Raw genomic sequence first — 57671 nt, forward strand, 5'->3', positions numbered from 1 at the left:
CGCCTCGCTCGATTCTCCGCCCCACGTTGGGCTCTCCATCCCCTTCCGCCACGCCAAGCGCGTGGCATGGCACGCTTTGGAGATATCCGTCGTCGCTGCCGATAGGGGCTCTGGCGTCCAGGCACGCGCGCCCCCTCAATTTTCCTGACCCGCGACGAACTTGTGCTCGGTGCGGCTCGCTGGTGCCGCATCTCGCTTTGCAACGGACTGGCTGCGTGCCGGTGTCAGGAAATGTCCCATGCCTTGTCTTCGTTCTTTGCGGAGTGCGCGTGCGCGCGGCACTCTGCTCGCGTCCGTATCGATTTTGGCCTTTCCACACACTTCGGATGCCCAGGTAAGTCGGTCGGAACTTCCCTCGGTTATTGTTGAAGCTCCACAGCAAAAGCGCGCGGCCCGGGTCCGGCCCCACCGCGACGCCGTGCGATCAGCGCGTGTGGCGCGAAGCGCACGACCGGCTGGGCTGCCACAGCAAACCGCGAGCGTGCAAGGCGCCAGGGTCCCCGGCTCCCTGACGGTGCTGACCGCACAACAAGCGCTTGCGGAAATCAACCAGACGCCGGGCGGCGTAGCGCTCGTAACGGCGGAAACTTACAGGAATTCGACGCCCGCCAACACGATCAAGGACGTGCTGGACTACGTGCCTGGTGTGTTCGCCCAGCCTAAATGGGGCGACGACACGCGGCTTTCGATTCGCGGGTCGGGCCTGTCGCGCAACTTCCACCTTCGCGGCGTCCAACTTTACATGGACGGCATCCCGATCAACACTGCCGATGGCTATGGCGATTTCCAGGAGATTGACCCTACTGCCTACAAATATATCGAAGTCTACAAGGGCGGGAATGCACTCCAGTTTGGCGCGAATTCCCTCGGGGGCGCCATCAACTTTATAACTCCGTCGGGCCGCGATTCATTTCCGAACGGCGTGTCTTTCGACGTCGGAGGTTTCGGATTCAAGCGGCTTCAGGCGAACGCAGGTGGCGCGAACGGGCCGTGGGACGGTTTCGTGACCGCTTCCACGCAGGCCGCTGATGGATTTCGCGATCATAGCTTCGGCTCGAGCAATCGCTTGAGCGGCAATTTCGGCTATCAATTCTCTCCGGACGTTGAGACACGATTTTACCTCAATGCCAACCAGGTGCGGCAGCGGATCCCTGGTACCGTGACCAAGGCGTCTGCCTTGACCAATCCGGAGGCTGCCGCTCCGACGAACGTTGCCATGGATCAGCAGCGCAATATCGATACTGTCAGGTTGGCCAACAAGACGACCGTCCGCTTCGATGACACCAAGGTTGAATTCGGCGCCTTCGGGCTCGACCGCCATCTGATGCATCCGATTTTCCAGTGGCTGGACTACCGCTACAAGGACTATGGAGGCTTCGCGAAGCTCACGGATGACCGCACCATCGGCGGCTTTCGCAATAGACTGGTCGCGGGTGTCTACGTATTGAATGGTAGCATCGACAATCAGCAGTTTGCCAATCTTGCCGGTCAGAAGGGGAGGCTGCTTTCTTCCTCGATCGATCGCTCAGAGAACACCTCCGTTTACGTCGAAGACAGCTTCTACTTCCTTCCGAGCGTCGCAGTGATCGGCGGTACCCAGTTTCTGTACGCAACTCGCAATCGGCAGGACCGCTTCCTCAGCGACGGAGATCAATCGGGAGCAACGCGGTTCAATCTCTGGTCGCCGAAAGCAGGCCTCCTGTGGCAAATCGATCCCACATGGCAAGCTTTCGCAAATGTCTCGCGAAGTGCCGAGGTGCCGAGCTTCGGTGAGAGCTCGATTGGTCCGGGCATTCCAACGATCCCGTTCACCAGCATCCGCGCACAGATCGCGACCACGTACGAAGTCGGAACGCGCATGAGGCGGCCGGAATATGCCTGGGAGCTCACCGCCTATCGCGCCAATATTCGCGACGAGCTGCAATGCCTTTATAGCGCGTTCGGGAATTGCAACGTGACCAACGCCGACCGGACGCTTCACCAGGGAATCGAGGCCGGGGCAGGTGCAGCAATCTTTCGCGACATCTTCGTCAATGGCTCCGCGCCGGACAAGGTCTGGCTTAACGTCTCTTACACGTTCAACGACTTCCGTTTCGACCGCGACCCGGTCTTTGGGGACAATCAATTGCCGGGTGCGCCCCGTCATTACCTGCGCGCAGAGCTCCTCTACAAGCATCCGACGGGTCTCTATGTCGGCCCCAATGTCGAATGGGTGCCACAAGCCTATTTTGTCGATAGCATGAACACGCTCAAGACAGAACCTTATGCGCTGTTGGGATTGAAAGCCGGGTTCGACAATGGGGGTCCGCTATCCGCCTATGTCGAGGGACGCAATCTCACCAACAAGACCTACATTGCTAGCGCGAGCATCATCGATCGGGCAACGGCGACGTCACCCTTGTTCGAGCCGGGTACCGGGCGCGCGGTATACGCCGGAATGAGGTATCGATGGTGACGCACCAAATAGCACGCGCCAAATAGCAAATGACCACGGACGTCTCTGCCAGAGTAATCAACAATGAGGCTATCGAAATGAAGAAAGTGAAGCAGACTCTCCTCACAATCGCGCTGCTGCTGGGCGGCTGCGCCGTCGCATCGGCCGACGACGTCAAGGCCGGCGATCTCGTGATCTCGCAAGCCTGGAGCCGGGCGACGCCGGGCGGCGCCAAGGTCGCGGGCGGCTATCTCACCATCGAGAACAAGGGGGCGGCGGCGGACAGGCTGGTCAGCGCTTCCGCGGACATCGCGGGGAAGACCGAGATTCACGAGATGGCGATGGATAATGGCGTGATGAAAATGCGTCCGCTGGACAATGGGCTCGTTATTGATCCCGGCAAGACCGTGAGGCTTGCGCCCGGAGGCAATCATTTGATGCTCCAGGAGCTGAAGGGCGCGTTCAAGCAGGGCGATAAGGTGCCGGTGACGCTTCAGTTCGAGAAGGCCGGCAAAGTCGCAGTCTCCCTCGACGTACAGGGCGTCGGCGCGCAGGCACCGGGCGATGCCGCGCATTCAGGTCATATGGACATGAAGAAAATGCCGGATCACTCGGGAATGAAGATGAAATGAGACGGATCCGAACTCTCGGGAGGCTGAACATGCCGAAGCGATTCCGCCTGATCCTGGTTGCTGCGTTCGCCGCCTCGCCGGCGGCGGCGCACGTGTCGCTCGAGACCAAGCAAGCCACGGTCGGTGCGTCTTACAAGGCTGTCTTCACAGTGCCCCATGGTTGTGCGGGCTCGCCCACGGTGAAGATCCGCGTGCAGATCCCGGAAGGGGTGATCGCGGTCAAGCCAATGCCGAAGGCAGGCTGGACCATCGATGTCGTCGAAGGCAAATATGCCAGCGAATATGACTATCACGGCAATAAGATCTCGTCCGGCGTCAAGGAGGTGGCGTGGGCCGGCGGCAAGCTTCCGGACAAGAACTATGACGAGTTCGTCATGCACACGGTCCTGACCGACAAGCTCAAGCCGAACACGACGTTGTATTTCCCCGTTGTCCAGGAATGCGAGACCGGTGTCAGCCGTTGGATCGAGATCCCGGCTGAGGGGGCAGGGCATTCGCACGAGGGCAAGTCGCCCGCCCCGGGTGTGAAGCTGCTGCCGAAACCCTGATGCGTCTGCTCGCCGCGCTCGCGACGCTGCTCCTGGTCACCGGCTTTGCGACCGGGGCCTCGGCGCATGCGGCACTCATCTCGGCCGAGCCGGCGAGCGGCAGCAGGCTCATGGCCGCGCCGGAGGCTGTGGTGCTGCGTTTCAACGAGGCCGTCACGCCCGGCGCGATCCGGCTGATCGATGGCGCGGGCAGGACGCGGGACGATGTGCGCATCGACGCGTCGGCGGAGGCCATTTCGGTTGCGATGCCGCCGGACCTGCCGCAGGGTACGGCGGTCGTCAGCTATCGCGTGATTTCGCAGGACGGCCATCCCGTGGCCGGATCGGTGATCTTCTCGATCGGCATGCCGACGGGGACGAAGCCTCTCGCGAACACGGATAGCGGGTTGAGCATACTCATCTGGCTGGCGCGGGTTGGTCTTTACATCGGGCTGTTTGTTGGTGTCGGCGGTGTGTTGTTCGCGCGCTGGATCGCGTGGTCGACGACCAGCATGATCGTGCCGCGCGTGGCACTCGCGGTCGGCCTTCCGAGCGCGGTGATGTCCCTCGGTGCGCTGGGTCTGGATCTCCTCGGCCTGCCACTGGCAGCTCTTGCGACGGCCGCGCCTTGGAAGGTCGCGTTCGCGACCAGCGCAGGCCCCGCCTTGCTGGTCGCCGTCGCTGCGATGCTGCTGGCCCTGATGGCGCTGCGTGCCGCCTGGTACGCGCGCGCTCTTGCGTTTATCGCGTTCATCGGCGTCGGCCTGTCGCTGGCCATGACCGGACACGCCGCAACGGCACCGCCCGAAATGTTGACGCGGCCGGCGGTCTTCCTCCACGGTCTCGGCGTTGCGTTCTGGATCGGGGCAATGGCGCCGCTCGCTGTGCTGGTGTCGAAGCCGGCGGCCACGGCTTTGCCTGTCGTAAACCGCTTCTCCCGTATCGCCGTGCCGGTCGTCGCCACGTTGGCCCTGACCGGCCTTGGGCTCGCTATCGTCCAGCTCGAAAGGCCTTCAGCGTTGGTCGAGACCCGCTATGGCCTCGTCCTTTCCATCAAGCTAGCGCTGGTCCTCATGTTGCTCGCACTCGCCGCGCTCAACCGCTTTCACCTGAGCCCGGCGCTGGCAAGCGATCACGAGGCCGCGTCCGCCCTCAAGCGCTCGATCCTGTTCGAATGTGCCATCGCACTGGTCATCTTCGCGGTCGTCGCCGGGTGGCGCTTCACGCCGCCGCCGCGGACCATGCTTCCCGAGGCGCCGCTCGCGATCCACGTCCACAGCGACAAGGCAATGTTCCAAGTCCTGGTCTTGCCGGGTAAGGCCGGTGTCGATGACTTCGTGGTCCAGCTCATGACCGGCGAGGGGACGCCGCTCGCGGCCAAGGAGGTGACGTTGACCTTGAGCTTGCCCGAGCGCGGCATCGAGCCGATGGAACGGGGTACCTCGCTCGGGCCGGACGGCTATTGGCATGTGCGCAAGGTCGAACTGCCCTTCGCTGGCCGCTGGCATATCCGGATCGATGCGCTGGTGAGCGACTTCGAGAGCATTACGCTGGAGGATGAACTCGAGGTGGCGCCGCCCTAGGCTCGCCGGCTTTGCTGGCATGCTGCTCCTCAAGCCAAATCTGAAGTCAACGGAAAATGACAGGAATTCCGCCGCGTTAGCGGCTTTTCCTCACTCGCGGTCTTGTGTTTTCGCTCCCAATCCGGTTTCACTGCAACCCGTCACTGATTCCTAGAGTGTTGCCATGCGGTTGTCGCGATTCTTTCTGCCCATTCTGAAGGAAAATCCGAAAGAGGCCGAGATCGTCTCGCATCGGCTGATGCTGCGCGCCGGAATGATCCGGCAGGAGGCCGCCGGCATCTATGCCTGGCTGCCGCTTGGCTTCCGCGTGCTCAAGAAGATCGAGCGGATCGTGCGCGAGGAGCAGGACCGCTCGGGCGCGATCGAGGTGCTGATGCCGACGCTCCAGCTCGCCGACCTCTGGCGCGAGAGCGGCCGCTACGATGCCTATGGTCCGGAGATGCTGCGCATCGCCGACCGCCACAAGCGCGAGCTGCTGTACGGACCGACCAACGAGGAAATGATCACCGAGATCTTCCGCGCCTATGTGAAGTCGTACAAGAACCTGCCGCTCAATCTCTATCATATTCAATGGAAATTCCGCGACGAGCAGCGTCCGCGGTTCGGTGTGATGCGCGGCCGCGAATTCCTGATGAAGGACGCTTACTCCTTCGACCTCAACGAGGCGGCGGCGCGGGTCGCCTACAACAAGATGTTCGTCGCCTATTTGCGGACTTTCGCACGGATGGGGCTGAAGGCGATCCCAATGCGCGCCGAGACCGGTCCGATCGGCGGCGATCTCAGCCACGAGTTCATAGTGCTGGCGGAGACCGGCGAATCCGGCGTCTTCATCAATCGCGACGTGCTGGACCTGCCGGTGCCGGGCGAGGACGTCAATTATGAGGACGATCTGACGCCGATCATCAAGCAGTGGACCTCGCTGTATGCTGCTACCGAGGACGTTCACGATTCCGCGCGGTTCGAGCGGGAGGTGCCTGCGGACAAACGAGTGAACACCCGTGGCATCGAGGTCGGCCAGATCTTCTACTTCGGTACCAAATATTCCGAGCCGATGAAGGCGCTGGTGGCGGGCCCCGACGGTGTCGACGTGCCGATCCATGGCGGCTCCTACGGTGTCGGCGTCTCACGCCTGCTTGGTGCCATCATCGAGGCCTGTCATGACGATGCCGGCATCAAATGGCCGGAAGCCGTCGCCCCGTTCCGCGCCGTGGTGGTCAACCTCAAGCAAGGCGATGCCGCGGTCGATGCGGCCTGCGAGAAGCTCTATGAGGAGCTCACCGCCAAGGGCGTGGATGTCCTCTATGACGATACCGACCAGCGCGCCGGCGCCAAATTCGCCGCCGCCGACCTGATCGGCATCCCCTGGCAGATCATGATCGGGCCGAAGGGGCTTGCTGACGGCAAGGTCGAGATCAAGCGGCGAGCCGACGGCGCACGCGAGACCATGTCGCCTGCGGACGCGGTCGCCCGCTTGGTCGGCTGAATATTGTTCATCGCGCGATATTGCGGCCGCCAATCCGGCCACAATTGACCGCGAATCATGGGATTATCGAGCGATGGACGAGACCATGACCGAAACCGTGCAGACCGCGCCTTTTGCGCCATTCGAGTGGATGCTGTCGGGGCGCTATTTGCGAGCGCGCCGCAAGGAGGGATTCATCTCGGTCATCGCCGGGTTCTCCTTTCTCGGCATCATGTTGGGCGTGGCGACGCTGATCATCGTCATGGCCGTCATGAACGGCTTCCGCAAGGAGCTGCTCGACAAGATCCTAGGGCTCAACGGCCATATCCTGGTCCAGCCGCTGGAATCGCCGCTGACCGACTGGAAGGACGTCGCCGACCGCCTCAGCCAGGTCGAGGGCATCCGGCTCGCTGCGCCCGTGGTGGATGGCCAGGCGTTGGCGTCATCGCCATGGAACGCTTCGGGCGTCCTGGTGCGCGGCATCCGCTCCGACGACCTCAACAACCTCACCTCGATCGCCAAGAACATCAAGCAGGGCTCGCTCGAGGGCTTTGACGAGGGGCAGGGCGTCGCGATCGGCCGCCGGCTCGCCGACCAGCTGTCGCTGCATGCCGGCGACAGCGTGACGCTGGTGGCGCCGAAGGGCGCGGTCACCCCGATGGGCACAACGCCGCGCATCAAGCCGTACAAGATCGTCGCCGTGTTCGAGATCGGCATGTCCGAATACGATCTCGGCTTCGTGTTCATGCCGCTGGCCGAGGCGCAGGCCTATTTCAACCGCAGTAACGACGTCACCTCGATCGAGGTGTTCACCACCAACCCCGACAAGATCGACGCCTTCCGCAAGGCGGTGACGGAGGCTGCGGGCCGCCCGGTGTTCCTGGTCGACTGGCGCCAGCGCAACTCGACCTTCTTCAACGCGCTCCAGGTCGAGCGCAACGTGATGTTCCTGATCCTGACCATGATCGTGCTGGTTGCCGCCCTCAACATCGTCTCCGGCCTGATCATGCTGGTGAAGGACAAGGGCAGCGACATCGCGATCCTGCGCACCATGGGTGCCTCGCAGGGCTCGATCATGCGGATCTTCCTGATCACGGGCGCCTCGATCGGCGTGGTCGGCACGCTGGTCGGTTTCTTCGTCGGTCTCGTGATCTGCCTCAACATCGAGTCCATCAGGCAATTCCTGTCCTGGCTCACCAGCACCGAGCTGTTCTCGCCTGAACTCTATTTCCTGTCGAAGCTGCCCGCCGAGATCGACGTCGGCGAAACCACGGCGGTCGTCGTCATGGCGCTGACGCTGTCGTTCCTGGCCACGCTGTACCCGTCGTGGCGCGCCGCGCGCCTCGATCCGGTCGAAGCGCTCCGGTACGAGTGAGGGGCTGATGGAGCAGCAGGGGGCGGAAGATGTACCAGTCATTTATCTCCACGAGATAAAGCGGCAGTACGTGCAGGGCGAGATGCCGCTGACGATCCTCGACGGCGCCAAGCTGGCGTTGTGGCGCGGGCAGTCGGTCGCGTTGGTGGCGCCGTCGGGCTCCGGCAAGTCGACGCTGCTGCACATTGCGGGGCTGCTCGAGGCACCGGATTCCGGCGAGGTCTATGTCTCGGGCGCGCCGACCTCGCAGCTGCCCGACATCGAGCGCACCCAGTTGCGCCGCACCGATATCGGCTTCGTCTACCAGTCGCACCGGCTGCTGCCCGAGTTCTCGGCGCTTGAGAATGTCATGCTGCCACAGATGATCCGCGGCCTGAAGAAATCCGAGAGCGTCAAGCGCGCCAAGGAGATCCTGGGCTATCTCGGCCTCGGCGACCGCATCACCCATCGTCCGGCGGAATTGTCGGGCGGTGAGCAGCAGCGCGTCGCGATCGCACGTGCGGTTGCCAACGCGCCGCGCGTGCTGTTTGCGGACGAGCCGACTGGCAATCTCGACCCCGGCACCGCCGAGCACGTGTTCCAGGCCCTGATGCAGCTGGTCAAGGCGACGCAGGTGTCGATGCTGATCGCGACCCACAACATGGAGCTCGCCGGGCGCATGGACCGGCGCGTCTCGCTGTCGAACGGCCAGGTGGTCGAGCTCGACTAAAATGCGAAAACAACCCCATGTACAGTAGCCAAGTGCTTGGCCGGACTTGCGAAAAAATTTGGCGACGGCGCTCCCCCGCGCCCCTAGGGCTCAAGGCCGGATCACCGTCAATTTGAACGGCCCGCCATTGGCCGCCGCATGGGCGACGGCCTCATTGGCATGGTCGAGGTCGAAGGCTGTCGACTCATACTCCTCGAGCCGCAGCAGCCCGGCACGCACCAGCGCGATCACGCGGGTTGCTGCGTCCGGCGGGTACATCCAGACGCCGTGGATGCTGATGCAGTTGCGCATGATCCAGGGGTAGGGCAGCTCGAGCCCTGCACCGCCCGCCATCCCGACGCCGCCCATCAGCACGACGCGGCCATACGGGCGCACCGTCATGACCGCCGCGCGCACCACATTGGTGCTGACCGAGGGCGGCATGATGTCGAGCACGCAGTCGATCGGACCTGATGCCGCGTGCTTCATGCTCTCGCGGTCGTCGTCCTCAACGCCAGTGAGCTTGACCGGCTTCACGCGGCTGCCGAAGCGGCGGACGAGGTCGGCCAGGATTGTTTCGTTGCGGCCGGGCGCGATCACGCAGGCCGCGCCCATTGCCAGCGCGACCGAGACGGCCGCGCTGCCGAAATTGCCGGTAGCCCCGCTCACCAGCACAGTTTCGCCTGGTCGCAGGTTCGCGGCAAGGAAGCCGCCATAGGGCACGAGCAGTGTCCCAAGGGCGCACCATTGCGCCGCTGCCTCCGGTGTGATCGCGCCGAGACGTGTGACGTTCTCGGTCGGGACCCGCATCTGCTCGGCAAACGAGCCGTGGCGAAAATGCTTTTGCAGGCGCATGCCGCCAGGGCCGGCGGCCGTGAGCCCTTGCAGGGCAATGTCGGGCGCAACGGCATCGTCGCGCGAACGCACCGTCGGATCGCAGAACACCCAGTCGCCGATCGCAAGCCTGGTTGCGTCCGGGCCGATCGCGCGCACCCGGCCGATGCCGCCGGGACCGGGGATAACCGGCAGGTCGAGCGCATAATTGCGTGTCCCGTCGAAGACCTCGTTCATGTAGGACAGCACGCGCGTGGCAACGACATCGACGATGACCTCGCCGGTGCCGAGCACCGGTTCGGGGGCATTCTCGATCACCAGTGGCGAGCCGAAGGATTTGAGTACGGCAGCTTTCACGATGTTCACCTCTCAAGGTCGGGTGAAGCGCATATGCGCTGCCTTGGAGGGGACAAGAAGGCCTGGTATTATCCTAGTATTGCAACGACCCTCCATCGCGGGAACGACATCATGGCCGACCCACGCCGCATCGAATTCGGCGATTTCCTCAGGTCGCGCCGCGAAAAGCTGTCACCGAAGGCAGTAGGTCTTCCGGCCGGCCGCCGGCGGCGCACCGCGGGGCTGCGGCGTGAGGAGGTCGCGCAGCTCGCCGGCATTGGCGTCGACTGGTACATCCGCCTCGAACAGGGCCGCACCGTCAGCCCCTCGATCACCACCGTCGATGCGCTCGCCCGCGCGCTGCGTCTCAGCAAGACCGAGCATGCGCATCTGAAGGCGCTGGCGCGCGACGGCGCGAGGGCGGCCTTCGTGCCCGAGATCGTGCCGCCGCCGATCCGGCGGATGATCGACAGCTTGACGCAGCCCGCCTATGTCACTGGGCGGCGCTGGGACGTGCTGGCCTGGAACGCGGCGGCCGAGGAGATCTTTGGCTTCGGCCAGCTGCCGGAGCAGGATCGCAATACGTTGCTCCTGGTGTTGACGAACAAGCAGACACGAAAATTCTATGGCGCGAGCTGGACCGACGTGGCCAAGAGCATGGTCGCGATGTTTCGCGCCACCCACGACGTCTGGGCCGGCGATCCCGCCTTCACCGAGCTGCTCACGCGGCTGCGTCAGGGCAGTCCGGAATTCGTCGATTGGTGGGAGGCGCACGAGATCCGCAGCACCGCCTCGGGCCTGAAGACCATGAACCATCCGACCAAGGGGCTCCTCCGGTTCGAGCACACGAGTTTTCAGGCCAACGACGATCCCGCGCTGAAGCTCGTGATCTATACGCCGGTGTAGGGCACCAAGACATCGAGGCCAGCGCGTCTGCTTTCGAAAGGCAAGCGGAGACGCTGCGGTGGTTCGGATTGCAAGGCTTGATCAGGAAGTGGACCCTTCGAGGGTACTGAGAAGCGGATCAAGGGCTTGACCGCAACCACTGCGAAAAAGCCCGGATGGTCCGTGCTCGCGGATGGCTTGGCTTACTGACCACATGGAAGCCGTAGCCAGGCAAGCTCAACTTGAACGCCTTCACGAGCGTGCCAGCTGCGAGCTCGTGTGCCACGAGCACATCACTGAAAATCCCGACACCCTGTCCGGCGATCACCGCCTCGATGGCGTGCAGTTCCTCCCGGAAGCTCAAATGCTGCATGTCCTTGAATTGGGGCACCTCGCGCCACCTGCGCTGAGCCGCAGCAAGCCATCTCTGCCATGTCGGTGGCTCACGATCGGCGGGCGACCAATAGGAGTGGATCAGAACGTGATTTGCAAGATCGATTGGTCTCTTCAGGTGCTCCGCTGCAAGCAAATGCGGACTGCAAACCGGCCAGAACGTATCGATGAAGAGATCATCGACCATTCCGTCTGTCGGCCGTGCTCGGCTGGTCGCATAGCGAATGGCGATCGCCGTCTCCGGCCTGGACATGCACACCCGCCCGCGACCTGCTCAAGAGCGGCGTAAAGATCGAAAAGCTCGCGCTGGTGCAGGCGTGGGCCGAGGCCGGCAATCTCTTCGACGAACGCGAGCGCGCGGCTCTCGCATGGGCCGAGACGGTGACCTGCGTCGCTCAGACCAACGTTCCGGATGAGGCGTATCAAGCCGCCCGCGCCGTCTTCAGCGAGCGCGAGCTGGTCGATCTCACGATCGCAATCAGCCTGATGAATGCGTACAATCGAATGTCGATCAGCTTCCGGAATTCGCCGCAGGCGGCCATGGAGAAAGCCGCCTGAGAGGCCGAACGGCGTCAGCCGAAATGCAAAGCAGGAGCATGAAAATGACGAGCGTGATCTCCGGCGTCAGAATTCCCGACAGCAAGCTGGCGCGCGAAGCCGCTGAACTGGTGCGCCAGTACGAAGACGAGATGTTGTTCAACCATTCGGTTCGCGTCTACGTATTCGGCGCGATCAAAGGACTGCGACAAAAGCTCAAATTCGATTCCGAGCTGCTCTATGTCGCGGCGCTGTTCCACGACCTCGGCCTGGTCGATCATTACCACACCGAGACCAAGCGGTTTGAGGTCGATGGCGCAGACGCGGCACGCGACTTTCTTCGAGCGCGCGGCATTGCCGAGCCGCAGGCCGATCTGGTGTGGGAAGCGATCGCGCTGCACACCACTCCCGGCATTCCGCAATATATGAGGCCGGAAATTGCTCTCACCAACGCTGGCGTTCTGGTGGACGTCGTCGGCGTTGGATTTGACGACTACACACCGGATCAACGCGAAGAGGTGATCACTGCGTTTCCGCGCGGTGACTTCAAGAACGAGTTCCTGAAGGTGCAGACCTGCTCAGCCCTGAAGAAGCCGCAGACGACGTTCGGAACGGTCAATTTCGACTACATCGAAGATCACGATCCGACGTTCCGCAAGCCAAATGCGTGTACGCGCATCCGCAACACGCCCTGGCAAAGCTGAGAGACGCCAGGCCATACGATCGCTGGGATTATCCGGCGCCAGCGGCGGCGCGGCTCGATCGGCGAGGGGACGTCGGTTTGCCTGGCGGGAAATAGGGATTCACGACGCAGCTCGCCGAACGTCCGACGGCGAGATATCTGCACTGCTCGAGCGAACTGTAGCGGCAGTCGAAATAGCCGACGGGGCCGTAGATCTGCATGCAGACCGGATAGCGCGGATCATAGGTCTGCGCGTGCGCAAGAGTGCTCGTAAGGAGCAAGCCGATTGCGACGAGCGTGGTCCACGCGCCGCGTATGTCAGCGCGGCAAGGCATAGCCCGGCGTCTGCGCGCGCGGACGATTTTGATACGCGTAGGGATCATCGCTCTGGCCTGCGAAGAACGGATTGGCGATGCAGGTCAGCGCGCGGCCGGATGCGCTCGCCTGACACTGCGCGTAGGTATCGAACCTGCAATTGCTCAGCCCCGGCCATTCATCGCCGGTGAGGCAGAATGGATGGTGCGTGCCGAAGGCGCGCGCGGGCGAGCTCGCGCTGATCCCGAGCGCAAATGTGGCGAGCCCGAGCGAAAATGTGGCGACAATGGGGAGAGAAGCTTGGACTCGCATCTGAATTCTCCAATCACGCGAATGTGCCCGCGACGTTGTTACGCGCGCGTGCAGGTTATGTCGTGTAGTCGACATTGGAACTCCTGAAAACACTGGTTTCAAAGGGTTTCCAGTGCGCTCTGCTAAATGTTCATTAATGAAGCGCGGCCCTTTGGCTCTAACTGTTGCGTCGCGATTACAGCAATTCTGTCGATCGCTGATATGACGACGGCACGGCCCGGGGGCCTACTGAAGAAACTGGAACGGGAATCAAATGAAGAAGAATTTGTTGCTTGCCGCTGTCAGCCTGATTGCGCTCAGCGCGGCTGCGCCGGCGGTGGCTGCTGACCTGGCGGCGCGGCCTTACACCAAGGCTCCGCCGGCGGCGATCGCCGCAGTTTACGACTGGAGCGGCTTCTACATCGGCATCAACGGCGGTGGCGGTTCGGCTCGCACCACCTGGGACTTCGTTGGTGTCGGCCGCGAAGGCTCGCACGATGCGACCGGCGGCACGGTCGGTGGCCAGATCGGCTATCGCTGGCAGTCCGGCCAGTTCGTGTTCGGCGTGGAAGGCCAGGGCAACTGGGCTGACTTCACGGGCGACAACGTCAGCGCGCTGTTCGCCACCCGCAACCGCACCAAGATCGATTCGTTCGGTCTGATCACCGGCCAGGTCGGCTACGCCTGGAACAACGTGCTGCTCTACGTCAAGGGCGGTGCGGCTGTGGTCGGGGACAAGTACGAGATCTATGGCCTCGGCGGTCCCTTGCTCGCCTCGTCCAGCGACACCCGCTGGGGTGGTACGGTCGGTGCCGGCCTCGAGTTCGGCTTCGCCCCGAACTGGTCGGTTGGCGTCGAGTACAACCACATCTTCCTGGCCGACAAGGACGTGACGTTCGCTGGCTTCGCTGGCACCGAGCGCATCCGTCAGGACGTCGACATGGGCCTCGTCCGCCTGAACTACAAGTTCGGCGGCCCGATGGTTGCCCGCTACTAAGACAAACCGCTTCCTTCAGGAAGCGATCGTCGAAAAGCCCCGGCCTCGCGCCGGGGCTTTTTTGTTTTCGAATTCAACGAGTTAACCATTCCCTTTCGGAATGGTTGAGCTGGCTTGACTCCCGAGAACGAAATGAGAACAATGTTCTTCATACGTTCTAGCAAAAGGAGCGAGACATGTTCAGGGTTTTCGTGGAAGAAGCCGCCGCACTGGCCTCGATCACACTGTTCGTCGGGATGATCGCGATCTGGGCCCAGGTAATTCCCCAGCTCTAGAGGACGCGGTTGGGGAAAAGCGGGACGACGCGGCGGATTGGCCGCTCCGCCGTGGACTCTCGCGGCGCCACACCGCATCATTAGGAGGCGAGTCGGCCGGGCGAGTGCATGATGCCTTGAGGAGCCGGCGACCGCTCCATTCCCCCTGCAAGAGGCCGTCACGCGACCATGCCGAGCGCCGGATTTGTCCACCTTCACGTTCACTCGGCCTATTCGCTGCTCAAGGGCTCGATCAAGATCGCCAAGCTCGCCGAGCTCGCCAAGAGAGACCACCAGCCGGCCCTGGCGCTGACCGATACCGACAACATGTTCGGTGCGCTGGAGTTCTCCGACAAGATGGCGGGTTCCGGCATTCAGCCGATCGTCGGCTGTGAGCTGGCGGTCGATTTCGGCGACCAGGATCCGAATGCGCGCAATGCGCTGGGGCCGTCGCGCGTGGTGCTGCTGGCGGCGCAGGAGCGCGGTTATCGCAGCCTGATGCGGCTGAACTCGCGGGCATTCCTGGAGACGCCCGACACCCACGCCCCCCACATCAAGTTCGACTGGCTCCAAGGTGAGACCGAGGGGCTGATCGCGCTCACGGGCGGTCCGGATGGACCTGTCTCGCTGGCGCTCGCCACCGGGCAGGCCGAAATCGCGGCGTCGCGCTGCGAGCGTCTCGCCAGCCTGTTCGGCAACCGCCTCTATGTCGAATTGCAGCGCCACAACACCGATAAGGAGCGGCGCATCGAGAGCGGGCTGATCGACATCGCCTATGCCAAGGGCCTGCCCCTGGTCGCGACCAACGAGCCGTATTTCGCCGCGACCGACGATTACGAAGCGCATGACGCGCTGCTGTGCATCGCCGGTGGGCGCCTGATCGCCGAGACCGACCGCGAGCAGCTCACGCCCGATCACCGCTTCAAGACCCGCGCGGAAATGGCGGTGCTGTTCGCCGACATTCCGGAGGCGCTGGCCTCGACGGTGGAGATCGCCGAGCGCTGCTCGTTCCGCCCGATGACACGCAAGCCGATCCTGCCGTTCTTCACCGTCGGCGCCGCATCGAGCTCGGATGCCGCCGCGGTCGAGGCCGCCGAATTGAAGCGCCAGGCGGAGGAGGGGCTCGCCAACCGCCTGCGCGTCCACGGACTGTCGCAGGGCACGACGGAGGAGACATACGCCAAGCGGCTTGCCTTCGAGTTGGACGTCATCACCCGCATGAAATACGCGGGTTACTTCCTGATCGTGTCGGACTTCATCAAATGGGCGAAGTCGCAAGGCATTCCGGTCGGGCCGGGCCGCGGCTCCGGCGCCGGCTCGCTGGTCGCCTGGGTGTTGACCATCACCGATCTCGATCCGATCAGGTTCGGCCTGCTGTTCGAGCGCTTCCTCAATCCCGAGCGCGTCTCGATGCCGGACTTCGACATCGACTTCTGCCAGGACCGTCGTGGCGAGGTGATCCAATACGTGCAGCAGCGCTACGGCCGCGACCAGGTCGCGCAGATCATCACCTTCGGTACGCTGCAGGCGCGGGGCGTGCTACGCGATGTCGGCCGCGTGCTGCAGATGCCCTACGGGCAGGTCGACAAGCTGACCAAGCTCGTACCGCAGAATCCGGCCGCCCCGGTGACGCTTGCGGCTGCGATCGAAAGCGAGCCGAAGCTCCAGGCGTTCCGCGACGAAGACCCGGTGGTGGCGCGCGCCTTCGATATCGCCCAGCGCCTCGAAGGCCTGACCCGTCACGCCTCGACCCATGCGGCCGGCATCGTGATCGGCGATCGCCCCTTGAGCGAGCTCGTGCCGCTGTACCGCGATCCAAAATCCGACATGCCGGTGACCCAATTCAACATGAAGTGGGTCGAGCCGGCGGGCCTCGTCAAATTCGACTTCCTCGGCCTGAAAACGCTGACGGTGCTCGACGTCGCGGTGAAGCTCTTGAAACCGCGCGGCATCCACGTCGATCTGGCCACGCTGCCGATCGACGACGCCGAGAGCTACCAGATGCTGGCGCGCGGCGACGTGGTCGGTGTGTTCCAGGTTGAAAGCCAGGGCATGCGGCGCGCGCTGATCGACATGCGCCCCGACCGTTTCGAGGACATTATCGCGCTGGTGGCACTCTATCGCCCGGGCCCGATGGCGAACATCCCGACCTATTGCGCGCGCAAGCACGGCGACGAGGAGCCGGAATATCTGCATCCCGTGCTGGAGCCGATCCTCAAAGAGACCTTCGGCGTCATCATCTACCAAGAACAGGTGATGCAGATCGCGCAGGTGATGTCGGGCTATTCGCTCGGAGACGCCGACCTCTTGCGCCGCGCCATGGGCAAGAAGATCCGCGCCGAGATGGAGAAGCAGCGCGAGATCTTCGTCGCGGGCGCGGTGAAGAACGGCGTGCCCAAGGGGCAGGCCGAGACCATCTTCGAGCTGCTCGCCAAGTTCGCCGATTACGGCTTCAACAAGAGCCACGCCGCGGCCTATGCGCTGGTGTCCTATCACACCGCCTACATGAAGGCGCATTATCCGGTGGAGTTCATCGCGGCGTCGATGACGCTCGATCTCAACAACACCGACAAGCTCTCCGAATTCCGCTCCGAGGCACAGCGCCTCGGCATCAAGGTCGAGCCGCCGAACATCAATCGCTCGGGCGCGACCTTCGAGGTCGGCGAGAAGACGATCTATTACGCGCTCGCCGCGCTCAAGGGCGTCGGCATCCAGGCGATCGATCAGATCATTGCGGAGCGGACCAAGAACGGCCTGTTCACCTCGCTCGCCGATTTTGCCGCGCGGGTGTCGCCGCGCGCGATCAACAAGCGCATCATCGAGAGTCTCGCCGCCGCCGGCGCCTTCGACACGCTGGAGCCGAACCGGGCGCGCGTCTTCGCCGGCGCGGACGCAATTCTGGCCGCTTGCCAGCGCGCGCATGAAGCCGCGACGATCGGCCAGAACGACATGTTCGGCGGCTCGGCTGATGCGCCCAGCATCATGCTGCCGCAGGTCGAGCCCTGGCTGCCGGCCGAGCGGCTGCGGCGTGAATACGACGCGATCGGCTTCTTCCTGTCCGGACATCCGCTCGACGATTACGCCACCGTGCTGAAGCGCCTGCGGGTGCAGAGCTGGGCGGAGTTCTCGCGCGCGGTAAAGACCGGCGCGACTGCCGGCAAAGTCGCGGCCACCGTGGTCTCACGCATGGAGCGGCGCACCAAGACCGGCAACAAGATGGGCATCATGGGCCTGTCCGATCCGACAGGCCATTTCGAGGCCGTGCTGTTCTCCGAAGGCCTTGCGCAGTATCGCGACGTGCTGGAGCCGGGCGCCGCCGTGCTGCTCCAGCTCGGCGCCGAGCTCCAGGGCGAGGACGTCCGCGCCCGCGTGCTGCATGCCGAGCCGCTGGATGATGCCGCCGCCAAGACGCAGAAGGGCCTGCGCATCTTCGTGCGCGATACCAAGCCGCTGGAGTCGATCGCCAAGCGTCTCGCCGGGCCAGAGATGGCGCCCGCGAACGGTGCCGCGCCAAAGATCGGCAGTCCCGGCACCGCACCGCGCTCCAACGGCGACGGCGAAGTCTCGCTGGTGATGATGCTCGACCTGGAGACCGAGGTGGAGATGAAGCTGCCCGGCCGCTTCAAGGTCTCGCCGCAGATCGCCGGTGCGATCAAGGCGGTCGCTGGCGTGGTCGACGTGCAGCAGCTCTGACGTTGCCGGCACCGCCGCAAACCAAATCTTGACTATCATTCTTGCACGGTTTCGAAATCTGCCTGGCGCAGCTATCAGTTGTTTGCCGGATAATCGTGTTCGGCGGGTCTTCAGGGAGGACAACAGCCATGTGCGAAAAATGCTCTGAAAATCTGCATCAAACGGTTGCTCCCTCCCGGCGCTCGATGGTGCTTTTTGCCGCCTCGGCGCTCGGGATGGCGGCGTTTGGCGGGACGGCGGTGGCCAAGGAGGCAAAGGCGCCGCCCAAGCCGCAGAACGTGCTGTCGCCCGATGCCGCACTCAAGCGGTTGATGGAAGGCAATGCGCGCTACGTATCGGGCGTTTCCCGTCGCCACGACTTCACGCATGAGCGCGAGGCATTGGTCGGCGGTCAAAATCCGTATGCGGCCGTTCTGAGTTGCGCCGATTCGCGCATCGCACCCGAATATGCCTTCGACAGCGGACGCGGAGACCTCTTCGTGTGCCGCGTCGCCGGAAATTTCGCGGGCGATGAAACCGTTGCCAGCATGGAGTACGCGGTCGCGGTGCTCGGCACGCCCTTGATCCTGGTGCTCGGCCACGACAGCTGCGGCGCGGTCGAGGCGACGATCAAGTCGCTGAAGGACGACAAGCCGCTGCCGGGGCACATCCCTTCGCTCGTGTCCGCGATCGCGCCGGCGGTGAAGGCGGTTGCCCAGCAAAGTGGGAATGCGCTCGACAACGCCATTCGTCAGAATGTCATCGACAACGTCGCCAAGCTGAAATCGGCCGCCCCAATTCTCAACGCAGCGGTCGAGCAGGGCAAGCTCAAGGTGGTCGGCGGCATCTATCGGCTCAATACGGGGACCGTCGAGTTGATTGCCCAGGGCTGAATCCACCTCGCGAAGCATCCGGGGCGGTCGCGCCTCTTTTCGGCAGAGGCCGGCCGCAAGGTCGACCCGTAGCAATTGCAGTGGAGCGGCACAGGACAACCATGCTGACGGTGTTGCAATCAAAAGCTGTTTTGCGCTAGCCTCACGCCTGGGTAGGCGGGGGCTTCGCTGGTTTTGCGTGGGGTTTTGCTGCTCATTGCGGCGGCTATGCTATGTGGCTGCCAAACAGAGCGGAGCGGGCTGGATTACGCGACCGCGATGCAGAAGATTGGACCGCCGAAGGCGGGGCAGGCGCGCATCGTGGTGTTCCGCGAGAAGGGTTTCGGTGGCGTAGCCGACGCGGGCTGGGAGTTTGCGTTGGATGGCGCGGTGCTCAAGGGACTGAAGACCGGCACCTACCTCTACGCCGATCGGCCGGCCGGCGAGCATCAGTTTTTCGCGGCAGAGCCCGGTTTTCCTGGCGAGACGCGTCAGGACATCTCGGTCCAATCCGGCCGAACGTATTTCTATCTGGCCCGAAACAGCGACCGCAAGAACGCCGTGATCGCGAATGCCAGCACCGGATTGCTGGGATATGGCCTCACCCTGGCCATGACTTCGGCCTACAAGAATCCGGGCCCGGTGGATTTCTCGCCGGTTGATGAGGCGGCTGCGAGGACGACCGTCGCGGAGCTCCGGCTGGCGGAGTAGTGCGCTTTCATATTTTCGAGTGAGGTGGCTTGCCGAACAGACGTTGGCTAGGGCCATCGGCTGCCGCAATCCGTTCAAATTCCGTTCAGGCTGCCATGGGCCTAGTGTACGGTAGGGACTTCAACAACAGCGGCGGACAAGCCATGCGTGGGACAAACCGAGTTTTTATCTTCGCCTTGCTGCCAATGCTGTTGCTTGCGGCCGCTAACATCGCGGGCCCCGCAAACGCGCAGCAGCCGGAGAAGCGCATCGCGCTCGTGGTCGGCAATGGCGCTTATGCCAAGTCGCCGCTGGCCACGACTGCGAACGATGCCGGCCTGATCGCGCAGACGCTGCAGGCCGCGGGCTTCGACGTCGTCGGCGCGCGCGATCTCGACGGCGACACGTTGCGCAAGAGCCTTCGCGACTTCATTCAGAAGGCGCAGGCCTCAGGCCCTGGCACCGTCGCGATGATCTATTTCGCAGGCTATGGCGTACAGCTTGCCGGCGAGAACTATTTCATGCCGGTCGATTCCAACGTCACCCGCGACACCGATATTCCGACCGAGGCCCTGCGCGTCAGCGACTATATCCGCCAGCTCGCCGCCATTCCGCTCAAGGCGAGCATCGTCGTGCTCGATGCGGCCCGCGCGCAGCCCTTCATCGAGGGCGGCCAGCCGATCGCGAGCGGCCTTGCGCTGGTCGAGCCCGAGGCGAACATGCTGATCGCCTTCAATGCGGCGCCCGGCACGGTAGCGCCGGAGGAGGCGGGGCCCTACGGCATCTATGCGCAGTCGCTCGCCGAAATGATCCGCACCGGCGGCCTGCCGCTGCCCGAGGTATTCGACCGCGTCCGCCTGCGCGTCAACGAGGCCTCCAAGGGTGCGCAGGTGCCCTGGAACGAGCAGAAGATCACCACGCAGTTTTCGTTCTTCGAGCGGGCGCCCGACGCGCCGCCGCCGGAGGCCGCGCCCGACCAAGTCGCCGCGATCCGGAGCAAGCCGATCCGCGATCTCGGCGTGCAGGATGCCTACGCCGCCGCGCTCGAGCGCGACACGCTGGCGGCCTATGAGGAATTCCTCGTCACCTTTCCGAATGATCCGCTGTCCAAGCGGGTCATGGCGATCGTCGCGGCGCGTCGCGAGGCGATCACCTGGCGGCGGACCTATCGGACCGACACGCCGGAGGCCTATTGGTCTTATCTGCGCCGTTATCCGCGCGGGCCGCATGCGGCCGATGCGCGCCGACGCCTTGCGATCCTCACCGCACCGCCCGAGCCGCCGCCGAGCTTTGCGATGATCGACTACGACGTGCCGCCACCGCCGCCGGAGGAGGTGGTCTATATCGACCGCTCCGTGCTGTATTTCAGCGACCCGGATTTCGGCTTCGCGCCGCCACCACCGCCGCCGGTCTACTATTTGCCGCCGCCGCCGCCGGATTTCGTCGTGCTGCCGCCGCCGCTGCCCGTGGTCGGCCTGTTCGTGCTGCCGCAGCCGGTGTTCGTCCCGATCCCGGTGTTCGTCCGGCCGCCGGCCTATGTCGCGCCGCCGCCGAACAACATCATCTATGCGAACATTCATAATACGACGGTCATCAACACCGTGATCAACCGGCCGCCGGCGCCGCCGACCGGGGCAGCGCCCGCGCTGGGCAATCTGGCACCAGCCGTCGCCGGACGCGCCAACCCGGCAGGTCCGGCGGTGCCGCAGGCCGTCATCCAGCGCGCCGCCCTGATCCAGCAGGGCAAGGCGCCGATGCCGCCGAGTGCGACCATCCAGCCGACCGCGCGACCGGGTATCTCTGCACCGGCTCCTGCTCCCGCCAATCTCACTCCTGGTGCGAGACCAGGTGCACCCAGTCCGACCGCGACAGCCCCCGCCGGAGGTGCTCCTGCTGCCACGCCGCAAGCGCCGGCTCCGGCCAGGCTACCGCAGGCCAATACGCTGCCTGCGCCCGGCACCCCTGGCGGACCGCCACCCCCGGCCGGGGTAGGAGGGGCGCCTGGCGCTGCCACGCCCCATGGCAGACCCGCTTCGACCGCGACGGCGCCTGCCGGCAACCCTCCGCCCACGCCGCCGCACGCCGCGACGGCGCCGGCAAACCCGACGGCTCCCGCGGGTCCGATGAGCCCGTCAGCGCGATTGCCTAGGCCGGGGACAACGACGCCGCCTGGAGCCGAGGTGCGCGGCAGGCCAGCCGGACCGCAGCCCGGCGCAGTGCCGCCGCCCGGTGCAGCCGCCGGTGGTAAGCCGGCGGTCGGTGCAGCTGCCGGTGGTAAGCCGGCGGTCCCGAGCACCGCCAGGCCGGCTGCGCCTCCACCGGCGCCAGTGGCGGCGCGAGAGCCATCCAGGGTTCAGGATCATCGACCGGCGCCGCCGCCGCAGGCGGCCAAGCCCGTTGCGCCGCCGCACCCCCAAACTGTGGCGAGACCGACGCCACCGCCGCCGCCCCGTGTCGCGCCACCTCCGCCGCCGCGGGCCGCGCCTCCGCCGGTGGCCGTGGCTCGACCGGCGCCACCGCCGCCCGTGGCCCGGCCCGCGCCGCCTCCGCCTGCGATGGCGCGACCGGCGCCACCTCCTCCGATCGCACGGCCTGCGCCGCCGCCACCCCCAGTCGCACGGCCGGCACCACCTCCGATGGCCGCCGCGCCGCCGCGCCCGGCGCCTCCACCGCGGCCGGCCGGCCCGCCACCGAAGACCTGCCCGCCTGGCCAGCCGAAGTGCTAGGGACCTGAAAAGGGGGCGCCAGGAAGCGACTGAAGCTTCCGGGTGCCCTGGAGGAGCCGCCTTATTTCCTTGCTTCTGGCCGAAATGGCGCTATATAGCGCGCCATCTCACACGGAAACATGGCTCACAAGGCCGTCCGGTGGCAACCGGGGCGAGAACGCTCCGTTTTGCTCACACGTTTCCGGAGGAACCAACCGGAGAATTAGAACGATGGCGCTACCCGATTTCACCATGCGTCAGCTGCTCGAAGCTGGCGTGCACTTTGGTCACCAGTCTCACCGCTGGAACCCGAAAATGGCTCCGTTCATTTTCGGCACCCGCAACAACATCCACATCGTCGACCTCGCCCAGACCGTGCCGATGCTGCATCAGGCTCTCCAGGCCGTCAGCGACACGGTTGCCAAGGGCGGCCGCATCCTGTTCGTCGGCACCAAGCGCCAGGCGCAGGACGGCGTTGCAGACGCGGCCAAGCGCTGCGCGCAATATTTCGTCAATTCGCGCTGGCTCGGCGGCACGCTGACCAACTGGAAGACGATCTCGGCCTCGATCAAGCGCCTGCGTCACCTCGACGACGTGCTGTCGGGCGGCGAAGCCAATTCCTACACGAAGAAGGAGCGCCTGACGCTGCAGCGCGAGCGCGACAAGCTCGATCGCTCGCTCGGCGGCATCAAGGACATGGGCGGCCTGCCCGACCTGATCTTCGTGATCGACACCAATAAGGAAGACATCGCGATCCAGGAAGCGCAGCGGCTCAACATCCCGGTCGCGGCGATCGTCGACACCAATTCGGATCCCAAGGGCATCACCTATGTGGTGCCGGGCAATGACGACGCCGGCCGCGCGATCTCGCTGTATTGCGACCTGATTGCGCGTGCGGCGATCGACGGCATCTCGCGCGCTCAGGGCGATTCCGGCATCGATATCGGCGCCTCGGCCCAGCCGGTCGTCGCCGAAGAACTGCCGGCCGCTTCCCCCAGCGGCTTCCAGGGCCTTGCGGGGCCCCGCGGCACCGCCGACGACCTCAAGAAACTCCCGGGCGTGTCGGGTGCGATCGAGAAGAAGTTCAACGATCTCGGCATCTTCCACTATTGGCAGCTCGCCGAGCTCGACCACGACACCGCGCACAGGATCGGTGAAGAAGTCGGTCTGCCGAGCCGCGCGGATGCCTGGGTGGCCAAGGCCAAGGCGCTGACCGCGGAAGCGGAATAGTCAAACAGAGCGACGGGTTGGCCGGATAGGGTCCGGCCACCATTTCAGTTGACGCGAATTCCTGAGATGGACCGCGGCGGGGCGCCTCGATGCCGCGCCGCGGCGAACCGGCAGGCACAAAGGATTTTCAACGATGGCAACGATCACAGCTGCGATGGTCAAGGACCTGCGCGAGTCGACCGGCGCGGGCATGATGGACTGCAAGGCCGCGCTGACCGAAAACGACGGCAATATGGAAGCGGCGCAGGACTGGCTGCGCAAGAAGGGCCTGTCGAAGGCCGCCAAGAAGTCGGGCCGCGTCGCGGCCGAGGGGCTGATCGGCGCGCTCACCAAGGACACTAAGGGCGTCGTGGTCGAGGTCAATTCCGAGACCGATTTCGTGGCGCGCAACGGCCAGTTCCAGGGTCTGGTCAAGATGATCGCGCAGGTCGCGTTCGACGTCGGTGCCGATGTCGAGAAGATCAAGGCCGCCAAGGTCGGCGACGTCACGATTGAGACCGCGATCAATGACGCGATCGCCACCATCGGCGAGAACATGACGCTGCGCCGCGCCGCCCAGCTCGAAGTCAGCCAGGGCGTGGTGTCGAGCTACGTCCATGGGGCCGTCGTCGATGGCGCCGGCAAGATGGGCGTGATCGTGGCGCTGGAATCGCCTGGCAAGACCGACGAGCTCGCCGCCCTCGGCCGCCAGATCGCGATGCATGTCGCCGCCGCCAACCCGCTGGCGCTCGATCCCACCGGCCTCGATCCGGCGGTCGTCAAGCGCGAAAAGGACGTGCTCGCCGACAAATACCGCCAGCAGGGCAAGCCCGAGAACGTGATCGAGAAGATCGTCGAGTCCGGCCTCAAGACCTACTACAAGGAAGTCTGCCTGCTCGAGCAGGCCTTCATCCACGATACCGGCAAGTCGGTGGCGCAGGCAGTGAAGGAGGCCGAAGGCAAGGTCGGCGCCCCTGTGAAGATCGCGGGCTTTATGCGCTATGCTCTCGGTGAGGGAATCGAGAAGCAGGAAAGCGACTTCGCAGCCGAGGTCGCGGCGGCCAGCGGCAAGAAGTAAGCGCCGGAACGTTCCTTCCGGCGTGCCGCCGGAAGCGGCGCCCGGACGAGGAAAGTGCTCATGACTGATCCGGTCTATCGTCGCGTCGTGATCAAGCTGTCCGGCGAATATCTCGCGGGACAGCAGGGTTTTGGTATCGACCAAGTGACCGTCGACCGGGTCGCGGACGATCTGATCGCCGCCCGCAAGCTTGGCGCCGAAGTGGCGGTCGTGATCGGTGGTGGCAACATCGTGCGTGGGGTCGAGGTGTCGTCCCGCGGCGTGTCGCGCCCGACCGGCGACACCATGGGCATGCTTGCGACCATGATGAACTGCCTCGCGCTGGAAGCGGCGATCGAGCGCAAGGGCACGCCGGCGCGCACGCTGTCGGCCTTCGTCATGCCAGAGATTTCCGAGCTGTTCACCCGCACCGCGGCGCACAAATACCTCGCCGAGGGCCGGATCGTGCTGCTTGGCGGCGGAACCGGCAATCCGTTCTTCACCACCGACACGACCGCGGTGCTGCGCGCCGCCGAGATCGGCGCCCAGGCAGTGCTGAAGGCGACCAATGTCGATGGCGTCTACTCAGCCGATCCGAAGAAGGATCCGACCGCCACGCGGTTCGACCGTCTGACGCACTCCCAGGCCATCGAGGGTGGCTACAAGGTGATGGATGCGACCGCCTTCGCGCTTGCCCGCGAGACGTCGCTGCCTATCATCGTATTCTCGATCGCGGAGCCGGGCTCCATCGGTGCGATTCTGCGTGGCACCGGCCACGGAACCATTGTCGCCGGCTGACCGCTCGTCGTCGCGCCCGAGAGAAGGGCGCGGACCGGTCGCCGGGATTTGAAGGAGAAACGTGATGGCCACGGGTAGTTTCGACCTCAACGAAGTGAAGCGCCGCATGCAGGGCGCCGTGCAGTCTCTCAAGCACGAGCTTGGCGGCCTGCGGACGGGGCGCGCCTCGGCCTCGATGCTCGATCCGGTGCAGGTCGATGCCTATGGCACCCACATGCCGCTGAACCAGCTCGCCACCGTCAGCGTGCCGGAGCCGCGCCTGATCTCGGTGCAGGTCTGGGACAAGTCGATGGTCAAGGCCGTGGAGAAGGCGATCGTCGATTCCAATCTCGGCCTGTCGCCCGCGACCGAGGGCCAGGTGCTGCGCCTGCGCATTCCCGAGCTCAACGAGGAGCGGCGCAAGGAGCTGGTGAAGGTCGCGCACAAATACGCGGAAGCCGCCAAGGTCGCCGCGCGCCATGTCCGTCGCGACGGTCTCGACGTGCTCAAGAAGCTCGAAAAGAATCACGAGATGTCCGAGGACGATCAGAAGCGTCACGCCGACGAGGTGCAGAAGGCGACCGACGGCACGATTGCCGAGATCGACCAGCTGCTGGCCGCCAAGGAAAAAGAAATCCTCACCGTTTAAGGCATCGCCTTCATGTCCAACGCCGCCGCGCCCGCAACGGAAGGATCTGACCGGTCCGACGCGCCCGCGCATGTCGCCATCATCATGGATGGCAACGGGCGTTGGGCGGCCGCGCGCGGCTTGCCGCGTGCGGAAGGGCATCGCCGCGGCGTGGACGCGCTGCGCCGCGTGGTGCGCGCCTCGCACGAGCTCGGCATTCGCTATCTCACCATCTTCTCGTTCTCTTCGGAGAACTGGTCGCGCCCGGCGAGCGAAATCGGCGATCTCTTTGGCCTGCTGCGGCGCTTCATCCGCAACGATCTGGCGAGCCTGCATCGCGACGGCGTCAAGGTCCGCATCATCGGCGAGCGCGAAGGGCTCGAGAGCGACATCTGCGCGCTCCTCAACGAGGCGGAGGAGCTGACGCGCGACAACACGCGCCTCACGCTCGTCGTCGCCTTCAACTACGGCTCGCGGCAGGAGATCGCGAAGGCCGCGCAGAAGCTCGCGCGCGAGGTCGCAGAGGGCAGGCGGAATCCAGATACGATCGACGCCGAGACGCTTGGCGCGAATCTCGACGCGCCCGACATTCCCGATCCCGATCTCATCATCCGCACCAGCGGCGAGCAGCGCCTGTCCAACTTCCTAATGTGGCAGGCCGCCTATAGCGAGCTCGTCTTCGTGCCGATCCATTGGCCCGATTTCGACAAGGCGGCGCTGGAAGGCGCGATCGCCGAATTTGCCAGGCGCGAGCGCCGTTTCGGCGGCCTGGTCGCGAAAACCGCCTCGTGAGCGAACCCGACGCCGCACCGGCGGGCTCCGCGCCTGCCACGAGCAATCTCGTGCTGCGGGTCCTCGCCGCGCTCGTGCTGGCGCCGCTCGCCATTGCGCTCGCCTACGCCGGCGGCTGGCTGTGGGCACTTCTCGTCACCCTGGTATCGATCGGGCTGTTCGCTGAATGGCTGATGGTGGTGGGCGCGGGTTCGGTCGCGCTGACGGGGACGGGGACCATCGTCATTGCCATCATGGGATTCTGCGTTGCCTTCGGCGCGCTCAGGACCGCTGTCATCGCCGGCTTCATCGGCGGCGTGATCGTGATGCTGATCGCGCGGGGCAAGTTCGTCTGGGCGGCTACCGGATTTGCCTATGCATCGGCGGCGCTGCTGGCCTCGATCCTGGTGCGGCAGGATCTCGTCAACGGCTTCGCCGCCCTGATATTCGTGCTGCTCGTGGTGTGGGCGACAGACATCGGCGGCTATTTCGCCGGCCGCAGCATTGGGGGACCGAAGCTATGGCCGCGCGTCAGTCCGAAGAAGACCTGGGCGGGCGCTCTCGGCGGCTTTGTCGCAAGCCTCTTGGTTGCGGCAGGCTTCGCGGCCTGCGGGCTCGGAAAGCTGGCCCCATTGCTGCTCGTCAGCGCTGTTCTGTCGATGGTGTCGGCTCTGGGCGATCTGTTCGAATCCGCGGTGAAGCGGCGCTTCGGTGTCAAGGATTCCAGTCACTTAATTCCCGGCCATGGCGGACTTCTGGATCGCCTGGACGGCTTTGTCGCCGCCATCCTGGCGGCATGGATTATCGGCTTTCTCCGCCACGGTGTGCATAGCGCCGGAAGCGGTCTTATGGTTTGGTGAGGATATGAGCGCAGTCCCATTGCGAAACAACAGGCTTGCTGCGTCCGACGTTCGCAGCATCACGGTTCTCGGCGCCACCGGCTCGATCGGCGACAGCACGATGGATTTGCTGCGCGCCTCGCCCGAGCGCTACCGTGTCGAGGCGCTGACGGCGAACGGCAATGTCGCAGCGCTGGCCAAACTCGCGAAGGAATTTTCCGCGCGCTACGTCGCGATCGCCGATACCTCCAAGCTCGGGGAGCTCAAGGCTGCGCTGGCGGGCACCAGCACCGAATGCGGCGCCGGCGAAAGCGCGGTGATCGAGGCCGGTGCGCGTCCGGCCGACTGGGTGATGGCGGCCGTGAGCGGCGCCGCCGGGCTGAAGCCGGCGCTGGCCGCGGTTGATCGCGGTGCGCATGTTGCGCTCGCCAACAAGGAATGTCTGGTCTGCGCCGGCGATTTCTTCATGCAGCGCGCGGCAAAAGCCGGCGCCTGCATCCTGCCGGCCGATTCCGAACACAATGCGCTATTCCAGGCGTTGAGCTCAGGCAATCGCGACGAGCTCGTGCGCGTCATCATCACCGCCTCGGGCGGCCCGTTCCGGACCTGGAAGCCTGCCGACATCGAGCAGGCCACGCTCGAGCAGGCCCTGAAGCATCCAAATTGGAGCATGGGCCAGAAGATCACGATCGATTCCGCCTCGATGATGAACAAGGGGCTCGAAGTGATCGAGGCGTCCTATCTGTTTGCGCTCGCGCCCGACGAGATCGACGTGCTCGTTCATCCGCAGTCGATCATCCACGGCATGGTCGAGTTTTCCGATTGCTCCGTCGTGGCGCAGCTCGGTGCGCCCGACATGAGGACGCCGATCGCGCATTGCTTGGGCTGGCCCGACCGCATCAAGGGTCCGGCGGCCAAGCTCGACCTGGCCAAGATCGGCGAGCTGACCTTCGAGGCGCCGGATTTCGAGCGGTTCCCGGGTCTGCGCCTGGCCTACGATTCGCTCCGGACCGGGAAGGGGGCGACCACCGTCTACAACGCCGCCAACGAGGTCGCGGTCGCCGCCTTCATTGCCGGCAAGATCCGGTTTGGTGCGATCGCGCGCCTGGTCGAGGCGACGCTGGACGACTGGATCCGCAGCGGGAATCAGGCGCCGATGACCTCGGCTGACGACGCAATATCCGTTGACCATGTTGCGCGAAATAGAGCTGCCGCCCTATTGCCTCAAATTGCCTTAAAGGCATCCTAGATAGTTCGGGCCAGGGCCTTGCGGCGCTGGATGAGGGGAATCGATGATCGACTTTTTCGTCCATAGTTTCAATACGTTGAGCCATGGGCTCCTCGGCTACGCGGTACCCTTCCTGTTCGTCCTGACCATCGTCGTGTTCTTCCACGAGCTCGGCCATTTCCTGGTCGCGCGCTGGGCGGGCGTTCGCGTTTTAACCTTTTCACTCGGCTTCGGACCCGAGCTGGTCGGTTTCAATGACCGTCGCGGCACCCGCTGGAAGATCTCCGCGATTCCGCTTGGCGGCTACGTCAAGTTCTTCGGTGACGAGAGCGAGGCCTCGACCCCCTCGGCCGAAACGCTCGCGGCCATGACGGCCGAGGAACGCGCCGGCAGCTTCCATCACAAGAAGGTCGGCCCGCGCGCCGCCATCGTCGCGGCCGGACCCATCGCCAATTTCATCCTGGGCGCTCTGATCTTCGCCGGCATGGCGCTGTACTACGGCAAGCCGAGCACGATTGCGCGCGTCGACGGCGTCGTCGCCGACGGCGCTGCGGCTGCCGCCGGCTTCAAGGTTGGGGACGTCGTCGTCCAGATCGACGGCAAGCCGATCGAGAGCTTTGCCGACATGCAGCGGATCGTTGCGATGAGTGCGGGTTCAACGCTTGCGTTCCAGGTCAAGCGCGACGGCGCCATCGTATCGCTGACCGCGACCCCGGCGCTGCTCGAGCGCAAAGATCCGTTCGGCAACCGCCACCGCGTCGGTGTGCTCGGTGTCGAGCACAAGTCGCAGGCCGGTGAGGCTTCGACCGCCCCCGTGGGCGTCGGCGAAGCGCTCAAGATCGGCGTCGAGCAGGTCTGGTTCATCATCACCAGCACCTTCAAGTTCCTGGGCTCGTTGTTCGTCGGAAACGGCAATCCCAACGAGGTCAGCGGCGTGCTGGGAATCGCAAAGATGTCGGGGCAGGCGGCCAGCGCCGGGTTCCAGTTCGTGATCAATCTGTGTGCGGTGCTGTCCGTGTCGATCGGTCTGCTGAACCTGTTCCCGATTCCGCTTCTCGATGGCGGCCATCTGATGTTCTACGCGGCAGAAGTGGTCCGCGGCCGGCCTCTGTCCGAACAGACCCAGGAAATGGGGTTCCGAATCGGGCTCGGTTTGGTGCTGATGTTGATGGTGTTTGCGACCTACAACGACATCCTTCGGATGGCGGCGTCCTGATACGGGCTTTTTTGTGGCGTTGCTGTTGAGCAACGTCTTGCAATGAAATTGAAATCACGGCGCTTTCGGCCGTTTGCGGCGTCCGGGAAATTGGCTACAAGCGGCCTGAACTTGGGGAATCTTCCAGACCGGTTTGGGTGGGTCTGGTATGGAATGATAAGGGCGCGTTGCGCGATGAAGTTTGGACTGCGACTCCGGGGGGGCTTGCTCGCAACCCTGATCATGTTCGGCGCGCCGGTGATTGCCCCGGTTGGGGCTGTTTTCGTGTCTTCGTCTGCGCTCGCGCAGACCGTGCAGTCGATTTCCGTCCAGGGGAATCGCCGTGTCGAGGTGGAGACAATCCGCTCCTATTTCAAGCCGGGTCCGGGCGGCCGCCTGGATCAAGGCGCCATCGACGACGGCCTCAAGGCGTTGATCGAAACCGGCCTGTTCCAGGACGTCAGGATCAATCGCGGCCCCGGCGGCCAGATCATCGTCTCCGTGGTGGAAAATCCGGTGATCGGGCGCGTCGCCTTCGAGGGCAACAAGAAGATCAAGGACGAGCAGCTCACCACTGAAGTCCAGTCCAAGGCGCGCGGCACCTTCTCCCGCGCCATGGTGCAGTCCGACACGCTGCGAATCGCCGAAATCTATCGCCGGTCCGGCCGTTATGACGTGCGCGTCACGCCTGAGATCATCGAGCAGCCGAACAATCGCGTCGACCTGATCTTCACGATCGAGGAGGGCGCCAAGACCGGCGTCAAGTCGATCGAGTTCGTCGGCAACAATGCGTTCTCGTCCTATCGGCTGCGCGACGTCATCAAGACGCGCGAATCGAACCTGCTGAGCTTCCTCGCCAGCGGGGACATCTACGATCCCGATCGCGTCGAGGCCGACCGCGACCTGATCCGCCGCTTCTATCTCAAGCACGGCTTTGCCGACGTCCAGGTCGTGGCCGCGCTCACCGAATACGATCCGGAGAAGAGGGGCTTCAACGTCACCTTTAAGATCGAGGAAGGCGCGCAATACCGCGTCGGCGCGGTCGACTTCCGCTCCAGCATTCCGAACTTCGATCCTTCATCGATGCGGGGCTATTCGCGTGTCAATGTCGGCTCGCTCTACAACGTCGAATCGGTCGAGAAGTCGGTCGAGGAGATGCAGATCGAGGCTTCGCGCCGCGGTTTCGCCTTCGCAGTCGTTCGTCCCGGCGGCGACCGCAATTTCGAGGCGCACACCGTCTCCGTCGTTTTCAACATCGACGAGGGCCCGCGCACCTATATCGAGCGCATCAACCTGCGCGGCAACACCCGCACGCGCGACTACGTGATCCGCCGCGAGTTCGACATCTCGGAAGGAGATGCCTATAACCGCGCGCTGGTCGACCGCGCCGAGCGGCGGCTGAAGAACCTCGACTACTTCAAGAGCGTGAAGATCGCGACGGAGCCCGGCTCGTCGAGCGACCGCGTGATCCTGGTCGTCGACATGGAAGAGAAATCGACCGGCGACTTCTCGATCTCGGGCGGCTACTCCACGACCGACGGCGCGCTGGCCGAGGTCTCGGTCTCCGAGCGCAATCTGCTCGGGCGCGGCCTGTTCGCCAAGGCGGCGGTGACCTATGGCCAGTATGCGCGCGGCTACTCGCTGTCGTTCGTCGAGCCGTATCTGCTCGATTACCGCGTCGCGCTCGGCCTCGACCTCTACCAGCGCCAGCAGCTTTCAAACAGCTACATCTCCTACGGCACGAAGACGCTCGGCTTCTCGCCGCGCCTCGGCTTCTCCTTGCGTGAAGATCTGTCGCTCCAGCTGCGCTACTCGATCTACCAGCAGGAAATCACGCTGCCGAGCTACCTGGCGAACTGTAACAACAATCTGGGCACCTCGGCGTTCAACCCGAGCCCGGCCTTCGCCGCGTCGCAGATCCCGCCGCTCGACCTGAGCTCGACCAACGGCCTCGGCTGCTACAGCGACGGTGAAGCCTCGCTCCCGGTGCGCAAGGAGCTTGCCAACGGCAAGACCTTGACCTCGGCGCTCGGCTACACGCTCACTTACAACACGCTGGACAACAACAAGAACCCGACCGACGGTCTGCTCATCGACTTCCGGCAGGATTTCGCCGGCGTCGGCGGCGACGTCAGCTATCTGAAGACCGTGGCGGACGGAAAGTATTACGCTCCGCTCGTGTCTGATATCGTCGGAATCGTCCGTCTCCAGGGCGGTATTCTGACCAAGATCAACGATGATCTGCGGATGCTCGACCACTTCCAGATGGGCCCGAACCTCGTCCGCGGCTTTGCCCCGAACGGCATCGGCCCGCGCGATCTGAATCCTTTCGGTACGCAGGACGCGCTCGGCGGCACCAAATATTGGGGCGCTTCGCTCGAATTGCAGATGCCGTTCTGGTTCCTGCCCAAGGAAGTGGGTCTGAAGGGCGCGGTCTATGCCGACGCCGGCGGTCTCTACGATTATAAGGGACCGACGAGTTGGACCGCTACCAACGAGGTCAATGTGCCGGGCTGTATCCCGTCGACGGTCAATCCGTCGAGCACCGGAACCTGCACCGGGCTCGTGTATGACGACAGCAAGGTGATCCGTTCGTCGGTCGGTGTCGGCCTGATCTGGCAGTCGCCGTTCGGTCCGCTGCGCTTCGACTACGCCGTGCCGCTCAGCAAGGGCAAGTACGACCGCACGCAGGAGTTCCGGTTCGGCGGCGGCACCACGTTCTAATTCGATCAGCACGGCACGATCCGGATTACTGGAGCCGGTTTCCGAAAGGGATCGTGCCAATCCTGGAGATGAGGCATGATGCGGCTTGGCCGCTTCATGCCGAAGCCGGACCGCGACGGGGTGGAATGGCGCAGCCGACCTTCTTCACAAAACCGCCTGCCTCAGCGCTGGCCGACATTGCTGCGCTGGCCAAGGCGCAGCTGGTCGACCCCGCGAGAGGTAACGACAGCATCACGGGTCTGGCGTCGCTCGACGAAGCCGGACCGATGCATCTGGCGTTCTTCGACAACCTGAAATACGCCGATGAGTTGAAGGCGACCAAGGCCGGGGCGTGCCTGGTGAGTCCCCGATTTGAAGCCAAGGTGCCCGCGCATGTGGCCGTGCTGCGGGTGTCGCAGCCTTTCCGCGCCTTCGTCAGGCTCGCGCGGGAATGGCATGGCGATGCGCTCAGGCCGCAATCCTGGATCGGCAATGACGGCATCGCGCCGTCCGCCATCATCGATCCCACGGCCCGGCTCGAAGACGGCGTGATCATCGATCCCCTCGCCGTGATCGGCCCGGACGTCGAGATCGGCAGCGGCACCGTGGTCGGCGTCGGAGCGGTGATCGGCCCCGGCGTCAAGATCGGCCGGGACTGCAATGTCGGCGCCCGCACCGCCATTCAGTGCGCCCTGATCGGCAATGACGTGCTGATCCACCCGGGCTGCTCCATCGGCCAGGACGGCTACGGCTTCATCTTCTTCGGTCCCGAAGGCCACCTGAAGGTGCCGCAGACCGGCCGCGTGCTGATCCAGAACAATGTGGAGGTCGGCGCCGGCACCACCATCGATCGCGGCTCCTTGCGCGACACCGTGATCGGGGAGGGCACCAAAATCGACAATCAGGTCCAGATCGGCCACAATGTGACCATCGGCCGGAATTGCCTGCTGGCGGCTCAAATCGGGCTGGCGGGTAGCCTGACCATCGGCGACAACGTGGCCCTCGGAGCAAAGGTTGGCATCAACAACCACCTCAAGATCGGCGATGGAGCCCAGGTCACCGCGATGAGCGGCGTCAAGGACGACATTCCGCCGGGCGGACGCTGGGGTGGTTTTTTTGCAAAACCGACAAAGCAATGGTTCAAGGAGATCATCGCGGTGGAGCGTCTGGTGCGCGACAGCAAGGTCGATCCGAAGGACGAGGGACGGGAATGACGCAGGAATCGCCTGTTAAGTTCGAGCTGGTAGATATCAATGCAATCCTGCAGACCCTGCCGCACCGCTTTCCGATGCTCTTGATCGACCGCGTGATCAACATCCGCGCCGATTACAGCGGCATCGGCATCAAGAACGTCACGTTCAACGAGCCGGCCTTTCAGGGGCACTTCCCCGAGCGCCCGGTCTATCCGGGCGTCATGATGATCGAGGCGATGGCGCAGACCGCTGGCGTGATCGGCATCAAGTCGGTCGAGGGTACCGAGAAGCCGCGGGCGGTCTACTTCCTCACCATCGACAAGTGCAAGTTCCGCAAGCCCGTGCTGCCCGGCGATACCATCGAATATCACATGCGCTCGCTCGGCCGCCGCAAAGCCATGTGGTGGTTTCACGGCGATGCCAAGGTCAACGGGCAGGTGGTTGCGGAAGCCGACGTCGGCGCCATGCTGACGGACTGAGCGCGCTCGTCATGCCCGGCAATCGTAGCGGCTGCCGGCCACCTCGCGGCTGATATTCCGATTGAAGAACTGACCCATGGACGGTGCGCCCAGAAGGCCCTCGACCGTCTCCGCCGCCACGCCGCAATAACGATCGTACCTGCCGTTGATGGCGACGACGAGGTCCTGCTGCGCCCGGTCGTAGCAGACGCGCTGAAGCATCGTGCTGCGGTTGATGTCGCGGCATTCGAATGTCGCCAGATCCACGGGGCCGCGTTGGTCGGTCTCGATCGTCTCGGAGACGACCGGTGTGGCCACGAGCTGTGCGAGCAACAATGCAAGGGCTCTGACCACGATCGCTGAAGCTCCGCATGAACTTGCTGACGAGCCGGGTAGGCCGCCTCATCCAGCACATGAAACACGGCGAGATGATACGTCACTGGACAGATCGGGCATAGTCGCGCTAACCACCCGAAAACCGAGCGACTTCAATACATAACCTGACCTTCTTGACGAGTAAGATTGGCTTGATGAGCAAGATTGATCCCACCGCACGGATCGCGGACGGCGCCGTGATTGGCGATGGCAGCGAGATCGGACCCTATTGCATCATCGGCCCGAACGTCGTCATCGGCGCGAACTGCAAGCTGATCGGACACGTCACCGTCATCGGCCACACCTCGCTCGGCGATGGCTGCGTGATCTCGCCGTTTGCAGTGCTGGGCGGCGCCCCGCAGGATCTCAGCTACAAGGGCGAGCCGACGAAACTCGAGATCGGTTCCGGCTGCACCATCCGGGAAGGCGCGACGATGAATGTCGGCACAATCAAGGGTGGAGGGCTGACGCGAGTCGGCAAGGGCGGCTATTTCATGAACAACAGCCATGTCGGCCATGATTGCGTGGTCGGCGACAACGTGATCTTCGCGACGTCAGCGACACTCGGCGGTCATTGCGAGATTGGCGACGCCGTCTATATCGGCGGCCTGTCGGCGGTGCACCAGTTCACGCGCGTCGGCCCCTATGTCATGGTCGGCGGCGTGTGCGGTGTCCGCGACGACGTCATCCCATACGGGCTGGTCAACGGCCAATATGCGGTCCTGGAGAGCCTCAATCTGATCGGCATGAAGCGGCGCAAGTTCACCAGGCAGCGGCTTGCAACCGTGCGTGGGTTCTACCAAAAACTCTTCCATGGTCCCGGCACGTTCGCCGAGCGGCTGGAGGCGGCGCGGCCGCTCGCGGGCGAAGACCCTGCGATCGCCGAGATCCTCGACTTCATCGGCAAGGGCAAGCGCCCGCTCTGTCTTCCCGCTATCGCGAAGTGATCCTGGGATGGCCGCGGGCATGACATCGGCGGCTGCGGAGGTTTCCTCACCGGTCGGCATCGTCGCCGGCGGCGGCGCCATGCCGTTCGCGGTCGCCGAATCGCTTGCGGCGCGCGGCATCACGCCGGTGCTGTTTCCGCTGCGCGGGGCCTGCGATCCGGCGCGGGTCGAGAAATTCCGCCACCGCTGGATCTCGGTCGGCCAGCTCGGCCGCGCGATGCGGCTGTTTCGCGAAGAAGGCTGCAGCGACCTGATCTTCATCGGCACATTGGTCCGCCCTTCGCTGTCCGAGATCCGGTTCGACGTCAAGACGCTGCGCCTGCTCGGCAACGTCATTCGCGCCTTCCGCGGCGGCGACGATCATCTGCTGTCCGGCGTCGGCCGCATGCTCGAGCAGGACGGCTTTCGCATGGTCGGCATCAAGGACGTCGCGCCCGATCTCCTGATGCCCGAGGGCTGCATCAGCCGCGCTTGGCCGAGTGACACCAGCAAGACCGACATCGAGCGCGGCCGGGCGGTGCTGAGCGCGCTCGGTCCGTTCGACATCGGGCAGGCCGCGGTGGTGATCGACGGTCATGTCGTGGCGATCGAGGACATCGAGGGCACTGACGCGCTGCTCGCGCGTGTCGCGCGGCTGCGTGAGGAGGGTCGCATCCGCGCGGCCAGGGGCCGCGGCGTGCTGGTGAAGGCGCCGAAGAGCGGCCAGGACCTGCGCTTCGACCTGCCGACGATCGGCCCGCGCACCATCGAGGGTGTTGCCAAGGCCGGCCTTGCCGGCATCGCTGTCGTCGCCGGCAACACCATCGCCGCCGAGCCGCAGGCGATGATTGCGCTCGCCGACGCAAAATACCTCTTTGTCATCGGCCTGCCGGCGTGATGCAGGGCCGCGATCGCAAGCGCAAGATATTCCTGATCGCCACGGAGGAATCCGGCGACCGGCTTGGCAGCGCCTTGATGAAGGTGCTGCGCCAGCGGCTCGGCGACGGCGTTGAGTTCGTCGGCGTCGGCGGCCGCACCATGGCGCGCGAGGGGCTCGAGACGCTGTTTCCGATCGAAGAGCTGTCGATCGTCGGCTTTGCCGCCGTCGTTCAGCAATTGCCGAAAATCCTGCGGCTGATCCGTAAGACGGCCGACGCCGTGCTAGAGGCCGCGCCCGACGCGCTCGTCATCATCGACAGCCCCGATTTCACCCATCGCGTCGCCCGCCGCGTGCGTGCCCGCAATCACGCGATCCCGGTCGTCGATTACGTCTCGCCGCAGCTCTGGGCGTGGCGGCCGGGACGGGCGCGGACCATGCTCGGCTATGTCGACCATGTGCTCGGTCTTTTGCCGTTCGAGCCGGAGGAATACCGCAAGCTCGGCGGACCGCCATGCAGCTATGTCGGCCATCCCCTGGTCGAGCAATTGGCGTCGCTGCGGCCGAACGCGGAGGAGCAGGCGCGCCGCGACGGCGAGCCGCCGGTGCTCCTGGTGCTGCCCGGCAGCCGCCGCAGCGAGATCCGGCATCACCTCGACGTGTTTGGCGCGACGCTCGGCCGCTTGCAGGCGGAGGGGCGCGCGTTCGAGCTGATGCTGCCGACCATGCCGCACCTCGAAGCCACCATCCGCGAGGGCATCGCGAATTGGCCGGTCAAGCCGCAAATCGTGATCGGCGAGAACGACAAGCGCGCCGCTTTCCGCATTGCCCACGCGGCGCTGGCGAAGTCCGGCACGGTGACGCTCGAGCTCGCGCTGTCGGGCATTCCGATGGTGACGGCCTATCGCGTCGGCGCGATCGAGGCCTTCATCCTGCGCCGCGCGATCCGCGTCTCGTCGGTGATCCTCGCCAATCTGGTGATCGGCAAGGATGTGATCCCCGAGTTCCTGCAAGAGGACTGCACGCCGGAGAAGCTGGCACCGGCCCTCGCTACCCTGCTGACGGATTCGCCGCTGCGGCGGGAGCAGGTCGAAGCGTTCGCCCGGCTCGATCAGATCATGTCGACCGGCAACAAGTCGCCCAGCGTGCTCGCCGCCGACATCGTGCTCGCGACGATGCGCAAAGGCAGTCGGGCGAGCTAGCCGAGGCCGCCGTCGACCTGGAAACATTGACGCGTGATACGCTGGCTTTCGTCCGAGGCGAGGAACAGCGCCATGTTGGCGATGTCGTCGGGTGTCACCGCATCAGGAACCGCCTGCCGCGCGCGTATCTCGGCGATGGCCTGCTCGTCCGGATACCACAGCCGGCGCTGGCGCTCGGTGATCACCATGCCCGGCGCGATCGCGTTGACGCGAATGCGGTCGGGACCGACCAGCCGGGCCAGCGAGTTGGTGAAGCCGACGATCGCCGCTTTCGCCGCGGCATAGGCCGGCAGCGCCGGTGCGCCACGCATCCAGGCGATGGACGACATGTTGATGATCGAGCCGCCGCCGCGCGCCTGCATCTGCGGCACCACGGCCTGTGCTGCGAAGAAGACGTGCTTGAGATTGACGCCGATCATCCAATCGAACTCGGCCGGCGTTACCTCGGAGAGAACCTGGCGTTGATCGTTGGCGGCGTTGTTGACGAGAACGGCGGCGTCGCCGAGCGAACGATGGACCTCTGCCATCGCGGTGCGCAAGGCGTCGATGTCCAGGAGATCGCACGGCACGAACAGCGGCGTGGTCCCGCGCGCTGCCGCCACTTCCCGCACCAGCGTTTCACCGGCATTCGTATCGATGTCAAGGAAGGCGACGTGGGCCCCCTGGGCCGCGAAAGCCCGTACGAAGGCGGCGCCGATGCCGCTGGCGCCGCCGGTAATCAACACCACGCGGCCCGCCAGGCCGGAATAGGTGGTCTTCGTCATGCGATCAGTCGCTCCGTTTCGGGGTCGAAAAGGCAAATACGGCGCGTGTCGAGCGCAAAGGAGGCGGATGCGCCGGGCGCGGGGCGGATATCGGGCGAGACGCGCGCCATCGCAGGCTCGCCCCCGAGCCGCAGCAACACCATGGTCTCGGCTCCGGTCGGCTCGACCATCTCTACCGGCGCGTCGACGAGGACAGGCGCATCGTCGGAAAATGCGCGGCTGCCTTCGGCAATGCATTCCGGCCTGATGCCAAACACCACCTCGCGACCGACGAAGGATGCCGCGGCGTCATATCCTCGAAGGCGAAGACGAACCTCCTCCGGCCGCCCGGCGCCGATCACGACCACCGGCCCGTCATTCCCGCTCTCGAGCCGTGCCGGCATGGTGTTCATTGGCGGCGAACCCATGAAACGCGCAACGAACAGATTGGCCGGGTAGCGGTATACGGTGTCGGGGTCGGCGAATTGCTGCACGCTACCCTGATGCATCACGGCGATCCGCGTCGCCATGGTCATCGCTTCGATCTGGTCGTGGGTGACATAGACGATGGTGGCGCCGATCCGCTGGTGCAGCCGCTTGATCTCCATCCGCATCTCGACGCGCAGCTTGGCGTCGAGATTGGACAGCGGCTCGTCGAACAGGAAGAGCAGGGGATTGCGCACCAGCGCCCGCCCCATCGCCACACGCTGGCGCTGGCCGCCGGACAATTGCGACGGCTTGCGGCCGAGCAGCGGCTCGATCTGGAGCAGCTTCGCCACGTTCGCGACCGCCTTCTCCTGCTCGGCCTTCGGCACATGACGGCATTCCATGCCGAAGGTGATGTTCTGGCGCACCGTCATCGACGGATAGAGTGCGTAGGACTGGAACACCATGGCGATGTCGCGGTCCTTGGGCGGCATGTCGTTGACGACGCGCCCGCCAATCTCGATCGTCCCCGCGCTCGGTCGGTCGAGCCCGGCGACGATGTTGAGCAGCGTGGACTTGCCGCAGCCGGATGGCCCGACGAGGACCGTGAACTCGCCGCTCTCGATGTCGAGATCGACGCCCTTCAGTACCTCGAGGTTGGCGTACCGCTTGGATAGGGCGCGAATGCTCAGTGCTGCCATGACAAATCCATCATTTCACTGCGCCGGCGGTAAGGCCGCGCACGAAGTACCTGCCGCCGAAGAGATAGATCAACAAAGTGGGCAGGGCTGCGATGATCACCGCCGCGCTCTGCACGCCGTGCTGCGGGATATCTGCCACAGCAGCAGACAGCGCGATGAGAGCGGCCGTGACCGGCTGCTGTTGGCCGCTTGTGAACGTCACGCCATAGAGAAACTCGTTCCAGATGTGCGTGAACTGCCAGATCACGGTGACGATCAGGATGGGAGCCGAGAGCGGCAGAATGATGCGCCAGAAAATGCGAAAGAACCCGGCCCCGTCGATGCGCGCGGCCCTGATCAATTCATGGGGCACGGCGGCATAGTAGTTTCGGCAGAACAACGTGGTGAAGGACAGCCCCTGGATCGTGTGAATCAGCACGAGGCCCGTCAGCGTGTTGATGAGACCGATGTCCCGCAGCACGATTGTCCAGGGAAGCAATCGCATCTGCTGGGGAAGGAAGAGGCCGAGGGTCACGATGCCGTAGATCCAGGTATCTCCGCGAAAACGCCAGAGCGACACGGCGTAGCCGGCGATCGCACCGAGCATGGTCGAGAAAATCGTCGCCGGAATCGTGATGAGTGCCGAGTTCAGCATGTACGGCCTGATGCCGGCGCAGGTCTCGGCCACGCAGAATCCGCTCCAGGCAGTGGCGTAATTGCTCCAAGCCCAGTGTTTCGGCCAGCCGATCATCGAGGCCTGCGCGATTTCCTCATTGGTGCGGAGCGAGTTCAGCACGACAACGACCAACGGCGTGAGCCATGCCGCCGCGATCAGCAATACGATGAGATAGATCGATATCCGACTTGGTGCGAAGGTTCTGTCACGCATGAATAGCACGCCGCCGCTGGACATAACGCCACGCTGCATAGGGCAGCAGGACCGCGAGAAGAATGAGCAACATCAGCACCGCCGCCGCCGCCCCCCGGCCGAGCAGGCTGCGCTGGAACATCAGGTCGTAGACGACAAGGGCCGGCAGCTGGGTCGCGATTCCCGGTCCGCCGTTGGTGAGCGCGCGGACGAGGTCGAAGGCCGAAATCGCAAACTGCAGCTGCACGACGATCACGGTGATGGTGATCGGCCACAGCGTCGGCAAAATGACGCGCCGGTAGATTCGGATCGGACCGGCACCGTCGATCTGCGCGGCCTTGATGATGTCGGCGTCGACAGATCTGAGGCCGGCAAGAAAGAGCGCCATGGCAAAGCCGGAGGATTGCCAGATCGCGGCGATGACAATGGTCCAGATGGCCATGTCGCGGTCAATCAGCCAATCGAACTTGAAGGAGGTCCAGCCGAGATCGTGCACCAGTTTCTGGATCCCGATGCCAGGACTGAGCAACCAGCTCCAGACCGTGCCCGTCACCACGAACGACACCGCAAGGGGGTAGAGGAAGATGGATCTCAGCAGGTTCTCGCCGCGAATGCGCTGGTCGAGCAGGATCGCAAGGACAAGCCCGGTCACCACGCTCAGCAGCACGAAAGCGCTGCCGAACAGTAGGAGATTATCGAAGGCGATCTGCCAATTCCGCGATGCCGCGACCGCCGTGTAGTTGCGCAAACCCACCCAGCCCGAGACCGGGACCAGAGTGGATGGCGTGAATGAAATCCAGATCGTCCACAGCGAGAACGACACGAGGTGCAGAGCGGACAGCAGCAGCGGCACCCAGATCATCAGATATTCAGGCAGCCGGCGCAGCGCGCCCGCAATCGCCGGCCGGACGGGCCGCGTTGCTATGGAGACGGTATCGATCAACGCGCGCCCTCGACGGCCTCGGCGAGGCGGGTGACCGCCTGCTCCGGCTTGATCGTCTTGTTCTTCACATATTCGGTGATCACGTCGATCATCGCAGCGGTCATACCGTTCTCCTGCGCCATATTGTGCGCGAGGCTCAGGACCGCCTGATTGCTGGCGATAGCATCTTTCAGAGCTGCTGCGGTCCGCCGTTGACCATCCGACCAGCCTTCACCGGAAAGATCGACATCGGTGCGCACGGGTATCGATCCCGTAATCTGCGAATACATCGTCTGGATCGCTGGATCCATGACGAGCTGGGCCATCAGCGTCTGGCCGGCTTGGAGGTCGGGCTCCTTGCGCTGCCAGAATATGAACGCATCGGCATTCAACAGAAAGACCGGCTTGGTATTGTCGCTCGGGCCAGGGGCGATGATGAAGTCGTCGAACTTGAAACCGGCGTTGCGCAACACGCCCTGTGCCCACCCGCCCATGATCATCATGCCCATGTCGCCGTCGACGAAGCGCTTCAGGTTGGTCGAAAAGTGTTGAGCACCGACGTTGGGATCCATCCAGTCGGCGATCTTGCGCACCTGTGCGAAGGCAGCGCCTACCTCGGGCCCCTTCAATGCCTTCTCGTCAAGATTCATGATGGCTGCGCGGTAGGAGGCGGGACTGATGCCGGCGAGAGCGGCCTCGAATTTCTGGCCATCGTCGGGGCGGGTACCACCGTTAGCGATGGGATAAGTGACGCCGCCCGCTTTCATTTTTTCGGCAAGGTCGTTGAAGTCGGTCCATGTGACGGGGATCTTGCCGGCCTTGGCCTTGTCCATCGCGCGCTTGGAGAGAAACAGCATGTTGGTGCTGTAGATCTGCAGCGGCAGTGCAATCCATTTGCCGCCCGGCTTGTGCAGTCGTGCAAGATCAGGAGCGACAACCTTTTCGTAGCCGACGGCCGCAACAAGGTCGTCGAGATTGACGGTTGGAGCAATCTTCGACCAGGCCGCAATCTCCGGGCCCTTGAGCTGCGAACAGGCCGGTGGATCGCCGGCCATGATCTGAGCGCGTAGCTTGTTCATCATCTCGGTGGTGAACCCGGGGACTGGCGAGTGCTGCCAAACCCCGCCTTTCTCCTCGAATTTCTTGCCGAGCGCGGTGATAGCCGCCCATCGCTGCCTGCGGACCATTGCGAGATCGCGGTCAGGCGCGGCTTGACCGCGCCTTGCGCGCGGGCAAAGGCCGGCAGCGCGAGCGCGGCGGCAGATCCAGCGAGCAGACGACGCCTTGTTGTTGTGATCGGCATGGCAAGTTCCTCCGTTTTAGGTGCTTTGCGCGTTGAGGCCGAACGACTTGGCGCATGTCAGGCGGCCTCCCTCGATGTGGCGGGCATGCCGCCGCGGCTGGCCAGGCAAAAGGCGGCGAAAGCGAGGGCAGCCTGCGGATCGTTGCCGGTCGAGGGTGGCACGAAAGCGATGGACACTTGCGCCAATGTCCGGCCGCCCAGCAGGCAGGCGTCGATCCCCTCGACCACGGCATTGCGATCGTCGTCGGAGAGAAGCGATGGCCAGCCGCTGATGGCGACGCCATCGCATGGCTTCACGTTCAGCGTGTTGCCGATCGCAAGGCCAAGCCGGAACAGCCGCCGCCGCAACTCCTGGCGCACCCGCCCCGAGCGCGGGATCGTGTGCACCCATTGGCTGCCGGGCTGGAGCAATTCGGCGTCGGAGATGTCGAGGAGCTCGGCCAAGGCGGCGAGCGAAGTATAGGCCTCGACACAGCCGAGATGGCCGCAGCGGCAGCGCGGTCCGTCCGGTCCAAATACCATGTGGCCCAGTTCGACCGGCTGGAGTGCATCGGCTTCAGTCGGGTCATCCATCCACGCGCCGGCAACGCCATGGCTGACAAAGACGAACAGATGCGTGCCGCTGAATGGATAGTTCTGCGTGCGGCAGCGGTGAAAGGTGGCGTGCGCCACCACGGAATTGGTGAATTCCAGCGGCACGCCGGCAAACATCTCGCCGATCATGCCGCTGATGCGCCCGACGTCGCAGGGGATGATCGGATTGCCGGATATGGTCAAGCGGCCAAGGCCCGGAATGGAGACGCCGATCTGTGACAGTGTGATGTGGCGGCGGCGCGTCCAGTCGCGCAGCAATGTCATCGCTTCGCGGAACACGCGGCCGACCGTCTCGACCGTCGGCGCTTTCGGCAACGGCAGGCGCTCGGTGTAATGCAGCTCGCCGGAGAGACCGCCGACGCCGACGCTGAGCCATTGGGCGGTCAGCTCAACAGCTGCGAGCGCCACCGAGCCGTCGAGGGACACGAGGCCCGTCGGGCCGCCGACGTAAGGGGCAGGGCGCCGCACTTCCTCGATCAGGCGTTCGGCCTTGAGGTCGAGCAGGATGCGCGACAGGCTCGCCTCGGACAGGCGCACCGCCTTCGCCAGCGGCGGCCGAAACGAGCCGCCCGACTGCAGCAAGTGAGTCAAAATGGCAGCGCGCGTCTGCCGCCGACTTCTCGGCTGCTCCGGCATTTCCATCCCAGTCGTCATTCTTACTTAGTGTAAGAATTTGCGCGCGGAGCGTTTCGGCTGTCAAGCGATTACCGCTCCGATGCGCCGACTTGTTGTTGTGCGAGGCAGCAAGTTTGTACCGGTGGGAAACCTCGCTGCCGATGGTGCGCTCAGTGATGGGCGCGCCATCGTGGATGGCCGAACAAAAACGGCGCCATTGTGAGATGGCGCCGTTTCGAAAGCCGTGATGGTTCGAACTTATTGGCGGTTGGCGATCGGCACGTAGTCGCGCTTGGCGACGCCGGTGTAGAGCTGGCGCGGACGACCGATCTTCTGATGCGGGTCCTCGATCATCTCGCTCCACTGGCTGATCCAGCCGACGGTGCGGGCGACCGCGAACAGCACGGTGAACATCGAGACCGGGAAGCCCATCGCCTTCAGCGTGATGCCCGAATAGAAATCGACGTTCGGATAGAGCTTGCGTTCGATGAAGTACTGGTCGCTGAGCGCGATCTTCTCGAGCTCCATTGCCACCTTCAGCATCGGATCCTCGCCATGGCCGGTCTCCTTGAGCACGGCGTGACACATCTTCTGCATGATCTTGGCGCGCGGATCGTAGTTCTTGTAGACGCGGTGCCCGAAGCCCATCAGGCGGACTTCAGAGTTCTTGTCCTTCACCTTGGCGATGAACTCGGGGATCTTATCGACCGTGCCGATATCGTAGAGCATGTTGAGCGCGGCTTCGTTGGCGCCGCCATGCGCCGGGCCCCAGAGGCAGGCGATGCCCGCCGCGATGCAGGCGAACGGGTTGGCGCCGGAGGAGCCGGCGATGCGCACCGTGGAAGTCGAGGCGTTCTGCTCGTGGTCGGCGTGCAGGATGAAGATCTTCTCCAGCGCGTCGGCGAGAACCGGGCTCACCTTGTAGTCCTCGCAGGGCACCGCGAAGCACATGTTCAGGAAGTTCTCGGCGAAGCCGAGCGAGTTCTTCGGATAGATGAAGGGCTGGCCGACCGTGTACTTGTAGGCCATTGCCGCCAGCGTCGGGATCTTCGCGATCATGCGCATGGAAGCGATCATGCGCTGCTTCGGATCGTTGATGTCGGTGCTATCGTGATAGAACGCGGCGAGCGCGCCGACGGCCGCCACCATGATCGCCATCGGGTGGGCGTCGCGGCGGAAGCCCTGGAAGAAGCGAGCCATCTGCTCGTGCACCATTGTGTGATGCGTCACGCGGTGGTCGAAATCCTTCTTCTGCGCGGCGGTGGGCAGGTCCCCGTAGAGCAGGAGGTAGCAGGTCTCCAGGAAGTCGCCGTGCTCGGCAAGCTGCTCGATCGGGTAGCCGCGGTATTCCAGCACGCCCGCGTCACCGTCGATATAGGTAATCTTAGACTGGCAACTCGCCGTCGAGGTGAAGCCCGGGTCATACGTGAACAGGCCGGACTGGCCGTAGAGCTTACCGATATCGATGACATCAGGCCCGACGCTGCCGCTGAGGATCGGAAGATCGTAATTCTTGTTTCCGACCGTCAGCGTGGCGGTCTTATTGCTTGGTTTTGCGTCCATCGTAGGTCCCCGATGTGTGGTGAAACGGGCCGGAGCCGGAGCCCCAAAGGAGATCGTTGGGGGGCAGGCCGGATGTTCCAGAATGTACGGGGAGATGGGTATATTATTGCTGTGTGCGCTGCAAGATCACCGCACGCATGGTCGACTTACGTCGTAGACTGATCTTTAAGCCGGCCCAGGCTTTCCTGGCGTCCAAGGACCTCCAAAACCTCAAAAATACCAGGCGAGGTGGTCCGCCCCGTCAGTGCGGCCCGCAAGGGCTGGGCGACCGCGCCGAGCTTGAGACTATTTTCCTCGGCAAAACTGCGCAGCGCAGCTTCCGTGCTGGCGCCGCTCCATGTCTCGACTTTCTCCAGCGCGGAATGAAGCTGGCCGATCAGCTTGCGGTTCTCGGCTGTCAGCAGCGCCTGCGCCTTGGCATCGAGCTGCAACGGGCGGTCGGCAAAGATGAAGTAGGCGCCATCGATCAGCTCGATCAGCGTCTTGGCGCGCTCCTTCAGGGCCGGCATGGCCTTCAGGAGCTGCGCCCGCGTGTTGTCGTTTAACTTGGCCTTGATCTCGTCGCGGCTGGGCACGACGTGATCGAGCACATCTTCGAACATCTTCACGAGTGATTGATCGTCGGCATGACGGATGTAATGGCCGTTGAGGTTTTCCAGCTTGGCGAAATCGAAGCGGGCGGCGGCGCGGCCGACGCCGGCGAGGTCGAACGCTGCGATCATCTCCTCGGTCGAGAAGATCTCCTGGTCGCCATGGCTCCAGCCGAGCCGGACGAGGTAGTTACGCAGCGCCGCCGGGAGGTAGCCCATGGCGCGATAAGCATCGACGCCGAGCGCGCCGTGGCGCTTCGACAGCTTCGAGCCGTCCGGGCCGTGGATCAGGGGGATGTGGGACATGCTCGGCAGCGTCCAGCCCATCGCATCGTAGATCTGCTTCTGGCGGGCGGCGTTGATCAGATGGTCGTCGCCGCGAATGACATGGGTGACGCCCATGTCGTGATCATCCACGACCACTGCGAGCATGTAGGTCGGATTGCCATCGCCGCGCAGAAGCACGAGGTCGTCGAGGTTCTCGTTCTGCCAGACCACGCGGCCCTGGACCTGGTCCTCGATCACGGTCTCGCCGGTCTGCGGCGCGCGCAGGCGAATGGTGGGCTTCACATCGGTCGGGGCGGTCGCCGGGTCGCGGTCGCGCCATAGGCCGTCATAGAGGCGGGTACGGCCCTCTGCGCGCGCCTTCTCGCGCATGGCGGCGAGTTCTTCGGCCGTGGCGTAGCAGCGATAGGCTTTGCCGTCGGCGAGCAGCTGCTCGGCGACCTCGCGGTGGCGGGCGGCGCGGGCGAACTGGTAGATGACCTCGCCGTCCCAGCCGAGCTCAAGCCATTTGAGTCCATCGAGTATGGCAGCGATGGCGGCCTCGGTGGAGCGCTCGCGGTCCGTGTCCTCGATCCGCAGCAGCATCTTGCCGCCGTGCTTCTTCGCATAGAGCCAGTTGAACAGCGCCGTGCGGGCGCCTCCGATATGGAGGAAGCCGGTCGGCGAGGGAGCGAAGCGCGTGACGACGGAATCGGTCATTCTTGGCAGGGCCTATGCATGGGAAGCGGTGGTGTATAGCAGGAACGGGACATAACTAAAGCCCGTCGGCGGACCTCGTGGGCCTTGGCGCGGCCACACGAATTTGGCAGAAGAACCGCTGATTTCCCTACAGGATTTTCGTAATGACAGAACCGGTGGCGACTGAGGTTGGGCGCGATTTCATTCGTGACATCATCCAGGCCGATCTCGATCAGGGCAAGTACAAGGAGATCGTGACCCGGTTCCCGCCGGAGCCGAACGGCTATCTGCATATCGGCCACGCCAAGTCGATCGCACTCAATTTCGGCATCGCGCAGGAGTTTCCAGGCCGCTGCCATTTGCGCTTCGACGACACCAATCCGATCAAGGAAGAACAGGAATATATCGACTCCATCCAGGCCGACGTGCGCTGGCTCGGTTTCGACTGGGGCAAGAACCTGTTCTTCGCCTCCGACTATTTCGATCGCCTCTATGAATGGGCGGAGCAGCTGATCCGCGACGGTCTCGCCTATGTCGACGACCAGACCCAGGAGGAGATCCGCCTCACGCGCGGCACGCTGACCGAGCCCGGCAGGAACTCGCCGTTCCGCGAGCGCACGGTGGAGGAGAATCTCGAGCTGTTCCGCCGCATGAAGGCCGGCGAATTCCCGAACGGGGCGCGCGTGCTGCGGGCCAAGATCGACATGGCCGCGGGCAACATCAATCTGCGCGACCCCGTGCTGTATCGCATCCTGCATGCGCATCATCCGCGCACCGGCACCAAATGGAGCATTTATCCGAGCTACGATTATGCCCACGGCCAGTCGGATGCGATCGAGGGCATCACGCACTCGATCTGCACGCTGGAGTTCGAGGACCACCGCCCGCTCTATGACTGGTTCATCGAGAAGCTGCCGGTGCCCTCGAAGCCGCACCAGTACGAGTTCGCGCGGCTGAACCTGACTTACACGCTGCTGTCGAAGCGCGTGCTGACCCAGCTCGTTCGCGACGGCCATGTCGCGGGCTGGGACGATCCGCGCATGCCGACCATCGCGGGGATGCGCCGCCGCGGCGTGCCGCCGGCCGCGCTGCGCGAATTCGTCAGGCGCATCGGCGTCGCCAAGGCCAACAGCGTGGTTGACGTCGGCATGCTCGAGTTCTGCATCCGCGAGGAACTAAACCGCACGGCGCAGCGCCGCATGGCGGTGCTGAAGCCGCTGAAAGTGGTGATCGAGAACTATCCGGAGGGGCAGGTCGAGGAGCTCGAGGCGATCAACCACCCGGATGACCCCAGCGCCGGCACGCGCAAGATCAGCTTCGGCCGCGAGCTCTATATCGAGCGCGACGACTTCATGGAGAACCCGCCGAAGAAATTCTTCCGCCTGTCGCCAGGCAACGAGGTGCGGCTGCGCTATGCCTATTTCGTCAAGTGCACCGGCGTGATCAAGAACGACGCAGGCGAGGTGGTGGAGCTGCGCTGCACCTACGATCCCGCGACCAAGGGCGGCAACGCGCCCGATGGCCGCAAGGTCAAGGCGACGATGCACTGGCTGCCGGCAGCGACGTCGAAGCCTGCTGAAATCCGCATCTACAACCAGCTGTTCTCCAATCCGAGCCCGGACGCCTCGAATTTCGCGGCCGATCTCAACCCGCAGTCGCTGGAGATCTTGTCCGATGCGCGGATCGAGGCATCGGTCGCGGAGAGCAATTCGCCCGAGCCGATGCAGTTCGAGCGCCAGGGCTATTTCGTGCGCGACAAGGACTCGACGCCGGGCAAGCCGGTGTTTTCGCGCACCATCGGTCTGCGCGACACGTTTGCAAAGGAAGTCGCGAAAGGTTGAGGCACCCATGAGCAACGAAACCGACGCCATCGTTTCCGCCATCATCGCGAAATGGTGCGCCGGCTTCGCGACGCTCGACGCCGCCGCGCTGTCCTCGCTCTATGCGAGCAACGCATTCTTCTTCGGCTCCAACCCGAAACTCTATCGGGGCAGGGACGGCGTTGCGGACTATTTCAACGGCCTGCCGCGATGGCGCAAGCCGAGTGCGACGTTTTCCGAGGTGCATGCCGCGCAGGCAGGTCCTGACATGATCAACATGGCGGCAACCGTCTCGTTCGACCTCGCCGGCGAGCGTCCTGATCTCGTCGTCAAGGTGAGCTGGGTCATCATCCGCGAGGACGGCGCGTGGAAGATCGTCAACCACCATGCCTCGTCGAAGGAACCGCTGATCTGACGAGCGGGCGGCACACGGCATCGTCATTTTCGCGTGGGAAACGAACGCGCGCCTCTGACGTTGGGGTGAATCCAAACGAGGGTCCATCCATGCAGAACATCGCAGAACATATGGAAATCATCGGCGCCGATGGCGTCCATATCGGCACCGTCGATCGCGTTGAGGGCAACCGCATCAAGCTGACCAAGAAGGACAGCGGCGAGGGCCGCCACAAGGGCCACCATCATTTCATCGATAAGGGTCTCGTTGCCGACGTCGAAGGCAACAAGGTCCGCCTCTCGGCCAAGGCCTCGGTCGCCGTGACCATGGAAGAGGAAAAGTAGGGGACGTCCAAGTTCGTTCCTGATCCGTACCGCTATTCGCACAGCCGCACGTTCCGGTAGCCTCTGCACCTATCGCGTATCGTAAGGTGCAGGGAATGGCGGAGCCTGGCCGGCCAGTGCGCTCCCAGGGAGTTGCCGGAACGTGGCCGGTTGGCCGCGCCGCGCCCGCTGGCGGCTTTGCGCCGGCGGGCTTTGGCGCCTGGCCCGCGATCGTCGAGACGGCGCGCGAATGGGCGCGTGCCGAGGCCGGCGCCGGTCGGCTGTTGCCCTGGGTGCCGGTCGCCTTCGGCGGCGGCATCGCGCTCTATTTCGCTGCCGATCACGAGCCGGTGCTGTGGGTCGTTGCCGCGTCGGCCATCGCGCTCATGCTCGGCGCCGTCCTGCTGCGGCGGAGTCGGCTGTTCGCGCCCGCGATCATGATCGCGGCTGTCGCGGCTGGCTTTGCCATGGCGACCTGGAAGACCGCGCGCATCGCCCATACGGTGCTGGCCAAGCCACTCTATTCGGTATCGCTGTCGGGCTACGTCGAGACCCGCGACATCCGCGAGCGCACGGATCGCTTCGTGCTGCGCGTCACCGCCATGGAGGCGCAGCGCAGCGACGTCAGGCTCGAGCGCGTCCGCCTCTCGGTGTGCAAGGGGATGGCACCGCAGGTCGGCAGTTTCGTGCAGCTGAAGGCGCGCTTGATGCCGCCGATCTCTCCCGTGCGCCCGGGTAGCTACGATTTCTCCCGCGACATGTTCTTTCAAGGCATCGGCGCCTCCGGTTTTGCAATGGGCGCGATTACGGTGGCAGCCCCGCAGGAGACCGGCGGCTTGCGGCTGCGCTACGCAGCCTTCACGCAGGGCTTGCGTGATGCGATCGACGCACGCATCCGTGCGACGCTCGAGGGCGACAACCGTGCGATCGCGACCGCGCTGCTCACCGGACGGCGCGATGCCATCACCACGCCCGTCAACGACGCCATGTTCATCTCGGGGCTTGGCCATGTGCTGTCGATCTCCGGCTATCACATGGCGGTCGTCGCCGGTGTCGTGTTTTTCGCGGTGCGCGCCCTGCTGGCCTTGATCCCGGGGCTGGCGGCGGGATTTGCCATCAAGAAATGGTCAGCGGCCGCCGCGCTGGTGGCGGCTGCGTTCTACCTGCTGCTGTCAGGCGCGGAGGTCGCCACGCAACGCTCGTTCTTCATGACGGCGGTGGTGCTGATCGCGGTCATGGTCGATCGCCGCGCTATCACCTTCCGCACGCTGGCCGTGGCGGCACTGATCGTGCTCGCGGTCGCGCCGGAAGCGCTGGTGCATCCGAGCTTTCAAATGTCCTTCGCCGCAACGCTCGGGCTCGTGGCGCTGGTGCAGATCGGCATGCCGAACCTGTTTGCCTCGCCCGATCATTCCGCGACGGCCCGTATCGCGCTGTGGGGCGGCCGCGAGATCGCGATGCTATTCCTGGCCTCGCTGATCGCAGGACTTGCGACCACGCCCTATGCCGCCTTCCACTTCCATCGCGTCACCCCGTTCGGCGTGCTCGCCAATCTCGGCGCGATGCCGGTGGTCTCGGCACTGGTGATGCCGGCTGGCCTGTTGGGACTGCTCGCGGCTCCCTTTGGGCTTGACAGCGTGTTCTGGTGGCTGATGGGGATCGGCATCGACTGGATGGTCGCGGTGTCGCGCTGGGTGGCGGCACTGCCGGGTGCAGTCGGCCGGATCCCTGCCTTCGGCACCGCGCCGCTGATCGCGGCAAGCCTCGGGATCATCTTGATGGGCCTGTTGCGCACGCCCTTGCGCTGGTCTGGCGCCTTGGTGCTGCTGGCCGCCATCGCGTGGGGCCTGTCGGTGCGGCAGCCCGACATCCTGATTGCCGGGGACGGCGCCAGCGTCGCGGTGCGGGGCAGGGACGGGCAGTTGCATGTGATCCGGGCGAGCAAGGATGGCTTTCTGCTCAAAGAGTGGTTAGCTGCCGACGCCGATCCGCGCGATGCCGGGAGTAGCTCGCTGGCTGACGGCGTGTCGTGCGACGAGTCCGGCTGTGTGACGCCGCTTGCCGACGGTCGGCTGGTCGCGCTTTCACTGCGCATCGATGCGCTGGCTGAGGATTGCAGTCGCGCCGCGCTGGTGGTCACGACGCGCCCCGCGCCGCCCGATTGCGCGGCGATGGTGGTCGACCGGCAGCGTCTCACCAGCCAGGGCGCGCTGGCGTTGACGCAGCGTGGTGACGGCTTTGCGATACAGGCGGTGAGAGCAAGAGGCACAAGCCGTCCCTGGTTGCCGGCCGGCGCCGGCGAGGGTGATTTCGATGGGAGCCTTGTGCCGAGGACGGCCGCGGCCCGCAACCGGGATGCAACGCCGGCGGAGACCGACTTGCAGGTCGACGATTAGGGGCCGGACGATTAAAAACAAATGCGAAGAGTAGGTCCGGGTCCGACCGGACTCCGCAGCACACAAATTATACCATCTCGCCGGCCTCGGCCGGCGATGGCATTTCAATCCTGGCCCGACCCCGCGGGCGGGGACGGCTCAGCCAATCGGCAGGCGCGTGATCGTCGACCGGCTATCGGCAACGATCTGCGGCTTGTGCTCGCGCTCGCTGACCGGCTGCGTCACCGGCAATTGCAGCACGGTTGCGCGCTGGCCTTCGACGAGCTGCGTCACCAGCACGTATTTGCCGTCGGGGAATTCGATCGCGTCATGATGGCGGTCGGGTATGTGCGGATCGATCTTGCCGAACTTGCCGACGCGGGAGTTGATGGTGCGCGTCCAGATCCAGCGATTATCGTAACGGACGTTGTCGGCGAAGGCGAGCTCCGTTCCCGGCAGCAGGCAGACGGCCACGGTCGGATCGGCCGCGGAAGCAAAGCCGCGCGTTGAGGTGCCGCGGAACGTTGTCGACACGATCGTCTCGCCGACTTCGGCGGGGCGAGATGCAACGGCATGCAGGCTGTAGTCACACATCGGGTGCTCCTCATTCGAAGATAGCAACCCGCGCCTCCTTCGGAGGCGCAAGCCTCTATCAGAGTGGAAGCACGTAACGCTCTGCTCGGTTGTGGGCAAATCTGCGGCTGGCGTTGCCGGACACGATCACATTATCTTTCCCGAAGTCATAGGAACAAAGCTCGCTTCAGTGCATTCGGCGGATGCGAGCGCCCGTGGCCTGCGGGCGCCGAGAGGGGGAATGTGGCCAGCTTCGCCGTGGCTGTCGGTTGATGGGAGTTTAGGCGTTGCGGAATAGCTCGCTCCCTACGTGCGCAGATTGCGTGCATGGTGCTGCAATTGAGTTGCGAATGCTTGCGCGGCCGATGCAAGCGATCAGCACGCTGCGAAGGCGCTTAAAGCGATCCTGCGCACGATCTCTTCACAAGCGATGCGTGCTTGGAGCCGCATGCCGAGGATGGAGCGCCGGAGAGAGGGGCCGGATAATCTGCGCAAGACCAAAAGACTATCCAGCTGGAGCGGACCATCGTCCGCTCCAATCGGAATCATTGGTATCGAATGACCGCTGGCCCGTCTCAGTACTTGCGGTACAGCCCGATCAGCTTGCCCTGAATCTTCACCCGGTTCGGCGGCAGGATGCGCACCTCGTAGGCGGCATTGGCGGGCTCGAGCGCGATCGACGCCCCCCGGCGACGAAAGCGCTTGAGCGTCGCTTCCTCGTCGTCGATCAGGGCCACCACGATGTCGCCGGTATCGGCGCTCTCGTTACGCTGGATCAGCGCCATGTCGCCATCGAGAATGCCGGCTTCGACCATCGAATCGCCGCGCACTTCGAGTGCGTAGTGTTCGCCCGAGCCGAGCATGTCGGGCGGCACGCTAATGGTGTGACTGCGGGTCTGCAACGCTTCGATCGGCGTGCCGGCCGCGATGCGACCCATCACGGGCACCGCAACGGGACGCTCGCCTTCGTCCGCGGAAGAACTGGAGCTCGCGCGCACCTTGCCGAGATTGCCCTCGATGACGCTCGGCGTGAAGCCGCGGCGGCTGCCGGCGGCGGCCTGGAGCTCGGGCAGCTTGATCACCTCGATGGCGCGGGCGCGGTTGGGCAGGCGGCGGATGAAGCCGCGCTCCTCGAGCGCGGTGATCAGGCGATGGATGCCCGATTTCGAGCGCAGGTCGAGCGCATCCTTCATCTCGTCGAAGGAGGGCGGCACGCCACTTTCCTTCAGACGTTCGCTGATGAACCGCAGAAGCTCGTATTGTTTGCGCGTTAACATCTCGACCAAAGTCCCCCGGTTGATGTCGTTCGATTCCGAGACGCTAAATTGGAGCGGTGAACCGCTACATGCTCGAAACAAATCATGAACGGACACTATATGTTCGATATGTGTTCCGCAACTGCTTAATTTACCGTGAACGGGACAAAGTTCGCGGAACGCGTGTGGTGGATGCGTTCAGACGGGCAGGCGCAGGACCTCGCAAGGCGAGCCGGCTTCTGCCTTCGGAGCGAACGGTGCGCGGACGAGAAGTGCCTGTGCTGCAGCGAGATTCGCAAGCAGCGAGGAATCCTGGTGATTGACGGGAAGGGCCACCAACGTGCCATCGTCGCGCGTCTCCAGATGTGCGCGCAGATAGTCCGCGCGCATATCGTTTGCATCCACATCGCGGCCGAGCACGGCGCGTTCTTGTCGGTGATGAATCATGGATCGTCCCGACAAGGCGCGAATCAGCGGCACCAGGAACAGGAAGGCGCACACGTAGGATGACACAGGATTGCCCGGCAGGCCGATCACGCGCATCGCGCCGAGCCGCCCATGCATCATCGGCTTGCCCGGGCGCATCGCGATCTTCCAGAACGCCATCGCGATGCCTTCGTCCCTCAACGCCTGCTGGACCAGATCATGGTCGCCGACCGACGCGCCGCCGCTCGTGACCAGGATCTCGGCGCCGCTCTCGCGGGCGCGGCGGATGCCGGCAGTGGTGGCCTCCAGCGTATCGGCGGCAATGCCGAGGTCGATGGTATCGGCCCCCTCGCTGCGGGCGAGCGCGTGCAGGGCATAGCCGTTGGAATAGACGACCTGGCCGTGAGCGGGTGTGGTTCCCGGCATGACCAGCTCGTCGCCGGTGGCGAGGATCGCGACCTTCGGACGGCGGCAGACGGCAAGCTGCGGATGATTCATGGCGGCGGCGAGCGCGAGATCGCGCTCGGTGAGACGGGTTCCCTTGCGCAGGAGCACGTCTCCTTCGGAGAAGTCGACGCCCGCGGGGCGGATGTGGCGGCCGGCAATCGCGGCTTCCTTGATCGTGATGCGCTTGCCGTCCGCAACCGTGTCCTCCTGGATCACGACCGCGTCGGCACCGTTGGGAATGACGCCGCCGGTGAAGATCCGCACGGCTTCGCCGGGGCCCAGCGTTCCCGCGAACGGACGACCCGCCGCCACTTCGCCAATCAAGGTGAGCGTACTATCGAGCTTTGTTGCATCGCTCGCGCGCACCGCGTAGCCGTCCATCGCCGACATTGCTTCCGGCGGCTGTGTGCGCAGCGCCGGGACATCGCGTGCGAGCACGCGATGATAGGCCTCGTTGAGGGAAACCATCGCTTCAGGCAGCGGCTCCGCACCCGCCAGCACCGCGGCAAGCGCGTCAGAAACCGGCATCAGGGCCAAGGGCGGAAACTCCTGCTGAGCATATCGGCAATGGGCGGCGAAAGTTCTAGCCGAGTGCAGGCGCGAGGCAAAGGCGCCGACAGGATGATTTATCCTGCGTGATCTCCGTCATGAAGAATCGTGCTCAGACCGGTCACGGCATGATCCGGAAGGCGAGACAGACCGGTACGAGGATAGCCATGGCGAGGACGAGAAGGATGAGCGCCACGGCCGGCATCGGATCAACTCTGCGTCTGTTCGCCCGAACTGACGCTGGATGTCACGTCCGGAGCTTTGGGGCTTTGATCCTTGTCCGGCAGCGGATCGGCCTGCGACTTTAGGTCGGCGGCCTTGCTGATCAGCTTGGCGGAGAGGCGCGAATCCGAAGTTGTCTTGGCGAATTCGAGCAGCAAGGAGGCTTGCTTTGTGAGGTAGGCTTTGCCCAGCACGAGAATAAGTCCGATGTAGACGTCCCAACGGACTCATAGAGTCCGGAGGGAGGTATTCCGTTCCCGGAACTCTGTACAAAAATGTACAAAGTGAATTGGTTCCATACCCGAGCGGATTTGGGTGCCCGAAACCCGACCCCGATCCTGTTCGGCATCGGTGGTCAAATTCCCAACGCTAGCAAGGCGTTGCCGACATCACCGGGCGAGGTGACATGCACCGCCGTCAGTCCACGCGCTCGCGCCCCCTCGACGTTCTCGGCCAGGTCGTCGAAGAAGACGATTCGGCTGGCTGGCACGCCGATCGCCGCCACGACATGATCGAACGCCTCCGCATCCGGTTTGCGCAGGCCGATGCTGGACGACAGATAGAGCTCGCGGAAATGCCCGAGCACGCCGGCATATTCCTTCGAAAAATAGTCGACATGCGGCCGATTGGTGTTGGAGAAGGCATAGAGCGGCATCTGCTTCGCCGCGCGCGGCAAGAGCTCGGCGATCTCAGGCATCTCGCCGGCGAAGATCGCGTTCCATCCCTCCAGAAACTGCGCGTCGGAAATGCCGATCCCGAGCGATGAACGCAGCGATTGGAAATAATCCTCGTCGCCGATCTTGCCGACCTCGTGCAGCCGGTAGGCCTCGTCACGCACATAGCGCGCGACGATGGCCTCGGGCTGGCAGCCGGCATGCCCCGCCCAGCAGGCGATCGCCTTGGAGAAATCGATATCGAGCACCACGCGGCCGAGATCGAACAGGAGCGCATCGGCGCTGCCGGGGGAGAGTGAGGTCATCGTGTTCTTTCACATTTCAGTATCGGTAGGGCTCGTGGTCGAACAGCGGGAACGCGCTGAACACGCTCGGCGCATTCGTTGCGGTCGCCTGATGCAGGCAGGATTTGTCGATTTCGGCGAACGAGGTGGCACCCAAGAGGCCGAGGCAGCGCAGCACTTCGTCCTCCAGCAATTCCAGCATTCGCATCACGCCGGCTTCGCCGGCCGCCGCCAGCGCCCAGCATTGCAGCCGGCCGATGCCGACGATGTCGGCGCCGGCCGCGATCGCCTTGACGATGTCGGTGCCGCGGCAGAAGCCGCCATCGACCATGATCTTGGCGCGGCCCTTCACCGCCTCGACGATTTCAGGCAGCACATGCATGGCGCCGCGGCCGTGATCGAGCTGACGGCCGCCATGGTTGGAGACGTAGATCCACTCGACACCGTGATCGATCGCGATCTGAGCGTCCTCGGCGGTGGCGATTCCCTTCAGGATCAGTGGGATCCTGAACTTGTCCTTGATCATCTTCACCGTCCGCCATTCCAGACCCTTCTGGAAATCGCCGCCGGTCGCGCGCAGGCGGCTTTCGCGAACGTAGCGCTTGGCGATGTCACGTTCGCGACGGCTGTAATGGGCGGTGTCGACAGTCAGGCAGAACGCGGCATAGCCGTTCTTCTCGCTCCGGCTGACGACATCGGCGACGAAGGCATCGTCGCCGCGGACATAGAGCTGATAGAGCCGCAGCGCGTCGGGCGCGGCCTCGGCGGTCTTCTCGAGCCCCGGCTCGGACACCGAGCTCAACATGTGCGCCGCACCGAAGGTGCCGGCGGCGCGCGCGACGCTTGCCGCGCCATCGGGATCGAAGATCTCCAGGGCACCGACGGGGGCGAGCACCACCGGCAGCCGCATCCTGCGGCCGAGCTGCTCGACGGAGCCGTCGACCTTGCGAACGTCGCGCAGCACGCGCGGGCGGAAGGCGATCTCGTCCAGCGCCATGCGGTTGCGGCGCATCGTGGTCTCGGTCTCGGCAGCGCCGACGATGTAGTCCCAGGCATTCTGGTTGAGATTGGCGCGCGCCTTCCGGATGAACTCGTGTAGATTCTGGAACGGCTCGTTGCTGGCGCCGAGTTCGACGTTCCTGTCCGGCCGGATGCGGGGCGCGTCATTCATTGGTGTCCTCCCGAGAATTTGAAGTCTTGTCGCCATCGCCTAGCGTGTCCGGCCCCCCAAAACCATCCTAAAATCGCATAGCTGCGAGGCGTGGGCGGCCGACCGATGCCGCGTTGCGCGAAGCGGTTTCGGAACGTTGCCAAAAGCTTAAGCCGAGGCGAAGGGATTTCGCCGGTGTACCGCCGCCGGCCTTCCAGGCGGCCTTGAAGAAACCAGAATGGTGTTGTGAGAGGTGACCTGGATCGCCATTTGCATGGCGGCTTCCAAGCCCGAGAGATAAGCCCTCAA

General features: G+C 64.3%; 51 protein-coding genes and 2 pseudogenes (1 of these 53 running past the window's edge). 34 read left to right on the forward strand and 19 right to left on the reverse strand.

All coding sequences use genetic code 11. The features are described from left to right. The 8 genes from IVA91_RS30390 to IVA91_RS30425 form a co-directional block, all read left to right on the forward strand. On the forward strand, positions 1-148 hold the end of the coding sequence (locus IVA91_RS30390) for a DUF2946 family protein (protein WP_247459955.1). It extends 227 nt beyond the left edge of the window; 148 of the gene's 375 nt are visible here — the last part of the coding sequence; its start codon lies off the left edge, out of view; the stop codon is at positions 146-148. 90 nt (positions 149-238) lie between these two features. Beyond that, the gene (locus IVA91_RS30395) at positions 239-2455 is read left to right on the forward strand and encodes a TonB-dependent receptor (RefSeq protein ID WP_247459957.1); all 2217 of its coding nucleotides are present in this window, start codon (positions 239-241) and stop codon (positions 2453-2455) included. Positions 2456-2532: 77 nt separating this feature from the next. Continuing rightward, complete coding sequence (locus IVA91_RS30400) at positions 2533-3066, forward strand: copper chaperone PCu(A)C (protein ID WP_247459959.1); 534 nt, start codon at positions 2533-2535, stop codon at positions 3064-3066. A gap of 29 nt (positions 3067-3095) precedes the next feature. Next, a complete protein-coding gene (locus IVA91_RS30405; protein WP_247459961.1) occupies positions 3096-3614 on the forward strand; it encodes a YcnI family protein in 519 nt (172 codons plus the stop codon). Beyond that, on the forward strand, positions 3614-5176 hold the full coding sequence (locus IVA91_RS30410; RefSeq protein ID WP_247459962.1) for a CopD family protein: 1563 nt from the start codon (positions 3614-3616) through the stop codon (positions 5174-5176). Before IVA91_RS30405 ends, IVA91_RS30410 begins: the two co-directional genes overlap by 1 nt. Positions 5177-5339: 163 nt before the next feature. After that, on the forward strand, positions 5340-6659 hold the full coding sequence (gene proS / locus IVA91_RS30415; RefSeq protein WP_247459964.1) for a proline--tRNA ligase: 1320 nt from the start codon (positions 5340-5342) through the stop codon (positions 6657-6659). Positions 6660-6732: 73 nt separating this feature from the next. Beyond that, positions 6733-8013 carry a lipoprotein-releasing ABC transporter permease subunit gene (locus IVA91_RS30420; protein WP_247275918.1) on the forward strand — a complete coding sequence of 427 codons (1281 nt, stop codon included), beginning with the start codon at positions 6733-6735 and terminating at the stop codon, positions 8011-8013. A gap of 7 nt (positions 8014-8020) precedes the next feature. After that, a complete protein-coding gene (locus tag IVA91_RS30425) occupies positions 8021-8722 on the forward strand; it encodes an ABC transporter ATP-binding protein (protein ID WP_247275919.1) in 702 nt (233 codons plus the stop codon). A 90-nt stretch (positions 8723-8812) separates the two neighbouring features. Here the strand turns inward: IVA91_RS30425 and IVA91_RS30430 are convergent, their stop codons facing one another. Further along, complete coding sequence (locus tag IVA91_RS30430; protein WP_247459965.1) at positions 8813-9892, reverse strand: zinc-binding alcohol dehydrogenase family protein; 1080 nt, start codon at positions 9890-9892, stop codon at positions 8813-8815. A 111-nt stretch (positions 9893-10003) separates the two neighbouring features. Between IVA91_RS30430 and IVA91_RS30435 the strand changes: the two genes are divergently transcribed. Beyond that, positions 10004-10777: a helix-turn-helix transcriptional regulator gene (locus tag IVA91_RS30435; RefSeq protein ID WP_247459967.1), complete on the forward strand. Its 774-nt coding sequence runs from the start codon at positions 10004-10006 to the stop codon at positions 10775-10777. 118 nt (positions 10778-10895) lie between these two features. Here IVA91_RS30435 and IVA91_RS30440 read toward each other — a convergent pair whose 3' ends face one another. Further along, entirely contained in the window at positions 10896-11336 is a 441-nt protein-coding gene (locus tag IVA91_RS30440; RefSeq protein WP_247459969.1) for a LysR substrate-binding domain-containing protein, read from the reverse strand. A gap of 58 nt (positions 11337-11394) precedes the next feature. Between IVA91_RS30440 and IVA91_RS30445 the strand changes: the two are divergent. Continuing rightward, positions 11395-11707, forward strand: a pseudogene (locus tag IVA91_RS30445) (carboxymuconolactone decarboxylase family protein); the annotation flags it as partial. Between the two features lie 44 nt (positions 11708-11751). Further along, positions 11752-12390, forward strand: coding sequence for an HD domain-containing protein (locus IVA91_RS30450; protein ID WP_247459970.1), 639 nt, complete (start codon positions 11752-11754; stop codon positions 12388-12390). Positions 12391-12418: 28 nt separating this feature from the next. Here IVA91_RS30450 and IVA91_RS30455 read toward each other — a convergent pair whose 3' ends face one another. After that, the gene (locus IVA91_RS30455; RefSeq protein ID WP_247459972.1) at positions 12419-12703 is read right to left on the reverse strand and encodes a DUF3551 domain-containing protein; all 285 of its coding nucleotides are present in this window, start codon (positions 12701-12703) and stop codon (positions 12419-12421) included. After that, positions 12687-12995, reverse strand: coding sequence for a DUF3551 domain-containing protein (locus tag IVA91_RS30460; protein WP_247459974.1), 309 nt, complete (start codon positions 12993-12995; stop codon positions 12687-12689). Before IVA91_RS30460 ends, IVA91_RS30455 begins: the two co-directional genes overlap by 17 nt. Before the next feature lie 253 nt (positions 12996-13248). Between IVA91_RS30460 and IVA91_RS30465 the strand changes: the two genes are divergently transcribed. From IVA91_RS30465 to fabZ, 16 genes are all read left to right on the forward strand, one after another. Then, a complete protein-coding gene (locus tag IVA91_RS30465) occupies positions 13249-13971 on the forward strand; it encodes an outer membrane beta-barrel protein (RefSeq protein ID WP_247275926.1) in 723 nt (240 codons plus the stop codon). 443 nt (positions 13972-14414) lie between these two features. Further along, the gene (gene dnaE / locus IVA91_RS30470) at positions 14415-17918 is read left to right on the forward strand and encodes a DNA polymerase III subunit alpha (RefSeq protein ID WP_247459976.1); all 3504 of its coding nucleotides are present in this window, start codon (positions 14415-14417) and stop codon (positions 17916-17918) included. Between the two features lie 128 nt (positions 17919-18046). Next, the gene (locus IVA91_RS30475) at positions 18047-18790 is read left to right on the forward strand and encodes a carbonic anhydrase (protein WP_247460034.1); all 744 of its coding nucleotides are present in this window, start codon (positions 18047-18049) and stop codon (positions 18788-18790) included. Positions 18791-19048: 258 nt separating this feature from the next. After that, positions 19049-19480, forward strand: a complete 432-nt coding sequence (locus IVA91_RS30480; RefSeq protein ID WP_247459978.1) for a DUF2846 domain-containing protein — start codon at positions 19049-19051, stop codon at positions 19478-19480. Positions 19481-19623: 143 nt separating this feature from the next. Beyond that, complete coding sequence (locus IVA91_RS30485) at positions 19624-22185, forward strand: caspase domain-containing protein (RefSeq protein WP_247459979.1); 2562 nt, start codon at positions 19624-19626, stop codon at positions 22183-22185. Between the two features lie 210 nt (positions 22186-22395). Further along, entirely contained in the window at positions 22396-23394 is a 999-nt protein-coding gene (locus tag IVA91_RS30490) for a 30S ribosomal protein S2 (RefSeq protein ID WP_247275930.1), read from the forward strand. Between the two features lie 133 nt (positions 23395-23527). Next, positions 23528-24451 (forward strand): translation elongation factor Ts, encoded by a 924-nt coding sequence (gene tsf, locus IVA91_RS30495; RefSeq protein WP_247459980.1) that lies wholly within the window; start codon positions 23528-23530, stop codon positions 24449-24451. A 60-nt stretch (positions 24452-24511) separates the two neighbouring features. Further along, positions 24512-25228: a UMP kinase gene (pyrH, locus tag IVA91_RS30500; RefSeq protein WP_247275932.1), complete on the forward strand. Its 717-nt coding sequence runs from the start codon at positions 24512-24514 to the stop codon at positions 25226-25228. A 64-nt stretch (positions 25229-25292) separates the two neighbouring features. Beyond that, the gene (gene frr, locus IVA91_RS30505; protein ID WP_247275933.1) at positions 25293-25856 is read left to right on the forward strand and encodes a ribosome recycling factor; all 564 of its coding nucleotides are present in this window, start codon (positions 25293-25295) and stop codon (positions 25854-25856) included. Between the two features lie 12 nt (positions 25857-25868). Further along, entirely contained in the window at positions 25869-26627 is a 759-nt protein-coding gene (locus IVA91_RS30510; RefSeq protein ID WP_247459982.1) for an isoprenyl transferase, read from the forward strand. Continuing rightward, positions 26624-27466, forward strand: coding sequence for a phosphatidate cytidylyltransferase (locus IVA91_RS30515; RefSeq protein ID WP_247459984.1), 843 nt, complete (start codon positions 26624-26626; stop codon positions 27464-27466). The genes IVA91_RS30510 and IVA91_RS30515 overlap by 4 nt, the downstream gene beginning before the upstream one ends. Before the next feature lie 4 nt (positions 27467-27470). Continuing rightward, positions 27471-28694, forward strand: coding sequence for a 1-deoxy-D-xylulose-5-phosphate reductoisomerase (dxr, locus tag IVA91_RS30520; RefSeq protein ID WP_247459986.1), 1224 nt, complete (start codon positions 27471-27473; stop codon positions 28692-28694). A 43-nt stretch (positions 28695-28737) separates the two neighbouring features. Continuing rightward, positions 28738-29889: an RIP metalloprotease RseP gene (gene rseP / locus IVA91_RS30525; protein ID WP_247275937.1), complete on the forward strand. Its 1152-nt coding sequence runs from the start codon at positions 28738-28740 to the stop codon at positions 29887-29889. A gap of 174 nt (positions 29890-30063) precedes the next feature. Next, positions 30064-32592 carry an outer membrane protein assembly factor BamA gene (bamA, locus tag IVA91_RS30530; protein WP_247459988.1) on the forward strand — a complete coding sequence of 843 codons (2529 nt, stop codon included), beginning with the start codon at positions 30064-30066 and terminating at the stop codon, positions 32590-32592. Between the two features lie 125 nt (positions 32593-32717). Next, positions 32718-33785: a UDP-3-O-(3-hydroxymyristoyl)glucosamine N-acyltransferase gene (lpxD, locus tag IVA91_RS30535; protein ID WP_247459990.1), complete on the forward strand. Its 1068-nt coding sequence runs from the start codon at positions 32718-32720 to the stop codon at positions 33783-33785. After that, complete coding sequence (fabZ, locus tag IVA91_RS30540) at positions 33782-34243, forward strand: 3-hydroxyacyl-ACP dehydratase FabZ (protein ID WP_247275940.1); 462 nt, start codon at positions 33782-33784, stop codon at positions 34241-34243. The genes lpxD and fabZ overlap by 4 nt, the downstream gene beginning before the upstream one ends. A 9-nt stretch (positions 34244-34252) precedes the next feature. Here fabZ and IVA91_RS30545 read toward each other — a convergent pair whose 3' ends face one another. After that, complete coding sequence (locus IVA91_RS30545) at positions 34253-34576, reverse strand: KTSC domain-containing protein (protein ID WP_247294799.1); 324 nt, start codon at positions 34574-34576, stop codon at positions 34253-34255. 176 nt (positions 34577-34752) lie between these two features. Between IVA91_RS30545 and lpxA the strand changes: the two genes are divergently transcribed. Genes lpxA through lpxB form a run of 3 tightly spaced genes read left to right on the forward strand, consistent with a single transcriptional unit; the run spans position 34753 to position 37602 of the window. Next, on the forward strand, positions 34753-35544 hold the full coding sequence (gene lpxA / locus IVA91_RS30550) for an acyl-ACP--UDP-N-acetylglucosamine O-acyltransferase (protein ID WP_247459992.1): 792 nt from the start codon (positions 34753-34755) through the stop codon (positions 35542-35544). A gap of 19 nt (positions 35545-35563) precedes the next feature. Beyond that, on the forward strand, positions 35564-36421 hold the full coding sequence (gene lpxI, locus IVA91_RS30555) for a UDP-2,3-diacylglucosamine diphosphatase LpxI (RefSeq protein WP_247418443.1): 858 nt from the start codon (positions 35564-35566) through the stop codon (positions 36419-36421). After that, complete coding sequence (gene lpxB / locus IVA91_RS30560; RefSeq protein ID WP_247459994.1) at positions 36418-37602, forward strand: lipid-A-disaccharide synthase; 1185 nt, start codon at positions 36418-36420, stop codon at positions 37600-37602. Before lpxI ends, lpxB begins: the two co-directional genes overlap by 4 nt. On the opposite strand, the gene IVA91_RS30565 is transcribed toward lpxB, so the two are convergent. From IVA91_RS30565 to gltX, 8 genes and pseudogenes are all read right to left on the reverse strand, one after another. After that, positions 37599-38366 (reverse strand): SDR family oxidoreductase, encoded by a 768-nt coding sequence (locus IVA91_RS30565; RefSeq protein WP_247459996.1) that lies wholly within the window; start codon positions 38364-38366, stop codon positions 37599-37601. The two genes, lpxB and IVA91_RS30565, sit on opposite strands and share 4 nt — an antisense overlap. Continuing rightward, positions 38363-39472, reverse strand: a complete 1110-nt coding sequence (gene ugpC, locus IVA91_RS30570; protein ID WP_247459998.1) for a sn-glycerol-3-phosphate ABC transporter ATP-binding protein UgpC — start codon at positions 39470-39472, stop codon at positions 38363-38365. Before ugpC ends, IVA91_RS30565 begins: the two co-directional genes overlap by 4 nt. Positions 39473-39482: 10 nt before the next feature. Further along, on the reverse strand, positions 39483-40340 hold the full coding sequence (locus tag IVA91_RS30575) for a carbohydrate ABC transporter permease (protein ID WP_247460000.1): 858 nt from the start codon (positions 40338-40340) through the stop codon (positions 39483-39485). Beyond that, positions 40333-41262, reverse strand: a complete 930-nt coding sequence (locus IVA91_RS30580) for a sugar ABC transporter permease (RefSeq protein WP_247275948.1) — start codon at positions 41260-41262, stop codon at positions 40333-40335. The genes IVA91_RS30575 and IVA91_RS30580 overlap by 8 nt, the downstream gene beginning before the upstream one ends. After that, positions 41259-42544, reverse strand: a pseudogene (locus IVA91_RS30585) (ABC transporter substrate-binding protein). Before IVA91_RS30585 ends, IVA91_RS30580 begins: the two are co-directional and overlap by 4 nt. A gap of 57 nt (positions 42545-42601) precedes the next feature. Continuing rightward, complete coding sequence (locus IVA91_RS30590; RefSeq protein ID WP_247460004.1) at positions 42602-43780, reverse strand: ROK family transcriptional regulator; 1179 nt, start codon at positions 43778-43780, stop codon at positions 42602-42604. Positions 43781-44011: 231 nt separating this feature from the next. Then, entirely contained in the window at positions 44012-45316 is a 1305-nt protein-coding gene (gltA, locus tag IVA91_RS30595) for a citrate synthase (RefSeq protein WP_247275951.1), read from the reverse strand. A 146-nt stretch (positions 45317-45462) separates the two neighbouring features. Further along, positions 45463-46890: a glutamate--tRNA ligase gene (gltX, locus tag IVA91_RS30600; RefSeq protein ID WP_247275952.1), complete on the reverse strand. Its 1428-nt coding sequence runs from the start codon at positions 46888-46890 to the stop codon at positions 45463-45465. A 143-nt stretch (positions 46891-47033) separates the two neighbouring features. Between gltX and IVA91_RS30605 the strand changes: the two genes are divergently transcribed. The 4 genes from IVA91_RS30605 (at position 47034) to IVA91_RS30620 (ending at position 51802) form a co-directional block, all read left to right on the forward strand. Continuing rightward, a complete protein-coding gene (locus tag IVA91_RS30605) occupies positions 47034-48710 on the forward strand; it encodes a glutamine--tRNA ligase/YqeY domain fusion protein (RefSeq protein ID WP_247460006.1) in 1677 nt (558 codons plus the stop codon). Between the two features lie 7 nt (positions 48711-48717). After that, complete coding sequence (locus IVA91_RS30610; protein WP_247275954.1) at positions 48718-49104, forward strand: SgcJ/EcaC family oxidoreductase; 387 nt, start codon at positions 48718-48720, stop codon at positions 49102-49104. Between the two features lie 89 nt (positions 49105-49193). Beyond that, positions 49194-49427 carry a DUF2171 domain-containing protein gene (locus IVA91_RS30615; RefSeq protein WP_247275955.1) on the forward strand — a complete coding sequence of 78 codons (234 nt, stop codon included), beginning with the start codon at positions 49194-49196 and terminating at the stop codon, positions 49425-49427. A 95-nt stretch (positions 49428-49522) separates the two neighbouring features. Further along, complete coding sequence (locus IVA91_RS30620) at positions 49523-51802, forward strand: ComEC/Rec2 family competence protein (protein ID WP_247460008.1); 2280 nt, start codon at positions 49523-49525, stop codon at positions 51800-51802. A 138-nt stretch (positions 51803-51940) separates the two neighbouring features. Here IVA91_RS30620 and IVA91_RS30625 read toward each other — a convergent pair whose 3' ends face one another. From IVA91_RS30625 to IVA91_RS30650, 6 genes are all read right to left on the reverse strand, one after another. After that, a complete protein-coding gene (locus IVA91_RS30625; RefSeq protein WP_247275957.1) occupies positions 51941-52375 on the reverse strand; it encodes a hypothetical protein in 435 nt (144 codons plus the stop codon). A gap of 554 nt (positions 52376-52929) precedes the next feature. Continuing rightward, positions 52930-53631, reverse strand: a complete 702-nt coding sequence (lexA, locus tag IVA91_RS30630) for a transcriptional repressor LexA (protein ID WP_247275958.1) — start codon at positions 53629-53631, stop codon at positions 52930-52932. A 177-nt stretch (positions 53632-53808) separates the two neighbouring features. Next, complete coding sequence (gene glp, locus IVA91_RS30635) at positions 53809-55020, reverse strand: gephyrin-like molybdotransferase Glp (protein ID WP_247460010.1); 1212 nt, start codon at positions 55018-55020, stop codon at positions 53809-53811. Between the two features lie 221 nt (positions 55021-55241). After that, positions 55242-55448 carry a hypothetical protein gene (locus IVA91_RS30640; protein ID WP_247275960.1) on the reverse strand — a complete coding sequence of 69 codons (207 nt, stop codon included), beginning with the start codon at positions 55446-55448 and terminating at the stop codon, positions 55242-55244. A gap of 161 nt (positions 55449-55609) precedes the next feature. Beyond that, positions 55610-56233: an HAD-IA family hydrolase gene (locus IVA91_RS30645; RefSeq protein ID WP_247275961.1), complete on the reverse strand. Its 624-nt coding sequence runs from the start codon at positions 56231-56233 to the stop codon at positions 55610-55612. 16 nt (positions 56234-56249) lie between these two features. Next, complete coding sequence (locus IVA91_RS30650; RefSeq protein WP_247275962.1) at positions 56250-57383, reverse strand: alpha-hydroxy acid oxidase; 1134 nt, start codon at positions 57381-57383, stop codon at positions 56250-56252. Positions 57384-57671 lie beyond the last annotated feature (288 nt).

It is taken from the genome of Bradyrhizobium sp. 153 (assembly GCF_023073835.1).
Lineage (GTDB): Bacteria > Pseudomonadota > Alphaproteobacteria > Rhizobiales > Xanthobacteraceae > Bradyrhizobium.

Coding starts and splice junctions, on each gene's coding strand:
- IVA91_RS30395 (WP_247459957.1), top strand. CDS start 239: ATGCCTTGTCTTCGTTCTTTGCGGAGTGCGCGTGCGCGCGGCACTCTG.
- IVA91_RS30400 (WP_247459959.1), top strand. CDS start 2,533: ATGAAGAAAGTGAAGCAGACTCTCCTCACAATCGCGCTGCTGCTGGGC.
- IVA91_RS30405 (WP_247459961.1), top strand. CDS start 3,096: ATGCCGAAGCGATTCCGCCTGATCCTGGTTGCTGCGTTCGCCGCCTCG.
- IVA91_RS30410 (WP_247459962.1), top strand. CDS start 3,614: ATGCGTCTGCTCGCCGCGCTCGCGACGCTGCTCCTGGTCACCGGCTTT.
- proS (WP_247459964.1), top strand. CDS start 5,340: ATGCGGTTGTCGCGATTCTTTCTGCCCATTCTGAAGGAAAATCCGAAA.
- IVA91_RS30420 (WP_247275918.1), top strand. CDS start 6,733: ATGGACGAGACCATGACCGAAACCGTGCAGACCGCGCCTTTTGCGCCA.
- IVA91_RS30425 (WP_247275919.1), top strand. CDS start 8,021: ATGGAGCAGCAGGGGGCGGAAGATGTACCAGTCATTTATCTCCACGAG.
- IVA91_RS30435 (WP_247459967.1), top strand. CDS start 10,004: ATGGCCGACCCACGCCGCATCGAATTCGGCGATTTCCTCAGGTCGCGC.
- IVA91_RS30440 (WP_247459969.1), bottom strand. CDS start 11,336: ATGGTCGATGATCTCTTCATCGATACGTTCTGGCCGGTTTGCAGTCCG.
- IVA91_RS30450 (WP_247459970.1), top strand. CDS start 11,752: ATGACGAGCGTGATCTCCGGCGTCAGAATTCCCGACAGCAAGCTGGCG.
- IVA91_RS30455 (WP_247459972.1), bottom strand. CDS start 12,703: ATGCCTTGCCGCGCTGACATACGCGGCGCGTGGACCACGCTCGTCGCA.
- IVA91_RS30460 (WP_247459974.1), bottom strand. CDS start 12,995: ATGCGAGTCCAAGCTTCTCTCCCCATTGTCGCCACATTTTCGCTCGGG.
- IVA91_RS30465 (WP_247275926.1), top strand. CDS start 13,249: ATGAAGAAGAATTTGTTGCTTGCCGCTGTCAGCCTGATTGCGCTCAGC.
- dnaE (WP_247459976.1), top strand. CDS start 14,415: ATGCCGAGCGCCGGATTTGTCCACCTTCACGTTCACTCGGCCTATTCG.
- IVA91_RS30475 (WP_247460034.1), top strand. CDS start 18,047: ATGTGCGAAAAATGCTCTGAAAATCTGCATCAAACGGTTGCTCCCTCC.
- IVA91_RS30480 (WP_247459978.1), top strand. CDS start 19,049: ATGCAGAAGATTGGACCGCCGAAGGCGGGGCAGGCGCGCATCGTGGTG.
- IVA91_RS30485 (WP_247459979.1), top strand. CDS start 19,624: ATGCGTGGGACAAACCGAGTTTTTATCTTCGCCTTGCTGCCAATGCTG.
- IVA91_RS30490 (WP_247275930.1), top strand. CDS start 22,396: ATGGCGCTACCCGATTTCACCATGCGTCAGCTGCTCGAAGCTGGCGTG.
- tsf (WP_247459980.1), top strand. CDS start 23,528: ATGGCAACGATCACAGCTGCGATGGTCAAGGACCTGCGCGAGTCGACC.
- pyrH (WP_247275932.1), top strand. CDS start 24,512: ATGACTGATCCGGTCTATCGTCGCGTCGTGATCAAGCTGTCCGGCGAA.
- frr (WP_247275933.1), top strand. CDS start 25,293: ATGGCCACGGGTAGTTTCGACCTCAACGAAGTGAAGCGCCGCATGCAG.
- IVA91_RS30510 (WP_247459982.1), top strand. CDS start 25,869: ATGTCCAACGCCGCCGCGCCCGCAACGGAAGGATCTGACCGGTCCGAC.
- dxr (WP_247459986.1), top strand. CDS start 27,471: ATGAGCGCAGTCCCATTGCGAAACAACAGGCTTGCTGCGTCCGACGTT.
- rseP (WP_247275937.1), top strand. CDS start 28,738: ATGATCGACTTTTTCGTCCATAGTTTCAATACGTTGAGCCATGGGCTC.
- bamA (WP_247459988.1), top strand. CDS start 30,064: ATGAAGTTTGGACTGCGACTCCGGGGGGGCTTGCTCGCAACCCTGATC.
- lpxD (WP_247459990.1), top strand. CDS start 32,718: ATGGCGCAGCCGACCTTCTTCACAAAACCGCCTGCCTCAGCGCTGGCC.
- fabZ (WP_247275940.1), top strand. CDS start 33,782: ATGACGCAGGAATCGCCTGTTAAGTTCGAGCTGGTAGATATCAATGCA.
- lpxA (WP_247459992.1), top strand. CDS start 34,753: ATGAGCAAGATTGATCCCACCGCACGGATCGCGGACGGCGCCGTGATT.
- lpxI (WP_247418443.1), top strand. CDS start 35,564: ATGACATCGGCGGCTGCGGAGGTTTCCTCACCGGTCGGCATCGTCGCC.
- IVA91_RS30565 (WP_247459996.1), bottom strand. CDS start 38,366: ATGACGAAGACCACCTATTCCGGCCTGGCGGGCCGCGTGGTGTTGATT.
- ugpC (WP_247459998.1), bottom strand. CDS start 39,472: ATGGCAGCACTGAGCATTCGCGCCCTATCCAAGCGGTACGCCAACCTC.
- IVA91_RS30575 (WP_247460000.1), bottom strand. CDS start 40,340: ATGCGTGACAGAACCTTCGCACCAAGTCGGATATCGATCTATCTCATC.
- IVA91_RS30590 (WP_247460004.1), bottom strand. CDS start 43,780: ATGGAAATGCCGGAGCAGCCGAGAAGTCGGCGGCAGACGCGCGCTGCC.
- gltA (WP_247275951.1), bottom strand. CDS start 45,316: ATGGACGCAAAACCAAGCAATAAGACCGCCACGCTGACGGTCGGAAAC.
- gltX (WP_247275952.1), bottom strand. CDS start 46,890: ATGACCGATTCCGTCGTCACGCGCTTCGCTCCCTCGCCGACCGGCTTC.
- IVA91_RS30605 (WP_247460006.1), top strand. CDS start 47,034: ATGACAGAACCGGTGGCGACTGAGGTTGGGCGCGATTTCATTCGTGAC.
- IVA91_RS30610 (WP_247275954.1), top strand. CDS start 48,718: ATGAGCAACGAAACCGACGCCATCGTTTCCGCCATCATCGCGAAATGG.
- IVA91_RS30615 (WP_247275955.1), top strand. CDS start 49,194: ATGCAGAACATCGCAGAACATATGGAAATCATCGGCGCCGATGGCGTC.
- IVA91_RS30620 (WP_247460008.1), top strand. CDS start 49,523: ATGGCGGAGCCTGGCCGGCCAGTGCGCTCCCAGGGAGTTGCCGGAACG.
- IVA91_RS30625 (WP_247275957.1), bottom strand. CDS start 52,375: ATGTGTGACTACAGCCTGCATGCCGTTGCATCTCGCCCCGCCGAAGTC.
- lexA (WP_247275958.1), bottom strand. CDS start 53,631: ATGTTAACGCGCAAACAATACGAGCTTCTGCGGTTCATCAGCGAACGT.
- IVA91_RS30645 (WP_247275961.1), bottom strand. CDS start 56,233: ATGACCTCACTCTCCCCCGGCAGCGCCGATGCGCTCCTGTTCGATCTC.
- IVA91_RS30650 (WP_247275962.1), bottom strand. CDS start 57,383: ATGAATGACGCGCCCCGCATCCGGCCGGACAGGAACGTCGAACTCGGC.